At 58.4% G+C, this 54,818-nt stretch carries 57 protein-coding genes and 2 pseudogenes (1 of these 59 running past the window's edge); 28 read left to right on the top strand and 31 right to left on the bottom strand.

All coding sequences use genetic code 11. From position 1 onward, the window contains the following. The 8 genes from L4G42_RS18095 to L4G42_RS18060 all read right to left on the bottom strand — a co-directional run. Positions 1–399, bottom strand: the 5' end (the start) of a protein-coding gene (locus L4G42_RS18095) for a nucleoside hydrolase (RefSeq protein WP_237250847.1). It extends 630 nt beyond the left edge of the window; the window shows 399 of its 1,029 coding nt (coding positions 1–399); it begins with the start codon at positions 397–399; its stop codon lies beyond the left edge, outside the window. A gap of 42 nt (positions 400–441) precedes the next feature. Next, entirely contained in the window at positions 442–846 is a 405-nt protein-coding gene (rbsD, locus tag L4G42_RS18090; protein WP_108120153.1) for a D-ribose pyranase, read from the bottom strand. Further along, positions 843–1,787: a ribokinase gene (rbsK, locus tag L4G42_RS18085; RefSeq protein WP_237250846.1), complete on the bottom strand. Its 945-nt coding sequence runs from the start codon at positions 1,785–1,787 to the stop codon at positions 843–845. The genes rbsD and rbsK overlap by 4 nt, the downstream gene beginning before the upstream one ends. Before the next feature lie 60 nt (positions 1,788–1,847). Beyond that, the gene (locus tag L4G42_RS18080) at positions 1,848–2,870 is read right to left on the bottom strand and encodes a LacI family DNA-binding transcriptional regulator (RefSeq protein WP_237250845.1); all 1,023 of its coding nucleotides are present in this window, start codon (positions 2,868–2,870) and stop codon (positions 1,848–1,850) included. Position 2,871: 1 nt separating this feature from the next. Beyond that, positions 2,872–3,867 carry an ABC transporter permease gene (locus L4G42_RS18075; RefSeq protein ID WP_419789382.1) on the bottom strand — a complete coding sequence of 332 codons (996 nt, stop codon included), beginning with the start codon at positions 3,865–3,867 and terminating at the stop codon, positions 2,872–2,874. Then, the gene (locus L4G42_RS18070) at positions 3,867–5,417 is read right to left on the bottom strand and encodes a sugar ABC transporter ATP-binding protein (protein ID WP_237250844.1); all 1,551 of its coding nucleotides are present in this window, start codon (positions 5,415–5,417) and stop codon (positions 3,867–3,869) included. The genes L4G42_RS18075 and L4G42_RS18070 overlap by 1 nt, the downstream gene beginning before the upstream one ends. Positions 5,418–5,510: 93 nt before the next feature. After that, positions 5,511–6,467 carry a sugar ABC transporter substrate-binding protein gene (locus tag L4G42_RS18065; protein WP_237250843.1) on the bottom strand — a complete coding sequence of 319 codons (957 nt, stop codon included), beginning with the start codon at positions 6,465–6,467 and terminating at the stop codon, positions 5,511–5,513. A gap of 265 nt (positions 6,468–6,732) precedes the next feature. Next, positions 6,733–6,996, bottom strand: coding sequence for a DUF1652 domain-containing protein (locus tag L4G42_RS18060; RefSeq protein ID WP_237250842.1), 264 nt, complete (start codon positions 6,994–6,996; stop codon positions 6,733–6,735). Between the two features lie 372 nt (positions 6,997–7,368). Here L4G42_RS18060 and L4G42_RS18055 point away from each other — a divergent pair, with 372 nt between their 5' ends. Then, positions 7,369–8,040, top strand: coding sequence for a lipopolysaccharide kinase InaA family protein (locus tag L4G42_RS18055; RefSeq protein WP_237250841.1), 672 nt, complete (start codon positions 7,369–7,371; stop codon positions 8,038–8,040). 67 nt (positions 8,041–8,107) lie between these two features. On the opposite strand, the gene L4G42_RS18050 is transcribed toward L4G42_RS18055, so the two are convergent. Both L4G42_RS18050 and L4G42_RS18045 read right to left on the bottom strand, forming a co-directional pair. Beyond that, complete coding sequence (locus L4G42_RS18050) at positions 8,108–10,726, bottom strand: PAS domain-containing protein (protein WP_237259463.1); 2,619 nt, start codon at positions 10,724–10,726, stop codon at positions 8,108–8,110. Positions 10,727–10,865: 139 nt separating this feature from the next. Continuing rightward, positions 10,866–11,090 (bottom strand): YgdI/YgdR family lipoprotein, encoded by a 225-nt coding sequence (locus L4G42_RS18045; protein WP_237250839.1) that lies wholly within the window; start codon positions 11,088–11,090, stop codon positions 10,866–10,868. A 268-nt stretch (positions 11,091–11,358) separates the two neighbouring features. Here L4G42_RS18045 and L4G42_RS18040 point away from each other — a divergent pair, with 268 nt between their 5' ends. After that, positions 11,359–11,559, top strand: a complete 201-nt coding sequence (locus tag L4G42_RS18040) for a DUF1654 domain-containing protein (protein ID WP_074887522.1) — start codon at positions 11,359–11,361, stop codon at positions 11,557–11,559. Positions 11,560–11,603: 44 nt separating this feature from the next. Further along, positions 11,604–12,680 (top strand): endonuclease/exonuclease/phosphatase family protein, encoded by a 1,077-nt coding sequence (locus L4G42_RS18035; RefSeq protein WP_237250837.1) that lies wholly within the window; start codon positions 11,604–11,606, stop codon positions 12,678–12,680. A 92-nt stretch (positions 12,681–12,772) separates the two neighbouring features. On the opposite strand, the gene L4G42_RS18030 is transcribed toward L4G42_RS18035, so the two are convergent. Next, the gene (locus L4G42_RS18030; protein WP_237250836.1) at positions 12,773–13,102 is read right to left on the bottom strand and encodes a hypothetical protein; all 330 of its coding nucleotides are present in this window, start codon (positions 13,100–13,102) and stop codon (positions 12,773–12,775) included. 479 nt (positions 13,103–13,581) lie between these two features. Between L4G42_RS18030 and L4G42_RS18025 the strand changes: the two genes are divergently transcribed. Together L4G42_RS18025 and L4G42_RS18020 are read left to right on the top strand one after the other, a co-directional pair. After that, the gene (locus L4G42_RS18025) at positions 13,582–13,806 is read left to right on the top strand and encodes a DUF6555 family protein (RefSeq protein ID WP_237250835.1); all 225 of its coding nucleotides are present in this window, start codon (positions 13,582–13,584) and stop codon (positions 13,804–13,806) included. Positions 13,807–13,889: 83 nt separating this feature from the next. Continuing rightward, positions 13,890–14,159, top strand: a complete 270-nt coding sequence (locus tag L4G42_RS18020) for a hypothetical protein (protein ID WP_237250834.1) — start codon at positions 13,890–13,892, stop codon at positions 14,157–14,159. 226 nt (positions 14,160–14,385) lie between these two features. Here the strand turns inward: L4G42_RS18020 and map are convergent, their stop codons facing one another. From map to L4G42_RS17995, 5 genes are all read right to left on the bottom strand, one after another. Next, positions 14,386–15,171 (bottom strand): type I methionyl aminopeptidase, encoded by a 786-nt coding sequence (gene map / locus L4G42_RS18015; protein WP_237250833.1) that lies wholly within the window; start codon positions 15,169–15,171, stop codon positions 14,386–14,388. After that, the gene (locus tag L4G42_RS18010) at positions 15,168–15,422 is read right to left on the bottom strand and encodes a ParD-like family protein (RefSeq protein ID WP_108120136.1); all 255 of its coding nucleotides are present in this window, start codon (positions 15,420–15,422) and stop codon (positions 15,168–15,170) included. Before L4G42_RS18010 ends, map begins: the two co-directional genes overlap by 4 nt. Positions 15,423–15,493: 71 nt before the next feature. Next, positions 15,494–15,844: a helix-turn-helix domain-containing protein gene (locus L4G42_RS18005; RefSeq protein WP_122538217.1), complete on the bottom strand. Its 351-nt coding sequence runs from the start codon at positions 15,842–15,844 to the stop codon at positions 15,494–15,496. Between the two features lie 388 nt (positions 15,845–16,232). Then, a complete protein-coding gene (locus L4G42_RS18000) occupies positions 16,233–16,481 on the bottom strand; it encodes a hypothetical protein (RefSeq protein ID WP_237250832.1) in 249 nt (82 codons plus the stop codon). Positions 16,482–16,643: 162 nt separating this feature from the next. Continuing rightward, positions 16,644–17,675, bottom strand: coding sequence for an Ldh family oxidoreductase (locus L4G42_RS17995; protein ID WP_237250831.1), 1,032 nt, complete (start codon positions 17,673–17,675; stop codon positions 16,644–16,646). Positions 17,676–17,844: 169 nt separating this feature from the next. On the opposite strand from L4G42_RS17995, the gene L4G42_RS17990 reads away from it, so the two are divergent. Continuing rightward, positions 17,845–19,083 carry an NAD(P)/FAD-dependent oxidoreductase gene (locus L4G42_RS17990; RefSeq protein ID WP_237251033.1) on the top strand — a complete coding sequence of 413 codons (1,239 nt, stop codon included), beginning with the start codon at positions 17,845–17,847 and terminating at the stop codon, positions 19,081–19,083. 164 nt (positions 19,084–19,247) lie between these two features. On the opposite strand, the gene L4G42_RS17985 is transcribed toward L4G42_RS17990, so the two are convergent. The 3 genes from L4G42_RS17985 to L4G42_RS17975 all read right to left on the bottom strand — a co-directional run bounded on the left by L4G42_RS17985 (position 19,248) and on the right by L4G42_RS17975 (position 20,442). Continuing rightward, positions 19,248–19,679, bottom strand: coding sequence for a GNAT family N-acetyltransferase (locus L4G42_RS17985; RefSeq protein ID WP_237250830.1), 432 nt, complete (start codon positions 19,677–19,679; stop codon positions 19,248–19,250). Positions 19,680–19,836: 157 nt separating this feature from the next. Further along, complete coding sequence (locus L4G42_RS17980; protein ID WP_237250829.1) at positions 19,837–20,103, bottom strand: PepSY domain-containing protein; 267 nt, start codon at positions 20,101–20,103, stop codon at positions 19,837–19,839. 150 nt (positions 20,104–20,253) lie between these two features. Continuing rightward, positions 20,254–20,442, bottom strand: a complete 189-nt coding sequence (locus L4G42_RS17975; RefSeq protein WP_122538211.1) for a hypothetical protein — start codon at positions 20,440–20,442, stop codon at positions 20,254–20,256. Between the two features lie 263 nt (positions 20,443–20,705). On the opposite strand from L4G42_RS17975, the gene L4G42_RS17970 reads away from it, so the two are divergent. Continuing rightward, on the top strand, positions 20,706–22,538 hold the full coding sequence (locus tag L4G42_RS17970) for a monovalent cation:proton antiporter-2 (CPA2) family protein (protein ID WP_237250828.1): 1,833 nt from the start codon (positions 20,706–20,708) through the stop codon (positions 22,536–22,538). Between the two features lie 73 nt (positions 22,539–22,611). On the opposite strand, the gene L4G42_RS17965 is transcribed toward L4G42_RS17970, so the two are convergent. Both L4G42_RS17965 and moaB read right to left on the bottom strand, forming a co-directional pair. Continuing rightward, positions 22,612–23,826 carry a molybdopterin molybdotransferase MoeA gene (locus L4G42_RS17965; protein WP_237250827.1) on the bottom strand — a complete coding sequence of 405 codons (1,215 nt, stop codon included), beginning with the start codon at positions 23,824–23,826 and terminating at the stop codon, positions 22,612–22,614. 6 nt (positions 23,827–23,832) lie between these two features. After that, on the bottom strand, positions 23,833–24,372 hold the full coding sequence (gene moaB, locus L4G42_RS17960) for a molybdenum cofactor biosynthesis protein B (RefSeq protein WP_065991499.1): 540 nt from the start codon (positions 24,370–24,372) through the stop codon (positions 23,833–23,835). A 78-nt stretch (positions 24,373–24,450) separates the two neighbouring features. Between moaB and mobA the strand changes: the two genes are divergently transcribed. Both mobA and L4G42_RS17950 read left to right on the top strand, forming a co-directional pair. Further along, entirely contained in the window at positions 24,451–25,044 is a 594-nt protein-coding gene (gene mobA / locus L4G42_RS17955; RefSeq protein WP_237259465.1) for a molybdenum cofactor guanylyltransferase MobA, read from the top strand. Between the two features lie 84 nt (positions 25,045–25,128). Continuing rightward, on the top strand, positions 25,129–25,353 hold the full coding sequence (locus L4G42_RS17950; protein WP_074887297.1) for a YgdI/YgdR family lipoprotein: 225 nt from the start codon (positions 25,129–25,131) through the stop codon (positions 25,351–25,353). A 114-nt stretch (positions 25,354–25,467) separates the two neighbouring features. Here L4G42_RS17950 and L4G42_RS17945 read toward each other — a convergent pair whose 3' ends face one another. Continuing rightward, positions 25,468–26,358, bottom strand: a complete 891-nt coding sequence (locus L4G42_RS17945; protein WP_237250825.1) for an RluA family pseudouridine synthase — start codon at positions 26,356–26,358, stop codon at positions 25,468–25,470. Between the two features lie 422 nt (positions 26,359–26,780). Between L4G42_RS17945 and L4G42_RS17940 the strand changes: the two genes are divergently transcribed. Then, a complete protein-coding gene (locus L4G42_RS17940; protein ID WP_237250824.1) occupies positions 26,781–27,047 on the top strand; it encodes a hypothetical protein in 267 nt (88 codons plus the stop codon). Between the two features lie 53 nt (positions 27,048–27,100). Here the strand turns inward: L4G42_RS17940 and L4G42_RS17935 are convergent, their stop codons facing one another. Continuing rightward, a complete protein-coding gene (locus L4G42_RS17935; RefSeq protein ID WP_237250823.1) occupies positions 27,101–27,340 on the bottom strand; it encodes a glutaredoxin family protein in 240 nt (79 codons plus the stop codon). 261 nt (positions 27,341–27,601) lie between these two features. Here L4G42_RS17935 and L4G42_RS17930 point away from each other — a divergent pair, with 261 nt between their 5' ends. The 8 genes and pseudogenes from L4G42_RS17930 to L4G42_RS17895 all read left to right on the top strand — a co-directional run. Continuing rightward, the gene (locus L4G42_RS17930; protein WP_065991492.1) at positions 27,602–27,916 is read left to right on the top strand and encodes an ElaB/YgaM/YqjD family protein; all 315 of its coding nucleotides are present in this window, start codon (positions 27,602–27,604) and stop codon (positions 27,914–27,916) included. Between the two features lie 5 nt (positions 27,917–27,921). Continuing rightward, positions 27,922–28,308, top strand: a complete 387-nt coding sequence (locus L4G42_RS17925) for a phage holin family protein (protein ID WP_122624202.1) — start codon at positions 27,922–27,924, stop codon at positions 28,306–28,308. Further along, positions 28,305–28,646 (top strand): hypothetical protein, encoded by a 342-nt coding sequence (locus L4G42_RS17920; RefSeq protein WP_065991490.1) that lies wholly within the window; start codon positions 28,305–28,307, stop codon positions 28,644–28,646. The genes L4G42_RS17925 and L4G42_RS17920 overlap by 4 nt, the downstream gene beginning before the upstream one ends. A gap of 158 nt (positions 28,647–28,804) precedes the next feature. Then, positions 28,805–29,968, top strand: a complete 1,164-nt coding sequence (locus L4G42_RS17915; RefSeq protein WP_237250822.1) for an EAL domain-containing protein — start codon at positions 28,805–28,807, stop codon at positions 29,966–29,968. A 95-nt stretch (positions 29,969–30,063) separates the two neighbouring features. Next, positions 30,064–31,395 (top strand): deoxyguanosinetriphosphate triphosphohydrolase, encoded by a 1,332-nt coding sequence (locus L4G42_RS17910; RefSeq protein ID WP_237259466.1) that lies wholly within the window; start codon positions 30,064–30,066, stop codon positions 31,393–31,395. A gap of 297 nt (positions 31,396–31,692) precedes the next feature. Then, on the top strand, positions 31,693–32,082 hold the full coding sequence (locus tag L4G42_RS17905; protein ID WP_237250820.1) for a response regulator: 390 nt from the start codon (positions 31,693–31,695) through the stop codon (positions 32,080–32,082). Positions 32,083–32,444: 362 nt separating this feature from the next. Then, a complete protein-coding gene (locus L4G42_RS17900; protein WP_065991486.1) occupies positions 32,445–33,071 on the top strand; it encodes a response regulator transcription factor in 627 nt (208 codons plus the stop codon). Between the two features lie 47 nt (positions 33,072–33,118). Continuing rightward, positions 33,119–35,287, top strand: a pseudogene (locus tag L4G42_RS17895) (transporter substrate-binding domain-containing protein); the annotation flags it as partial. A 34-nt stretch (positions 35,288–35,321) separates the two neighbouring features. On the opposite strand, the gene L4G42_RS17890 reads toward L4G42_RS17895, so the two are convergent. Beyond that, positions 35,322–36,110 (bottom strand): hypothetical protein, encoded by a 789-nt coding sequence (locus L4G42_RS17890; protein ID WP_048729851.1) that lies wholly within the window; start codon positions 36,108–36,110, stop codon positions 35,322–35,324. A gap of 393 nt (positions 36,111–36,503) precedes the next feature. On the opposite strand from L4G42_RS17890, the gene L4G42_RS17885 reads away from it, so the two are divergent. Then, positions 36,504–38,222 carry a replication endonuclease gene (locus tag L4G42_RS17885; protein WP_237260988.1) on the top strand — a complete coding sequence of 573 codons (1,719 nt, stop codon included), beginning with the start codon at positions 36,504–36,506 and terminating at the stop codon, positions 38,220–38,222. Positions 38,223–38,258: 36 nt separating this feature from the next. Here L4G42_RS17885 and L4G42_RS17880 read toward each other — a convergent pair whose 3' ends face one another. The 3 genes from L4G42_RS17880 to L4G42_RS17870 form a co-directional block, all read right to left on the bottom strand. Next, positions 38,259–39,794, bottom strand: a complete 1,536-nt coding sequence (locus tag L4G42_RS17880; RefSeq protein WP_048729848.1) for a relaxase/mobilization nuclease domain-containing protein — start codon at positions 39,792–39,794, stop codon at positions 38,259–38,261. Beyond that, entirely contained in the window at positions 39,794–40,534 is a 741-nt protein-coding gene (locus L4G42_RS17875; RefSeq protein ID WP_048729847.1) for a hypothetical protein, read from the bottom strand. Before L4G42_RS17875 ends, L4G42_RS17880 begins: the two co-directional genes overlap by 1 nt. A gap of 261 nt (positions 40,535–40,795) precedes the next feature. After that, positions 40,796–42,391: a recombinase family protein gene (locus tag L4G42_RS17870; protein ID WP_048730156.1), complete on the bottom strand. Its 1,596-nt coding sequence runs from the start codon at positions 42,389–42,391 to the stop codon at positions 40,796–40,798. Between the two features lie 47 nt (positions 42,392–42,438). Here L4G42_RS17870 and L4G42_RS17865 point away from each other — a divergent pair. Further along, a pseudogene (locus tag L4G42_RS17865) lies at positions 42,439–43,935 on the top strand (ATP-binding protein); the annotation flags it as partial. Beyond that, positions 43,932–44,399, top strand: coding sequence for a GNAT family N-acetyltransferase (locus tag L4G42_RS17860; protein WP_237250819.1), 468 nt, complete (start codon positions 43,932–43,934; stop codon positions 44,397–44,399). The pseudogene L4G42_RS17865 and the gene L4G42_RS17860, both read left to right, overlap by 4 nt. Positions 44,400–44,420: 21 nt before the next feature. Here L4G42_RS17860 and L4G42_RS17855 read toward each other — a convergent pair whose 3' ends face one another. Next, positions 44,421–45,362 carry a LysR family transcriptional regulator gene (locus L4G42_RS17855; RefSeq protein ID WP_237251031.1) on the bottom strand — a complete coding sequence of 314 codons (942 nt, stop codon included), beginning with the start codon at positions 45,360–45,362 and terminating at the stop codon, positions 44,421–44,423. Positions 45,363–45,468: 106 nt separating this feature from the next. On the opposite strand from L4G42_RS17855, the gene L4G42_RS17850 reads away from it, so the two are divergent. After that, complete coding sequence (locus L4G42_RS17850; protein ID WP_237250818.1) at positions 45,469–46,653, top strand: MFS transporter; 1,185 nt, start codon at positions 45,469–45,471, stop codon at positions 46,651–46,653. Positions 46,654–46,800: 147 nt separating this feature from the next. On the opposite strand, the gene L4G42_RS17845 is transcribed toward L4G42_RS17850, so the two are convergent. After that, complete coding sequence (locus tag L4G42_RS17845; protein WP_237250817.1) at positions 46,801–47,214, bottom strand: winged helix-turn-helix transcriptional regulator; 414 nt, start codon at positions 47,212–47,214, stop codon at positions 46,801–46,803. 83 nt (positions 47,215–47,297) lie between these two features. Between L4G42_RS17845 and L4G42_RS17840 the strand changes: the two genes are divergently transcribed. The 5 genes from L4G42_RS17840 (at position 47,298) to L4G42_RS17820 (ending at position 51,053) form a co-directional block, all read left to right on the top strand. Continuing rightward, entirely contained in the window at positions 47,298–48,155 is an 858-nt protein-coding gene (locus L4G42_RS17840; protein WP_237251030.1) for an SDR family oxidoreductase, read from the top strand. Between the two features lie 126 nt (positions 48,156–48,281). Then, positions 48,282–48,590 carry an RcnB family protein gene (locus L4G42_RS17835; protein ID WP_237250816.1) on the top strand — a complete coding sequence of 103 codons (309 nt, stop codon included), beginning with the start codon at positions 48,282–48,284 and terminating at the stop codon, positions 48,588–48,590. Positions 48,591–48,672: 82 nt separating this feature from the next. After that, complete coding sequence (locus L4G42_RS17830; RefSeq protein WP_237250815.1) at positions 48,673–48,993, top strand: RcnB family protein; 321 nt, start codon at positions 48,673–48,675, stop codon at positions 48,991–48,993. 168 nt (positions 48,994–49,161) lie between these two features. Then, positions 49,162–50,091 carry an AEC family transporter gene (locus L4G42_RS17825; RefSeq protein WP_237250814.1) on the top strand — a complete coding sequence of 310 codons (930 nt, stop codon included), beginning with the start codon at positions 49,162–49,164 and terminating at the stop codon, positions 50,089–50,091. 35 nt (positions 50,092–50,126) lie between these two features. Beyond that, positions 50,127–51,053 (top strand): LysR family transcriptional regulator, encoded by a 927-nt coding sequence (locus L4G42_RS17820; protein WP_237250813.1) that lies wholly within the window; start codon positions 50,127–50,129, stop codon positions 51,051–51,053. Positions 51,054–51,176: 123 nt separating this feature from the next. On the opposite strand, the gene L4G42_RS17815 is transcribed toward L4G42_RS17820, so the two are convergent. Together L4G42_RS17815 and L4G42_RS17810 are read right to left on the bottom strand one after the other, a co-directional pair. Then, positions 51,177–52,421, bottom strand: coding sequence for a serine hydrolase domain-containing protein (locus L4G42_RS17815; RefSeq protein ID WP_237259471.1), 1,245 nt, complete (start codon positions 52,419–52,421; stop codon positions 51,177–51,179). A gap of 258 nt (positions 52,422–52,679) precedes the next feature. Next, complete coding sequence (locus tag L4G42_RS17810; RefSeq protein ID WP_237251029.1) at positions 52,680–53,699, bottom strand: branched-chain amino acid aminotransferase; 1,020 nt, start codon at positions 53,697–53,699, stop codon at positions 52,680–52,682. A 280-nt stretch (positions 53,700–53,979) separates the two neighbouring features. Between L4G42_RS17810 and L4G42_RS17805 the strand changes: the two genes are divergently transcribed. Beyond that, positions 53,980–54,804, top strand: a complete 825-nt coding sequence (locus L4G42_RS17805; protein ID WP_237250811.1) for an HDOD domain-containing protein — start codon at positions 53,980–53,982, stop codon at positions 54,802–54,804. The last annotated feature ends 14 nt before the right edge of the window (positions 54,805–54,818 follow it).

Here is a 54,818-nt window from a genome sequence, read left to right as displayed (position 1 = left end):
ATTGCCTTCAGCCAACGGCTTCTTCGGCTCGTGCACTTCTACGCCTGGCAGGCCTTCCTTCCCGTGGATGTTCTCGGCGTAGATCGGCGTGCGCACCAGCGGCCGGCCAGCACCGGCGTAAACCGGCACCTCTTCGCGACCGGCCCATTCCCGTGCCAGCCGGGCATTGCGCGAGGTCTTGTCGATACGCACATTACCGGCCACGGTGGTGATCGCCAGAACGTTAAGTTCTTGCGGCGACGCCAGCGCCAAAAGCAACGCGACAACGTCGTCGGCGCCCGGGTCGGTGTCGATGATCACGTCGCGCTTCTCGGCGGCATGCACCGACGTGGCAGATAAAATGGCCAACAGCGCGGCACTCCTGATCAGTCCGGAGAAAAATTGACGATGGGTCTTCATGGGAACTCCTTGTTCCTGGATGTTGAATCTGAAAGATGGGCGTTAAAAAACCACACCCGCCACCAACGCGATGTTGGTGTACGGCTGGCATTCGCCGGTTCGGATGATAGCCCGAGCGCCACGGCTGAGGTGTTTCAGCGCGTCGTGACTCACCAGACGCTGCTCGCCCAGCCCGCCCGAGGCATGCAAGGCCGTGACCGCAGCCAGGGCTGGCGGCTGTTTCGACAGCATCTCTTCGGCGAGGACATGACTCTCGACCTGCATTTCAGTCAGCACCACATTCAGCACGCTGAGGAAATCGGGCACCCCGTGGGTCAGCGCCAGATCGATCAGTTCGACGCCGGCCGGCACGGGCATGCCCGCATCGACGATCATCAGGATGTCGCCGTGGCCGAGAGACGCGATGGCGCGGGACAAGGCGATGTTGAGCAAGGGTGTTTTTTTCATGATTGATGCCCGTGTGCGGCGGAATGAGCAGCAGAGGCCTGAACCTCGGCAAACGTAGGAATGGAAGGCTGCGCGCCGGAACGGGTCACGGACAGCGCCGCGGCGACCTGACCGAAGCGAATGGCGTCGGATTCGGATTTGCCGTCGGCCAGCGCCGCCGCGAAGCCGCCGACGAAGGTATCGCCCGCCGCCGTGGTGTCAACGGGCTGGACCTTGGGCGCCGGGAAGTGCTCGGAGCGCGACGGGCTGGCGAACAAGGCGCCCTGCTCGCCCAGCGTCACAATCACTTTGCTGACGCCGGCGGCAAGCAATGCCGAGGCGGCGGCGTCTGCACTGGCGGTGCTGTCTACCGGCAGACCGGTCAGTGCGGTTGCCTCGCTTTCGTTAGGGATCAGGTAATCGATCCAGGCGAACCATTCGGCAGGCAGCGGGCCACTGGCCGGCGCCGGGTTGAGGATCACGGTCTTGCCCAGTTCGTGGCCGCGCTTGAGGACATGGCCGACGGTGTCCAGTGGCACTTCGAGCTGGCAGATGATGACGTCTGCCTGGGACAGCAAAGCGTCGAAGCCTTCCACCACGGACGCAGTGACGTGGCCGTTGCCGCCGGCCACGATGACGATGGCGTTCTGGCTGCTGTCATCGACGATGATCAGCGCGACGCCGGTGGACTCGCCGCTGATGCGGGTCACTGCCTGACAATCGATGCCTTCGGCAAGCAGCGCGGCGCGAAGTTGTTCGCCATAGGCGTCATCGCCCACACAGCCGATCATGGCGACACTGGCGCCCAGTCGTGCCGCCGCCACGGCCTGATTGGCGCCCTTGCCGCCCGGCACGGTGACGAACGACTGCCCCGCCAGGGTTTCTCCGGCACGCGGCAAACGCGGCGCGCGCGTCACCAGGTCCATGTTCAGGCTGCCCACTATCACTACTTTTGCTTGCATGACGTCTACTCTTCAGAACACTTTTCAGAACACTGTTTTAGACCGGGCAAAGCGCCCGGTTCAACGAAGCTGGGTGAAAGCCTGGGGTGGAGGCGCGGTGGATTCGCGCAGCACGATGCTCGGCGCAACGATCAGGTGTTCGACAGGGGTTTCGCCCCGCGCCGAGATCCGTCGCAACAGCACTTCGGCAGCGCGCTCGCCCAGTTGCAGAATGGATTGGCCGACGGTGGTGAGGGCCGGGTAGACGTATTGGCTCATCTGGATGTCGTCGAAGCCGATGACCGACAAGTCCGCCGGGACCCGCACGTTACGCTCGGCAGCAGCGCGCAACACGCCGATGCCGACCATGTCGTTGGCCGCAAAAATCGCCGTGGGCGGATCCCGCTCCAGCAGTTTCACCGTAGCGAGATAGCCACTGGGGCCGGTGAAATCGCTCTCCACCACCCAGCTTTCCGGCACGTCGACCGAGGCTTCCTGCATGGCCCGGTGATACCCCGCCAGACGCATTTTCGCCACGCTGGTCTGCGCCGGGCCGCAAATACAGGCGATGTGCCGGTGGCCGAGGGACAGCAGATGCGACGTCGCCAGATACGCGCCCAGCTCATGGTCGATGCGCACCAGATCAGCCGTTACGCCGTCCAGGTCGCGGTCGACGATGACCATCGGCGTGCGGACCGCGGACAAACCCTCGACAAGGCTGTCACCGCCGCCCACCGACGAAACGATCAGGCCATCGACGCGTTTTTCCAGGAGCACGCGCAGGTAGCTGCGCTGCTTGTCGGGGTTGTCATCGGAATTGCAGAGGATCACGCAGAAGCCGTTACGCTCGCAGTAATCCTCGATGCCCCGGGCCAGTTCGGCGAAGTACGGGTTGATGCCGTTGGGAATCAACAGGCCGATGGTCGCCGTGGCCTTGGCCTTGAGCGACCGCGCAACGGCGCTGGGCACGTAGTCCAGCTGGACGATGGCGGCCTCGACCTTCTTGCGCACTTGTTCGCTGACCGGTCGGGTGCGGTTAAGGACATGAGACACCGTGGTGTAGGAAATCCCGGCAATCGCCGCTACATCCTTGATGGTTGCCATGTCAGCCGCGCCGCCGCGCGCGATTGCTGCGGTAGGTATCGAGGACCACCGCGACAACAATCACGGCGCCGGTGATGATGCGTTTGGTCGGCTCGGTTGCGCCGATCTGCGCCAGCCCTGCAGCCAGCACCGAAATGATCAGCACGCCGAAGAAGGTGCTGATCACCGAACCCCGCCCACCCATCAGACTGGTGCCACCGATGACCACCGCCGCGATCACTTGCAGTTCAAGGCCCGAGCCGGCGTTAGGGTCAGCGGCTTCCAGGCGTGAAATCTGGAACAGCGCGGCAACGCCCGCCAGCAGGCCCATCAGCGAGAACACCAGGATCTTGTACGGCTTGGGATTGATGCCCGCCAGACGCACGGCTTCCTCGTTGGTGCCGATGCCGATCAGGTAGCGCCCGAACACGGTACGCGTCAGCACGGCCTGGGCCGCGAAGATGACGATCAGCGCGATGACGAACGACGGTGAAATGCCAAAGGCGAAGGGATTGGACAGCCACGCGAACGAGTCACCGATGTACGCGGTGCGCGAGTTGGTCAGCTGATACGCCACGCCCCGCGCCATTTCCAGCACGCCGAGGGATACGATGAACGAGGGAATGCGCCATGCCACGGTGATCGAGCCGGTCAGCGTGCCGGCCGCTGTAGCGCAGGCGATGCCCAGCAACGCCGACGGAAATACGCCCCAGCCCCAGCCGAGCATGGCGACACTGACCGCCGACGCAGCCAGCGCCAGCACCGAACCCACCGACAGGTCGATGCCGCCGATGATCAGGATGAACGTCATGCCGACCGCCAGCACCATCAGGTCAGGGATCTGGTTGGCCAGGGTGCTGAAGGTTTCGTACGACAGGAAATGATCGCTGAGCAGCGAGAACAACACGATCATCGCCAGCAATGCGCCTGCCAGCCCAAGATAAGTGCCCAGGCCGAAGTAGTTGCCGCTGCGTTTGCCCGGAGACGGCAACGCGGCAGGAGTAGTAGAAGTTTTCATCAGTCGATCCTGGGCGCGGCTTCAGACAGCAGCGCGTCACGTTTTTGATAGCCCGCGAAGGCAGCAGCAAGCAGTTCGTCCTGGGTCCAGGTGTCGCGCTCGAAGGTGTCGATCAGGCGCCCGGCAGACAGCACGCCGATGCGGTCGCAGATCAGCATCAGCTCGCGCAGATCACTGGACACCACCACCAGCGCCCTGCCCTGACGGGTCAGTTCACCCAGCAGCGCATAGATGTCGAACTTGGCGCCGACGTCGATGCCGCGCGTGGGCTCGTCGAACAACATCACCTGGCAATCGCGCTCCAGCCAGCGGCCGATCACCACCTTCTGCTGATTGCCGCCCGACAGTTCCGACACCAGTTGCGTGGGGCTGGAACTGCGAATGCGCATGGCGCCCACCTGGCGTTGAGCCAGAGCGATCTCCGAATTGCCGTTGACCACGCCGGCACTGGAAATGGCTTCCATGTTACCCAGCGCGATGTTGGCGCTGATCGATTGCGAAAGCAGCAGGCCCTCGCCTTTGCGGTCTTCGGTGATCAAGGCAATGCCATGACCCACGGCGTCCACTGGCGATTTGATCTGCACGCTGCGCAGCGGGCTGCCCACTTCGATGCTGCCGCTGTCGGCCACGTCCGCGCCGTAAATCAGTCGCAGCAACTCGGTACGCCCGGCGCCGATCAGCCCGGAGATCCCGAAGATTTCGCCGGCCCGGACATCAAAGGAAACGTCGCGGACCTTGTCGGCGCGATTTAAACCTTTGACCGACAGTGCCACTGCTCCGATCTTGCGCTCGCCCAGATCGATCTTCTCGCCCAGTTCGCGGCCAACCATCAACGTGACCAGCTGCTCGCTGTTGTAGTTGGCCATGAAGTCGACGCAGACCAGCTTGCCGTCACGCAGCACAGCGATGCGCTGGGCTACGCGGGCCAGTTCTTCCAGGCGGTGGGAGATATAAATGATGGAAACGCCACGTTCCTGCAGGCGAGTGATCTGCTCGAAGAGCATTTCAACCTCGCGCGCCGTCAGCATCGCCGTCGGCTCGTCGAGGATCAGCACGTGGCAGTCGCCGATCAGGTTGCGCGCGATTTCGACCATCTGCTGATGGCCGATGCCCAGTTCGCTGACCAGCGTGTCGGGGTCGATGGCCTCGAGGCCGACCTGGGCCATGGCCTTGATCGCATCTTCGCGCAGCTTGCGGCGATTGATGAAACCGGCGCGGCTGGGCAGATTATCGAGAAACAGGTTTTCCGCGACCGACAGCGTCGGCAGCAGATTGAGTTCTTGCATGACCATGCGCACACCGAGCTTTTCGGCCTGGGTGCGACTGGCAGGCTGGTAGGGTTGCCCCTGAAATTGCATCTGGCCGGTGGTCGGTGTGACCAGGCCGCCGATGATTTTCGACAGCGTGCTTTTGCCAGCGCCGTTTTCGCCCGTCAAGGCCAGCACTTCCCCGCGCATCAGCGTCAGGTCGATGTCACCGAGTACGGGTTGGGCGTAGGTTTTGCCAATACCACTGACAGATAGAACAGCGGCCTGAGCAGACGCTGACATAACGATCTCCACGCACCTGCCCTCACGGGCAGGCGGTACATATTTTGGAAACTGCTGAGGTGGACAGTGCCGATTGAAACCCGGACGGGCTTATTAAGGCTTGGTCACCAGCTCGACCGGGGTTTCGATCACGCCGTTGGTGATCTCGAGCTTCTCGCCCTTGACCATTTTCAGTGCGGTGTCGATACCGAACACAGCCTGACGCGCCGCGAACTGGTCAGCGGTGGCCAGAATACGGCCGTCTTTCAGCATCGGCTTGATGGCGTTGATGTTGTCGTAGCCGACAACCTGAACCTTGCCCGCCTTGCCTGCCGCACGAACTGCCGAGACAGCGCCCAGGGCCATGCTGTCGTTACCGGCCAGCAGCGCTTTCAGGTTCGGGTATTCGTTGAGCATGGCGGACGCGACCGCGTTGCCCTTGTCGATTTCCCAGTTACCTGACTGCGTGGAAACGATCTTCATCTGCGCACCGTCCATCGCGTCCTTGAAACCAGCGGTGCGTTGCTGCGCGTTGGTGGTGGTCGGCACGCCTTCGATGATGCCGACTTCATCACCTGCAGTCAGCTGCTTGGCCAGGTAGTCGCCCACCAGCTTGGCGCCCTTGCGGTTGTTCGGGCCTACGAAAGGCACTTCCATGCCCTTGCTTTTCAGCACGTCGGCGTCGAGCTGGTTGTCGATGTTGACGACCTTGATGCCCGCATCCATGGCCTTTTTCAGGACCGACGCCAAGGCCTTGGAGTCGGCCGGGGCGATGACCAGCGCGTCGACTTTCTTGACGATCATCTGATTGACGATGTCGATCTGCGCGGCCGTGTCGGACTCGTTCTTGATGCCGTTGGAGATCAGGTCAAAGTCAGCGGAATGCTCTTTTTGATAGACCTTGGCGCCGTCTTCCATGGTCAGGAAGAATTCGTTCGCCAGGGATTTCATCACCAGCGCGACGGTCGGCTTTTTCGCGTCGTCGGCAAAGGCGGATGAGAGAGGCAGGGTTGCAGCGGAAGCGGTAAGCATGGCAACAGCAAGAAGGCGTACAGCGAATGGCAGCTTCATGGAATCACTCCGACATTATGATTGTTGTTATCGGCAGCGTTTACGCGTCAGGGGCAGGATCGACGAAATCGCAAACGTTTGCGTGAACGAAACTATGGGAATCGTTTGAGCTTTTGTCAACTCTGCAAAGCAAGGAAAAAAGAAGACGGGCCGGGTGTCGCCCTGCTCCTCCGATCGCCGTTGCAGCACTGATGGCCTGCACCCTGAATCGGAGGATAGAAAGGAAAGGTCAATCGTGCCGCTTGTTATGCACGTTACTGATGAGTTAGGCACGCTCCTGATGGGCGGTCGCGCGGCGGCCGGCAGCGTGCAGCTTCAAATCGTCTTTTAACCTGGCGATCAGGTTGGCAATGGCACGGCTGGAATTGAGCGAACTGACCGGAATGCCCCCAGCAAGTAAATCCGCGTGGCCCCTTTCGCGATCGAATATCTGCACCATCATCTGATCTTTGGCATCGATGGTGCATTTGCACTTGGCGGGCAGGAAACCTGATTCGACGATATGGCAGAGTTCAAGGGGAGAGATCATGGCAAATTTCCTTATTTAGTTATGCACGGTGGATGTCGCACGGCGACAGCAATTCCGCGAGTTTTACATGAATGGGACGAACGGACATGACGCAGCTCAAGGGAGACGCGTCCCAGGGGTCATTCGATAAGATGGCGTTGCGACACTGCGCACACCTGCGCTGCACTTACGGCCTGCTGGATGGCATAAATGGCATGGGTTTGACGGGTTCATGAACGCCACAAGCCAGTAAGCTGGGCGCCTCGAAAATGGCCATTCGCCAATATCCTAGAGCGGCAGTGAACTAATCACGCCCGCGACGGCCAGAGGGGCTCGCACTGCAACATGGCAGTCGCTGCACACGCAAGATTTCTACAGTATTTGGAGCGCATGATGGGTCGGGCAAACAATGAGTTTGAGTTCTGGTGGGGCACTTCGGGGCCTTGGGTCGAGCCGCCAAATGTACGCCGCAACGGCACCAGCGGTGTGCAGCGTGTGGTGCACGATGGCAAGACGCTCTACGTCAAGCGCCAGACCGGCCACCTGTTTCGCAGCTTCCGCTACCCCACTGGCCGCCCGACTGCACTGCGTGAGGGCATCGCGCTGACAAAACTCGAGGAACTGGGTGTTAACGCGCCACGACCTGTTTTTTTCGGCGCACGTAAGGTCGCCGGTGTGTGGCAAGGCGTTCTGGTCACCAAGGATCTGGGCGGTTTCATCGACCTCGACTCATGGTATGCCCAGGGCGGCGCCAGCACCTTGAGCGTCGAGCAACATCAGCGACTCTTCAAGCGTCTGGCCGAGACACTGGCGAAGATGCACCTGGGCAAGTGGCAGCACGGCTGCATGCGCTCCAAACACATCTTCATCAAGGCGACGGTCACCGACACGCGGTTTGATTTCGAGCTGGCGCTGCTGGATCTGGAAAAATCCCATGGCCGGATCACCACCATGGGCGCCGCGCGTCACGACATTCCTCAGCTCAGAAGACACTCATTCTGGGACGAGGCCCAGTGGCAGTACTTCCTCTCGTGCTACGAGCAGGCAATCGGCCGAGCCGTTTAGGCGAGGCTGGCAAGCGAGGCTGCGGCCCTTCAGCCGATGCAGCATTTGGCGTGAAGGGCTCAACCCATCAAGAGGCGTGACCGGCCTGCTCGCTGATCAATGGCGACACTTTCTGATCGTTGATGACCTGCGCCACTTTCGACGCAATGTCGGCGCGGCTGAAGGGCTTGGCCAGCACCTCGAAACCGGCAATCTGCGTCGACGATTCGCGGGTGTACCCCGTGACGACCAGCACCGGCAGCGCTGGCAGGATTTCGCGCAAACTCAGGGCGAGCTGCGTGCCGCTTTTTTCTGCCATCAGCTGATCGGTGATAAGAACGTCCGGCCGCAACCCGGCGCTGACCATGTGCTCGGCAGCGGAAGGCGACGCCGCTTCGGTCACCCGATAGCCCAGGTCACGCAGTTGCAGCGCAACGGTGTAGCGGACCAGCTCCTCGTCATCTACCACCAGCACGTGAAAAGGGTGGTCCGCGTCGGGCCCTGAGTCGCCCTCGCCTTCTGCCGGTTTGAGCACATCGGCGCTGGAGACCGGCAGCCAGATGTCGACGCGCGTGCCGAGGCCCGACGTCGACTGAACATCAAAACCACCGCCGGATTGCAAGGCCAGCCCCTGCACCATCGACAACCCGAGCCCGGTGCCCTTGCCGACGCCTTTGGTTGAGTAAAAAGGTTCTACGCAACGTCCCAGCACCTCTTCGCTCATGCCGCTGCCGTTATCCGACACCGTCAGCCTGACGTAGCGACCCGGCGCGGGCGCTGGACCCAGCCCCGGACTGTCGGCAACCAGCTCCGGGCAGGCGCTGATTTTCAAGTAACCGCGTTCGGCGATCGCGTCTCGGGCATTGACCGCGAGATTGAGCACACCCAGTTCAAGCTGATGGGGATCGATGTATATGTTTGGCAGATCTGCCGGAATCTCGACAATCACTTCGATGGTCGGGCCCAGCGAGCGCTGGATAAGGTCACGCATGTCGTTGACCAGACTGTCCAGCGCCACGACCTGAGGCTTGAGCGTCTGCCTGCGGGCAAAGGTCAGCAGACGACCTACCAGAATTCGCGCGCGATCCGCCGCTTGCAGCGCGGCGTCGATAAGCCGATGGGAGCGATCATTGCTGACCGGCTGGCGCCGCAGCAATTCCAGCGACGTCATGATCGGCGTCAGGAGGTTATTGAAGTCATGGGCGATGCCGCCGCCCAGCTGGCCGACCATCTCGATCTTGCGCGACTCGTGCAGCTGCGAAATGGCCGCCTCGCGCTCGGCCACCATGGTGGCGACGCGCTGTTCGAGGCTTTCGTTGAGTTCGATCAACTGATGTTCAGCGCCGACCCGCGCGGAGATGTCCACGCAGACAAACAGCAGACCGCTCACCTGCTGCTGCGCATCGAGCAGTGGCGTGACGTGGGTCTGCACCCAGACGACCGAGCCGTTTGCGCGCACGTGGTGCTGAGTCAGTTCGAAGGGGGCCTCGGCGGTCAGGAAGTTCTCGTAAAACATTGGCTGCGCATTGACTGCTACCTCGTTCTGCAATTCGAGGATCGAGCGTCCGGCAATTGCCTGACGCCGCAGCCCCATGATGTCGCAGTAGCGATCATTGACCTGCTGAAACACGCCTCGATGATCACACAGCGCAATCCCGGCGCCTGCCTGTTCGAACATCCCGGCCAGTTGCGCGGAACTGGCGTGCAGCGCCGATTCCGCCCGCGTGTGGTTGATCCATTGCCAGCCCAGCTTGGCCGTTTCTTCGATGACATGGATGTCATGGGGGCTACAGACCCGCTGCCCTTCGAACTCAACGGTAAACACGCCGGCCAATGTGTCATGGCGCATCAACGGGACATGCACGGCCAGACTCACTGTGTCGGCTGGCTGGAGTGCAACGGTGCGCGGGTCAGCGAGAACAGAATCGGCCTTTGCCGACGCTTGCACGGTGGCGCCCTGGCGCAACGCCGAACAGGTGTCATCGCTGACGGAGATCAGCCCTGACCGGGCCGCGACGTCACCCTCACGGTATTCACGGCGAATGATGAAATCGCCCGTTTCCTCGTCAGCTTCCGCGAGATGAACGCGGGCGGCGCCCAGCTCGCGACCGATACGCCGGATGACGTCCGCTTCGATCTGTTCGGGGTCGCGAATGGAGGGGAAGGCCTGGCCCAGCTCAAGCAGCAGCGCCTGACGACGCTCGTAATGCACGCGCTCGGTGGTTTCAGTGACAACGCAGAGCACGCCGCCGACGGCCCCGTCTTTCTGGTGCACCGCAGAATAGGAGACGTCAAAGTAGACGGTTTCGCCGTAGCCGTGCCGCTCGATATAAAAGGCACGGTCCCTGGCAGCAAACGTTTGCCCGGTTTCCCGAACGCCGCGCAGCAGTGGCTCAAGGTCGTCCCACAGTTCGCGCCAGTTTTCGATCGCGGGCCGACCGAGAGCGCGCGGATGTTTCTCGCCGATGCTCGGCGCATAGGCGTCGTTGTAGAGCGCCACAAATTCGGGCCCCCAGAAGAGCACGATCTGCGCCTGCACGGGGAGAATCGTGCCCATCAGGGCTTTAAGACCGTCCGGCCAGTCGGAGGGCGCGCCGAGGGGCGAGCCGTCCACCAATGGGGACTGAAGCAGATCACCGACCGCACCGCCGTTGGCAAGGAAACGCAGGGGTGCTGCGCTGAACCCGGTGTTGGGTGGGGTATCCATAATTAGGGCCTGACAGGAAATATCGTGAGCGGATAGCCTCGTTTAGAGCGACGGTAATGCGAAGACGTTCCACTCAGATCGGGACGAGTTTGCAATACAGACGAGCCCGGAGACCACCTCAGCCGGGCCCCGCCCTGGCTCAATCTTCTTCTTTAACAGTAGCTACCTCGTCGGCGCGCACGCGGATGGTTTTGCCGGAGATGTCTTCGAACTCATAAAAGCCGTCTTTGCTCTTGGTCTTCGGCGCATCCTTGGTCACGTACTGCGTACCGTTTTGCAGGGTGACCACGGTCGACGTGGAGCAGCCCGCCAATGCTGCACAGCAGGCGAGTGCGACCGGCATCAGTAATGATTGAATCTTCATAAAGCCTCCTGGTGGGTAGGGCTCAAGCTTCGTGGGCTCAAGCGCTGAATAGTCATCTAGCAGATCAGATCAGCGTGATCGACTTTGGTTCGCAAGCCGAACAATCAGCCGAAAAATCAGCGACTTGGATCAAAGGAGGTTTTTGTCCGATCCACTGTTGCGAAACGTCTGACACTCAAATACTGTATGCGCATACAGCGAACAGGAGGATCACTTCGTGTCTGACATCAACGCATCAACCGACGCATCGCCAGGGCACTACGAGCGCATGGCCGTGCGGGTGCAGAAAATCATCAACTCGCAGAGTGCGCAGAAAGCCCGCGCGGCGCTGATTTTCCGGCTTGCGGACGAACTCGAGGACGACTGGAAACAGTTGCTGGAAGAGATCGACGAGAACGACAACGTGACCCTGGCCTGGCGAGACGACGGCGGTGTGCAGATTTTCTGGACCGTGCCCAAGGAAGATTGACCTGCAACCCGAACCCACCTAGATGAACTACCCAGTTGGATAACATGCTCAGATTTTGTGTCGCTCTGCTTTTGGCTTTTACGTTCCTGCAAACCGCTTCGGCTGACGTCAACATTGGCACCTGGAACCTGGAGCACCTGAGCGTGCGCCCGAACAAGGACTTTCAGGGCATCGCCAAGGTCGCCCAAAAGGTCGACTTTCTCGCGGTTCAGGAGTTGATGAGCGACGACGCGCTGGAGGCGCTGGCCAAGGAGCTGACCCGGCAGACTGGCAAGCACTGGAGTTCGATGGCATCCCATGCCGTGGGGCGCTCTTCCTACAAGGAAATGTACGGGTTCGTCTGGCGGGATGATGCCGTTGCCTATGAAGACGGCGCCGTGAGCTATCTGGACCGCAGCGACACCTTCGAGCGTGAGCCCTACTCCGCAAAGTTCCGTTCGCTAAAGGACGGAAAGACTTTTGTCGTCGCCACCGTGCATATCCTGTACGGCAAAAACCAGGCGGACCGCGCTTCGGAAATCGTCGCGCTTTCCAATTACTGGACCTGGCTGCAGGAAACCTACCCCGGCAACAATCAGATCATGTTGATGGGCGACTTCAACACCCCGCCCAACTCGCCCGCGTGGGGCAAGCTCGACACCAGCGCCAGGCCGCTGGTACTTGACGGCGCCAGCACGCTGTCGACCAAGGACGGCAAATTCGCCAACCTCTACGACAACATCTTCATCAGCAAGCAGTCGGCGATCCGGGTGAACAAGGTCGAGGTGTTCGATTACCCGAAATTCCTCGGCCTGACCCACGCCAAGGGCCGTGACAGCGTGTCCGACCACGCACCGATTTTCCTCAGCGCCAATCTGAGCGGAGGCAACGGCGCGGCCAGCGCGTCTGCTGTAACGGCCCAAGCCCGGCCCGCTGCGAGTAATCCGATGAAGCCCGCTGCGAGTGCCGGCGGCAGCCCGGCTAACCTGACGCTGGCGATTCGCGGCAACAAGAAGACCATGGTGTACCACCGCCCGGACTGCCCTTCGTACAACGCAATCGCCGAGAAAAACCGGGTTGAGTTCAACAGCCCGGCGGCGGCCGAAGCGCAGCACTATCACTTGGCCGGCAACTGCCATTGATCGGCAGCGGCGCTTGGCAATTCATTATTTCAGTCGCCTGCCACACCGTTGCAGACGCACCGTGGCTGTTTAAAGCCGAATGACCGCCCGAATCATTTACGCGCCAGATCGTGCTGGATGCATCCCTCATAGTAGGTCTGGTTCACAGCCGCGGGTTTCAGCTTCGAAGGGCTTTTGTAGGTCTGCTCCGTGATGCCCAGCGCCATCTTGCTCATCCACGGTTTGGCGAACTTACGGCTCTGCAGTTTTTTGCGCGCGCTGTAGAGGGTGGTGCCAGAGAGCTTGCTCTGCTGCGCCGCGCCCGCAATACCCGCGCCCCATTTGCAGACCTGCAGCTCGTTCTTGCTGAGGTCCTTGGCGTGCGCGGTCACGGACACCGCTGCCAGAAAAGCCGCCACTACGACCAAGCCCACACTGCGCATACACATCCATCCCGGAATCAATTGATAAAAAAGGATTTTTTCAGAAAAAGCAGCCGACGCGGGCGATCAATTTGCCTTTTCCGCACAAAACATTTCCCACACCTCCAGCGGTCACCTTCGCGGGTTGGTTTGATCCGCAGCGCCCCCCTCGAAAACGCCATGTTCATCCATTCAACGCGTCTGGATATAAGGCGAATATCCATATCGATATGGCACATGGCCGCCCATCGGCCAGCGATTTTAAAAGCTCATGAAGGTGTGCAATTCTGCGTCGGTCGGTCGCTTCGCAACCCGATCACGGACGGCGCGCCTGAGGTGGAGATGCATTACTAGCCGAGGCCCATGGAGAGTTGATCAGCCTGTATCGATCTCGAAATGAAGTGACAGCAACGCCGATGCAGTCGAGGCGCACGCTGGCAGGTACATGAAGGAAGCCCTCATTCACCCGGCGTCACCGCACGCCCCTACAGGCCAAAACAATGAATGACTATAAGGATTTTGAAATTCATTACCGGTTTCAAGGTGAGCCGCGGCACTTCAACCATCAGGGCTACCATCTATGCGAAAGTGACGCGCTGCATTTTGCGACCTTGCACGCAGGGGTGGGCGCAGTCGAGGGCCACATTTGCGCGGGTCCGGTGAAACTGGCGCTGCTTTACGCCGAAGGCCTGGGCGTCACGCAGGTGCAATGGAAACGCACCTGATTGAGGAAAACTGCAAACAATCCCTGATTCACGTGGTCGGAATTTACAAGCAGCGCTCATCACACCAGCAACGCGAGGTAAACATGACCATCGACAACGCATTGAAACAGGAAGTCCTGACCCGATTGCTGCATGCCCACCCGACAGGCCTGGGCAAAGAAGTTCTGGACAACTACAGAGGGGAGAACGCAGTCGCCGACACCCTTGAGCATTTGCAAACAGCCGGGTTGATCCATGACGGTTGCGTCCACCACCCCAGTGACGGCGGCCGGTCCTTGAAGTACCCCATCAAACTCAGCTCTTCCGGGGTCGTGGCTGCCAAGCAGCTGGAAGCTGAGCCGTCGAAACATTAGATTTTACGCAGGCAACAAAAAACCGGCCAAGGCCGGTTTTTTTGTGATCGATAAAGTGGTGTTCTCCCCTGGTGCTACCTGCGCTGATCATCCTGAGCCTGTCAAGAGGCAGCACCACAGGGGAACGAGAAGAAGCCTACAAGCCAAGCCTCATTTTCGTCACGCCCGCTATTGTGACTTCATGCGTCCAGACCCTCTTGCCCAGCCTCTTGCTCAACACCTGTGTTCAGACCGCCGGGTAGTCGCCCGTGCCGTCCGGCCACGGGGTCAGCAGCTCGAAGCCGGTCTCAGTCACCGCCACCATGTGTTCCCACTGCGCTGACAATGACTGGTCGCGGGTAAGCACAGTCCATCCATCGTCCAGCACGTAGGTGCCCGGTTTGCCGGCGTTGATCATCGGCTCGATGGTGAAAACCATGCCGGTCTTGAGTTTCAGCCCCTTGCCTGCCGCGCCGTAATGCAGCACCTGAGGTTCTTCGTGGTATTTGCGACCGATGCCATGCCCACAGTATTCGCGCACCACGCTGAAGCCTTCGCGGTAGGCCACGCTCTGGATGGCATTGCCGATGTCGCCCAGCGTCGCACCGGGTCTCACTGCGTGTATCCCGGCCAGCGTGGCCTCGTACGTGGTTTCGACCAGACGGCGGGCGAGCGGGCTGACCGCCCCGACGTAGTACATACGGCTGGTATCGCCGTACCAGCCATCCTTGATGACCGCGACGTCGATGTTGACGATGTCGCCGTCTTTGAGCACGTCATCCGCTGATGGGATGCCGTGGCAGACGACCGTGTTGGGCGAGATACAGGTGGTCTTGGTGAACCCGTGGTAGCCGACATTGGCAGGGATCACTTTCAGCTCGTTGACGATGTAAGCGTTGCAGATGTCATCCAGCGCTTCGGTGCTGATGCCCGGCTTGACATGCTCCACGATCATCGCCAACACATCCGCGGCCAGACGCCCCGCCACACGCAGCCCGACCAGATCGGCCTCGGTCTTGAGACTGATGCTCATTGGGACACCGCCCTGGCCGGGGCCAGATCCGGTACAAGATCGCAGGGCTGAAGGCTCAACACGGCGCCGCCGGACGTTTCAGCGCGGATCAGCAGCTGGCAGATCTCGCTGTAATTCAGACCGGGGTGCAGCTCGGCGAGCATGCCCACCCGCATCCAGTGCTCGGCCTGTGCATTGATCGAGCGACTCAAGGCCGCGCTGGCGCAACGAATGTTGGCGTGCATCTGTTCGGAAATTTTTACCAGTCCCATACCGACCTCTCGAAGAATATACGGAGCATATACGTTCCGTATATTTTCTAGCAACCGGCTCCGTACTTTCTTTACGCAGAACGCGACTGGGAAAACTCGGTCGCGCACTCGGAAAGTGATGTAGCCAACTGCGAAATCGCTTCGCGGTCGTCTTCGCTGAGCGCCCGGTAATGAGTAATGACCGCCCGCTCCGCCTCGTTCAGTGTGTCGGTGGCGATCGGCGTGCGCTCACCGGACAGCACGTACATGACGTCAATGCCCTTTTTGCCGAGTGCCGCCAGGTAATCAGAACGCGGGATGCGTTCACCGCTCTCGTATTTGCCTTGAGCGTTGGCCTCTACGCCACCGATAGAACCGAAGTCCTGTTGCGACAGCCCGAGCCGTTTGCGTTCTTCTTTCAGACGTGAGCCGAGATCTTTCATAAACGAGGGTCCTGAAGTTGACTATGTTCAAAGAGCAAGACCCCATTGGTCCGAGGGAGTTGCGCCCTTGGGCTCATTTGGTCAATCTTCCGAATTGACGGCTCAGGAATCCCGTTCGTAGCCGATAGGTTCTGATGTACCGCTATTCTTTTTGAATGGCAGCCCGATTTCTGTAGTTCGGAGAACCAGACAATGATTTCTTTCTTACTGGGTTGGTTGGCGCTATCGGCCGTGGGCACATTGGTTGCGCTGGCGATGATTCGCACCGGTAAAATGCGCCAGCCTGACGCATATGACACGGTGACCGGTCAAACGCCCGTCCCGGTCCTGGTGCGATTCAAGCCCTGAATCTGTCCCGGCTGTCTTGCTGGGAGCACGCCCTCCGACATCACTCCCCCGCAAGCTGACCCTGCTCAGCCGAGTAGCCGCTTGCGCTGCCCGTGGCATAGCCCGCTGCATAACCAGCGCTGGATGGCACAAACGCCAGGTCGGCCTGACTGGCGCTGAACTGGCGAAGTCCCGATGCCAGGGCAAGAAAATCCTCACGTTGCATCTCGTTGCCCCACACGCTGCTGAACGACGATTCGTTTTTCTGCGCAGCGAATTCCTGACGGGTGTTGGCTTGATTGGTTTGCATGGCCGCTCTCTTCTTCTCGATACTGTTTAAACATACAGTATTTTCAACGCCCCTCGAGCGCAAGTCCTGTCGCGACGAATGGTCATGCGAATAAGCGCCGGTATCGTGGTCGTCCACACCCGTTTTCTTGCCGTCACATAGGCTGAATCCGAAGCCAGACGCTTAAACCCGGGCCAGCGCCTCCAGCCGATCAAGATCATCTGCCGACAGCGCGATCCCTTGCTTCAACGATCGCTCACGCTGACGATAGCGGCGATCACCCGGCATGCGCTGCTGGCCGACGCCGTGCATCTGCCGGACCAGTTCTTCGCTGCGTTCGGCAAATGCCTGACCGCTGCCCTTGTCCGGTTCGATAACGATGATCACCTGACCGGTCCAGGGGGTTTGCGCGCCGGGAGACTTCGACATGTCGAACTCGAAGGAGAAGTTGCCGCCGGTGAGCGCGGCGGACAGCAGCTCCACCATCATCGACAGCGCCGATCCCTTGTAACCGCCGAATGGCAGCAACGCACCGCCGTCGAGGATGGCTTTCGGGTCTTCGGTCGGCTTGCCATTGCGGTCGACGCCCATCCCGGGCGGGAGCATGCGCCCCTCTCTGGCGGCAATCTGCACGTCGCCGTGGGCGATGGCGCTGGTGGCCATATCGAAAACGATGGGCTGACCGTCGGCGCGTGGCGCGGCGAACGCGATGGGGTTAGTGCCGAACAGGGGTTTTTGCGCATCGTGGGGCACGACGCAGGTCATGCTGTTGACCACGCTCAACGCCACCAACCCTTCCTGGGCGAACGGCTCGACGTCCGGCCACAGCGCGGCGAAGTGATGGGAGTTGCGGATGGCCAGAATGGCGATCCCGGCGCTCCGTGCTTTCTCCATGACAAGGGCCTTGGCTGCCTGCATTGCGGGCTGGGCAAAACCGCCCATGGCATCGACGCGCACAAACGCTGCGCCGACGTCCTCGACCTTCGGTTCGGCCTGGCCGTCGACCCAACCCGCTGCCAGCGACGACAGGTAACCCTTGATGCGGAAGATGCCGTGGCTATGGGACCCGTCGCGCTCGGCGGCCGCGCAGTTGGCGGCCAGCACCCGCGCCACCTCGGGTGAGGTGCCGTGGCGCACGAAGATCTGCCGCAGCAGCTCCGTCAGATCGGCAAAGGAAATCGTCCGGGTGGTCTGGCTGTCGTGCGTTGAAGGCATCTGAAGCTCCGTTGTGATTATTGGACGTGGAAGCGGAACAGAAAAGGCGGGCGTCTGGAGGCGCTCGTTCTGAAGAGTAATGCGCAGCAACAAGCGGGTAAACTGCGAGCCTTGGGCAATGGCCGCCCTGCCCTCACCGAACAAGGATCGCTCGATGGATTCTCTAACCATTGATTGCCAAACCGTCGTCCTCGGCGCCGGTATCGTCGGCGTCTGTTCTGCGCTGCACCTGCAAGCGGCAGGCCAGCGCGTGGTCTTGCTGGACCGCGATGAACCAGGCGCTGGCACCAGCCACGGCAATGCCGGTTTGATCGAGCGCTCCAGCATCGTGCCGTACGCCTTTCCGCGTGAATGGTCGCGACTGGCGCGTTATGCGCTGAACCGGCAATCCTCCCTGCGTTTCAGCCCGGCCTGGCTGCCGAAGATCGCGCCCTGGCTGTTTCAGTACTGGCAGAACTCCTCGCCCGTCAATCTGGCCAGCGCGAGCCGCGCACTGCTGCCGCTGATCGAACGCTGTGTCAGCGAGCATGACCTGCTCGCCGACGCGTCAGGCATGACCTCGCTGATCCGCGCCAGGGGCTGGATCGAGTTCTATCGCGACAGGAAGGAGTTTGACCTGGCGGTGGTGGACGCCCGCACTTATGACCGTCACGGACTGCGCTATGAGGTGCTTGAGGCAAGCCAGTTGCGCGAGCGCGAACCTCATCTGCGTGGCGCGCTGGGCGCCATTCACTGGCTCGACCCGAAAAGCGTGACCGATCCCGGTGCATTGGTCCGCGGTTATGCCGCGCTGTTCGTCAAGCGCGGCGGCGTGTTGCTCAAGGGTGACGCGGCCAGTCTTCATCAGCTCAACGACGGCTGGCACGTGGAAACCCGCGAGGGAGTTGTGCAGGCGCAAAACGCGGTGGTGGCGTTGGGGCCGCAATCGGCGGAGGTGACCGCCCGCTTCGGGTACCGCATCCCACTAGGGATCAAGCGCGGCTATCACATGCATTACGCGGCAAAACCGGATGAGCCGTTGCAGCACTCGATCATCGACGCCCAGGCGGGGTATGTACTGGCGCCCATGGCCCGCGGGATTCGCCTGACCACCGGCGTCGAGTTCGCCGCACCAGACGCGCCCATCAACGAGATCCAGCTGCGCCGCTGCGAAGCCATCGCCCGAACGCTCTATCCCTTGGGCGAGCGGCTGGACGCTGAGCCCTGGCTGGGTCGCCGGCCCTGTTTGCCGGACATGCGCCCGGTCATTGGGCCGGCGGCTTCACACAAAGGGCTGTGGTTCAATTTTGGGCACGCCCACCATGGCCTGACGCTCGGCCCGGTGACCGGCCGGCTGCTGGCTGAAATGATGACCGGCGCCGCGCCGTTTACCGATCCCGGGCCTTACAGCCCGAGTCGGTTCAGGTAAGCCCCGCCGTTGCCCACGATACGCAGCCCGGTGTAGGAGCGCGCTTGCCCGCGAAAGCGTTTTGTCAGACGCAGCCTTGGCAACTGACCCGGCGCGTTCGCGGGCAAGCGCGCTCCTACAGGATGTGCGTCCCACCCACTTCAGTGCGCCATTGAAACCTTCGACTACTCCGCTGTCAGGCGCTTCTGGAAGAACAGCCGCTGGTGCCCGGGCGGATAGTCATCCAGTTGACCAAACTGCTCATACCCATGCTTGCGATAGAACTCGGGCGCCTGGAAATCAAAGGTGTCGAGCCACACGCCGACGCAGCCCCGTTCGCGGGCGAGGTCCTCGGCCATCTCCATCAACTGGCTGCCCATGCGCTGACCCCGGGCCTGTTCAGGCACGACGAGCAGTTCGATGAATAGCCAGCTGTAGAGGATTCGGCCATGCAGGCCGCCGAGAACGACATCGGTCTGCTCGTCACGGACAAACAGCGCAAATTTTTCTGACTTGCCATCGCCGGCCATGGCTGCGTTGTACGCCCTCAGCGGCTCGAGGATCTGCAGCCGTTCTTCTTCGGAGGGGTTGGATTTGAATTCGATCCGGACACTCATGCGTCGCTTCCTGCTGACGGAAATGGGGAGCGCAAGGTTGTCGGATATACGGGCGGGAGTAAAGCTGCGAGGGGTTAAAGCAACGGAGTAGCGAGGGGTTAGTGAAAATGGAAGTGGAAGCCCGGGGGCTTCCACACACGCTCAAGCGCAGGGTCGATCAGTCTTTCTGATCGCGCAGGACGTTGCCAGAGGTGCCGTCGATGCGGAATTCGTAAGTCAGGCTGTCAGCTTTGCGGCCTTCGCCTTCCCAGTAGCCGTTGTCGTCGGCTTCGATCTTGTAGACTTCGGTGTAACCCGCCGACTTGGCTTTTTCGATCGCTTTTTCGATGGTGATCCAGCCAGCGCCCGGTTTGTCCGCCAGGGCGAACTGTGCGGTGGTCAGGGCAGCGGTGGCGAGAACGGCAGCGGTAAGTTTCTTGATCATGATTGAACTCCATTTCCCTGTACGGGCTTTTTGAATGCGATTTTTTGGAGTTCGTGACCGGAAAAATAGTTCATCCGGGGTTTTGTAACCGCTTGATGCTGCCGAATGAATGCCACCGCTGACAACGGCTGAATGCTGCGCTGACGCGGATCAGCGCTTGACCTTGCGGCGCAGCACGCCGTTGAGCACCACCACGACCACGGCGACAAAGATCGCGATGTACTGAAAGGTCTTTTCGCTGAGCACGCCGGTGGTCTGCAGATGGGAAAGGCCAAGCATGATCGCCAGAACGCTCAAGGCGATGATGATCGAGTAAATCAGACGCTGTTTGTTGGTCATTGCGGGATTCCTGAAAACCGGTCGAGATGTGAGGCGCAGTACAAATGTGCGGACATGTTACCTGCTCACGTCGATGCTGACACGCCAGCGCCTGCGTCGGGGCTGCGTCAGGGCTGCGACGAAGCGTCTCGGCCGCTGATGCCCGCCACTTTCACGTGGTTTAATACGCGCACTTTTCAGTCGCTTAAGCGTTTCAGGGCGGTGGGACGGGTCTGCATCCAAGCCAGAATTCTTCCTCGCCCTCTTTTAACAAGGAGTTCCCAATGCCCCATGAAGGCAGCCTGTTGCAGGCCGCAGTCGTGTTCCTGCTCGCCGCCGTTCTCACGGTTCCTCTGGCAAAACGCCTGCAACTGGGCGCCGTGATTGGCTACCTGATCGCGGGTGTGATCATCGGACCGTCTTGCCTCGGCCTGATCGGCGACCCGCAAAGCGTCGCGCACATTTCCGAGCTGGGCGTGGTGCTGCTGTTGTTCATCATTGGCCTGGAGCTATCGCCCCGACGCCTCTGGACCATGCGCAAATCGGTGTTCGGTGTCGGCCTGGCGCAGGTGCTGTTCACGGGGGTGGCCATTGGCGCGGTCGCGTTGCTGGGCTTCAATCAGCCGCTAAACAGCGCCGTGGTGCTCGGCCTGGGGCTGGCGCTATCGTCGACCGCGTTTGGCTTGCAAAGCCTGGCCGAACGCAAGGAGCTCAATGCGCCCCACGGTCGACTGGCCTTTGCCATTCTGCTGTTTCAAGACATCGCGGCCATTCCGCTGATCGCGCTGGTGCCGATGCTGGCGGGCGGTTCACACGATGCCAGTTCCGGCGACTCCCTGCGCCACGGCCTGCAAGTGCTCGGCGGTATCGCCATTGTCGTGGTTGGCGGTCGTTACCTGTTGCGGCCGGTGTTCCGCATTGTCGCCAAAACCAAACTGCAGGAAGTGTCCACCGCGACCGCCTTGCTGGTGGTAATCGGCACGGCGTGGCTGATGGATCTGGTGGGCGTGTCCATGGCGCTGGGGGCGTTTCTTGCCGGCCTGCTGCTGGCGGACTCTGAATACCGTCATGAGCTGGAAGCCCAGATCGAGCCGTTCAAAGGCCTGCTGCTGGGGCTGTTCTTCATCAGTGTCGGCATGGGCGCCAACATTGGCCTGCTGATCAACTCGCCGCTCACGGTAATGGGCCTGACGCTGCTGCTGATCGGCTTGAAATTGCCGTTGCTGTTCCTCGTCGGCCGTCTGGCAGGCGGGCTGGGCAAGCAAAGCGCGCTGCGCCTCGGACTGGTCCTGGCGGCAGGCGGTGAATTCGCGTTCGTGGTGTTCAAGATCGGCCGCGATCAGGGCCTGTTCGACGCCACGCTGTACGACACCCTGGTACTGACGATCACCCTGTCGATGGCGCTGACGCCGCTGTTGCTGCTGGTGATGTCGCGCTGGCTGAAACCCAAACCGGTGGTCAAGGAAGTACCGGCCGAGTACAAGGCAATCGAATCCGACAACCCGCGTGTGGTGATCGCCGGCATGGGCCGGATGGGGCAGATCGTCGCGCGTATCCTGCGCGCCCAGAACATCCCGTTCATTGCGCTGGACACGTCGGTGGAAACCATCGAGTTCACCCGCAGCTTCGGTAATGTACCGGTATTCTACGGTGACCCCCTGCGGCCGGAAATCCTGCGCGCGGCGAAGGTGGATCAGGCCGAATATTTCGTCATCGCCACGGATGACCCGGACACCAACATCAAGACCGCCGAGCTGGTGCGCAGGCTGTACCCGCACATGAAGATCATCGCCCGAGCCCGTAACCGCCAGCACGTTCACCGCTTGCTGGATCTGGACGCCGAAGCAGTGCGGGAAACTTTCTATTCAAGCCTGGAAATGACCCGCCGCACGCTGATCGGGCTGGGCCTGAGTGAAGCCCAGGCCCATGCACGCATCGAGCGCTTCAAGCGTCATGACGAACAAGTGCTGAATCGCCAGCACTTGATCTACGACGACGCCGCAAAGGTGATGCAAAGCGCGCTGGAAGCCCGGACCGAACTGTCCGAGCTGTTCGAATCCGACCGGATGGACGAAGAAGCGAGCGACGCGAGGCCTGCAGTGAAGGCCAGAAAATAGAGGTGAATCGGTAAGATCGCGGGCTATTGTAGGAGCGCCACCCCGGTCACTCCTACAAGGAACCCATTCATCTTCAGCCCATGACTTCGCTCAGCGGAATGAAGTTGAGCAGGTCGCCCTCCGCCACCGTTGTGCCTTCGATGATTTCGATCAGTCCGTCGGCCCAGGCGGCGCTGCGCAGCACACCTGAACTCTGGTTGCGGTAGGCAACCAGCCGGCCCTGCTCAAGGCGTCCGCGCAGGTACTCGCGCCTGTTGCCCGGTTTGGTCCAGACGAATGCAGCAGGCACCTGAAACTGCAGCGGCTTGACGGCCTGCACGCCCAGGCGTCTGAGCAGATAAGGTCTGGCAAGCAACGCGAAGGTCACCAGCGTCGAGGCCGGATTGCCCGGAAGGCCGATCACCGGCACGCCACGGAAATGGCCGAAGGTCAGCGGCTTGCCGGGTTTGATCGCCAGTTTCCACAGGGCGATCTCGCCTTCTTCACGCAGCGCGTGACCAAGAAAATCTGCTTCGCCGACGGATACGCCGCCCGTGGAGAGGATCAGGTCGACGTCGTTCAGGCCGCCCAGCGCCGCGCGGGTTTTCTCGAGGTTGTCGGGAAGGATGCCCGCATCGACCACTTCACAGCCCAGCCGCGTCAGCCAGCTGCACAGCAACACGCGATTGCTGTTGTAGATCTGCCCCGGCCCCAGCGGCTGCCCCGGCTCGATCAACTCATCGCCCGTGGACAGCACAGCGACCCGGGCGCGGCGCATGACCTGCACGTGGCCGAAACCCATGCTCGCGGCCAGGCCCAGTTCAATTGGATTCATGACCGTGCCGGCATCCAGCACCTTGTCCCCGACCGTGGTCTCCTGCCCCTTCGGGCGAATGTTCTGACCGGCGCTCAACGGTTCGAGAAAGCGCACTGTCGCGTCGGCCTGGACTTCGGCGTTCTCCTGCATCTCGACGCAGTCAGCCCCTTCAGGGACCGGAGCCCCGGTGAAGATCCGCGCGCAGGTCCCGGGTTGCAGTGGCTCGGGCGCGTGCCCGGCGAAGATCCGCTGGCTCACCGGCAACGGCTCGCCGGTCCAGTCCGCCACGCGCATCGCGTAACCGTCCATGGCGCTGTTGGGCCACGGCGGCAAATCCAGCGTCGAGACCAGATCGTCAGCCAGCACGCGCCCCTGGGCATCGGCCAGCGCCACGGTTTCACGCTCGGTGATCGGCGCGGCGGCAGCGAGGTCCATCAATCGCTGCATAGCCTCTTCGACCGGCATCAGGCGACTCATTTCAGGTGCGCTCATGGAGGCTCACCCGCGAGTCGCGCAGGGTTCGGCCTTCTTGAGGTGCGGCACGAAATTGCAGGGGCGGAAGCTGTTGTTCAACTGGTCGGCGAGAATGCCGTCCCAGCCGGTGCGCACGGCGTTGGTCGAGCCCGGCAGGCAGCACACCAGCGTGCCGTTGGCCAGACCGGCAAGGGCGCGGGACTGAATGGTCGAGGTGCCGATGTCGGGCAGGGATATCTGGCGGAACAGTTCGCCAAAACCGTCCACCTGTTTGTCCAGCAGGCAGGCCACGGCTTCCGGGGTGCTGTCGCGGCCGGTAAAACCGGTGCCGCCGGTGATCAGCACGACTTGCACTTCATCATCGGCGATCCAGGTCGCCACCTGGGCGCGGATCTTGTACAGGTCATCCTTGAGCAGCACGCGCTCGATCAGGCCATGACCGGCCGTGGTCAGGCGGTCGACGAACATCTGGCCGGAGGTGTCGGTTTCAAACGTACGGGTGTCACTGACCGTCAGAACAGCGATGTTCAGGGGTACGAAAGGCGAGTCTGCCTTGGCTTTCATGGCGAGGTCCGGTTGTAGAGGAAACAGGGCGGTGTTATATCACAGCACCTTTTTTTTGCCGCGCCAACCGAGCTGATCATGACCCCTTCCGAAGCCCTCCCGCCCTGCTCCATCCTGCTGCTCGCCGGCGGCCAGGGTCGGCGCATGGGCGGGCGTGACAAAGGCCTGATCGCCTGGCGCGACAAGCCTTTTATCAAACACTTGCATGGGCTGGTGCGCCCGCTCACGGATGATTTGATCGTTTCGTGCAACCGCAACCGCGAGGAGTACGCGCGCTACGCCGACCGGTTGGTCGAGGATGAGCAGCAAGATTTCCCCGGCCCCTACGCGGGTATTCGCGCAGGCCTTGCCGTGGCGAAACATGACTATCTGCTGGTCATCCCCTGTGACATGCCGCTGCTGGATCGCGCGCTTCTTGATGGCCTGCGCCAGACCGCTGCTGCGAATGCCGGCGTGCCGGTCATGGTCCGTCAGGGCGAGCAGTGGGAGCCGCTTCTATGCTGCATTCCCACCCACCACGCGACTGTGTTCGAGCAGCATTGGCAGCAGGGTCAGCGCAGCCCGCGCCGGACCCTGGCAGAATTGCGCGCCGTCGCGTTGCAGTGCGAGTCCGACGACCCGCGTCTGGCCAACCTCAACACGCCGGATCTATTGACCGAAATCAAGCCCTGAGCGCAGCGGGCAGGTTTCATGGAACTTTGCCGTTACACTCTGCGTCAGAGACATCACTAAACAAAATACCCCGGAGACACAGCAATGAAACAACGGACTCTTCCTGCCGCCTTCCTGCTTGCACTGAGCCTCGCCTCTCTGGCCGGTTGCTCTTCGCCAACGGTGATCACGCTGAACGACGGCCGTGAAATCCAGGCAACCGACGAGCCGAAGTACGACGAAGAGTCGGGCTTCTATGAGTTCAAACAGCTGGACGGTAAAGAAACCCGCATCAACAAAGATCAGGTTCGTACCGTTAAAGAACTGTGATGCCGGCTTGATCGCGAGGGTTTGAAAAGACCGCCGCCGAAAGCAAAAAGACCCGCCAATCGAGCGGGTCTTTTTTTGTCTGGAATAACCGGGTCGCACCGGGCCACACCCGCGTTACCAATCCAGTGTGATCCGGCTTTCGAACACCCGCTCCTGGCCCGTAACCGGATCAATGAAACGCAATCCCTGGGCGAGCAATTTGAGCGGGTGGGCGTAGTCGTCCACGGTATCCTTGAGCACCTCAGGGTAGAACGGATCATTGCAGATGCCGGCGCCCAGGGCGGCCATGTGCACGCGCAGTTGATGTTTTTTGCCGGTCACCGGATACAGCGCGTACCGCCAGAGCCCGCCGTTTCGTTCGCTGACTTCAACGCGAGTTTCGGTGTTGCTTGGCCCCTCGCCCTCCTGCATGCGAAAGAACGGTTCGCCATCGACCAGGCGGCTTTTGTGGACGCGCGGAAACGCCATGTCCGGCAGCGCAGGCGCAATCGCTTCATAGCGCTTTTCAATCTGCCGGGTTGGAAACAGCGCCTGATACGCCGAACGCGTCTGCCTGCTGGCCGAGAACAGCACCAGCCCCGCCGTGTGCCGGTCAATGCGATGCAAAGGCACCAGGTCGGGATTGTCGAGGGTACGGATCAGACGCCGCAGCAGGGTCTGCTCGACGTACTCGCCCGCCGGGGTGACGGGCAGAAAATGCGGCTTGTCGGCGACCACCAAATGCTCGTCGGCATACAGGATCGACTCCTGCACCGGAATCGGCGTCTCGTTGGGCACTTCGCGAAAGTAATGGATACGCAGGCCTTCGCGGTACGCAAGGTCTACTGCGATCGGCTGTCCGTCAGCGTCGAGCACCTTGCCCCGCGCGATCCGGTCCAGCCACTGCTCGCGGCTGATGGCACTGAAGCGCTCGCACAGGCACTCAAGCACCGTCAGCCAGGGTCCGGGCGGCAGATACAACGTGCTGGCTTGACGGTGGGCGGCGGTAAACACAGGTGCGGACATAAACGGCTCAGGCTGAAAATGACGATGGCGACAGGGCGGGCATTATCAACGCCGGCGAATCTTTACGCGACAGGGTAAATCTCGGATTCGCCGGAAGGCTCTATCCCGCGCGCCACAGCGGCGCGCGACGTTATGTCGCACGGAAAACCGGCGCCAGTTGTCTGACAGCGACAGGACAGCGCTGGATGCGCAAAATTATTTGTCCTAAAATGTTTCGAAATCGGCACGCAGGCGCGAATCCGAGCGGACACGAACACCCCCGTGACTGAAATCGAAAACGCCTGCCAGACCTGAAACTCATAAAAAGAAAGCCCGTCATCGACGGGCTTTTTTCGTTTTCAGCGTTTGTATTGCGCGTTGAGCGCCACTGCACGACTTGCTGCCGCCACAGATTTCTTTTCGCAACTTTTGAGGTTACGCCCATGCTGGTTCAATTCTTCCAATGGATCAAACGTCTCTCCACCGGTACTTCATCGCAGAACGATGAAAACTACTCGCAGTCCTTTTCCAACGAAGACCAAGACGTGGGTCGCTGGACATTCATGTCGGTGTTCATCGTGCTCACCCTCAGCCTGTACGTCGTCGCCGGCCTCGGCTACTACGCTAAAGTTCACGTCTGGGACGGCATGACCGACGAGCAGAAAGCCGCCGTCGCTCAAGCCATGGTGGTCGACACGCAATATCTCTGACGCGCAATCTCTGAAGCCAACGCTGACGCGCGCTTATGCCCTGATTGTGCCCGTCAGTCGCTCAGAAACAGCACGACCTGATCGGTGTCGAACGGCCAGTCCAGTTCGGCACCGGTGTCTGCCCGCCTCAGCACGGGAATCCTCAGGCTATAGGTTTCGTAATGCGCCTCGCTCTCGGCGATGTCGACCAGCTCCACCATCAAGCCGTGCTCCACCAGCGGCATCAGTTCGGCTTCGGCCACCTCGCACAAATGACACCCCAACGTTCCGAACAGCTGACATTCCGGTGGCATGGCTAGGCCCCTCTGTGGCTGCGATTCCAAGGGTTAGATCGGCAAGTCTAGAACTGGCCGCCCATACCGTCGAGCTTGCGCATGCTTCCTGGCCTCCCTCCTGTCGCCCACCCACACTGGAGCGCGACGCTCGGCGGGCGCACCGGAACGGCGCAGAAACCGCTTCACGCGAAACGGCAACCCTGTTCACGCGATTGGAATGAACCTTCAGGAATGCGCCATACTCGAAACCCCATATCGTCATCCCCTAAGGAGAAAACCATGGCTCGACCTACAGCAGAAAAAGCCCAGGACATATTGATGTCTGACTTCCAGACGCTGGTTGCCGATACGGAAAAACTGCTGGCGCACACGGCCTCCCTGGCCGGTGAACAGGCTGACGAACTGCGTGAGCAGATTCGCGAAAGCCTGCTCCGTGCACGTGAAACCCTCAAACTGACCGAAGAAACCCTGCGCGCACGCGGCAAGGAAGCGGTCATCGTCACTGAGGATTATGTTCAGAACAATCCATGGCAATCGGTAGGCATCGCAGCTGGCGTCGGCTTCCTGCTGGGCCTGCTGGCCACCCGGCGCTAACGGCCATGACGCAGCCGACAGGTCCAACCGGGACCGATCAATCCTCTTCGCCACGGCGGCTGGGTGCGGCTTTTCTGGGGCTGTTGCACACCCATGTCGAACTGTTCGGCATCGAGCTTCAGGAACAGAAAGCCCGTACGGTCAGGCTGTTGCTGTTCGCAGGCCTGGCGCTGGTTTTCGCGTTGCTGCTGCTCATCGGCCTGTCCGCGCTGCTGCTGATTCTCGTCTGGGACAGTTATCGCCTCTACGGGATCATAGGCCTGTGCGGGTTATACACCCTGGCGGCATTGTTCTGCGCCATGCGGCTGAAGGCGGCTGTGTTCGATGAGTCTTCACCCTTCCATTCGACCCTGGAAGAACTGGCCAACGACCGCGAGCGACTGATGCCATGAGCGCACCCCAATTGCCCCAGACCCATAACCGTCGCGAGTTGCGCAAGGCGCTGATCCGCCTGCGCATGGAGATGCACCGTCAAGAGATCCGTCAGGAATCCTCGCGACTGATGCATCCCCTGCAACGCATGCGCGGCATGGCCTCCGACCTCCCCGGCTCCCTCGGCATCAAGCATGGGCCGCTGTGGGGTGTCGGTGCCGTCACCCTGCTGGGGTTTCTCACCGGCAAGGGCACGCGCAGCAAAAAAACCGGCAGCGTTACCCGTCTGATCAAGTTCAGCGCAACCGTTTTGCCGTTGATCAAAATGGCCCTGCAGAACTCGTCCCGCCGTCGCTAAACGCCTTCTGGCTGCATTCTTGCTAGCTGCATCCTGCCAATAGCCCTCACCTTGCCCGATAGCCTTATCGGGTGAGGTGAGGGTGTTTGTCCGACGACAATCTGAAAAACCCAAGCATACCAACCGTCACCCCTACCAATCGCCACTAAGGAGGCCATGTGTTCGATGGGCAACCGCTCGCCTGTTTCCAGCCGTTCATCGACACCGCGACCGGGCGCATCGCCGGCATAGAAGCCCTGGGCCGTCTGCGCCAGGCAGACGGCAGCCTGCAGTCAGTCGGCCCGCTATTTACCGATCCACGCCGCCCCGCGGTGCAATTGCGTCGGCTGGACCGTCAGGTTCGCGACAATGCCCTGAGCCGCTTTCACGGGGCGCCAAGTGACTGGTTCCTCAGCCTGAACATCTCCCCGCGCTGGATCAGTCGCCTACGCGCCGACGAATCGCCGCCGAGCCTCAAGCAGCTGCAGTCCTACGGCATTCCCGCAGAACGGATCGTCTTTGAGATCACGGAATTGAGCGGCGATGGCCAGCGCCTGAACGAGGTGGTGGCTCGCTACCGCGATGCCGGCGCGCGCATCGCCATCGATGATTTCGGCGCGGGCTATTCGCAGCTGGACCGGGTACTGGCATTGCAGCCCGACATCCTCAAGCTCGACATGCGGCTGTTTCAGGCCGCAGCGCGGGGCGGCCCGAGCAGCGATGTGGTCAAGGCCCTCGCACAGATGGCGGAGAAAACCGGCTGCTGGATCATCGCCGAAGGGGTCGAGACCGAAGCAGAGCTGGACTTCGCCCTCGAATGCGGCTCGCGCTACGTCCAGGGCTATCTGTTCGCCCCGGCGCAGCTGGATTTCTTCGAGGCCGATGCGTTTGTCGACCGCTTCGCGGCCCTGCGTGATCGTTACGTGATGAAGAAGGTCGGTGAGCGTGAACAGCTGATGAGCCTGCGCAAGCAGCTCACGCAATTGATGTCCCGGCTGCAGCGCTGGGCCGAGGGCAATGCACCACTGAGTGATTTGCCCCAGGTCACGGAATTCCCGTGGTTGCTGCGCTTTTATCAGTGCGACCGCCACGGCACGCAGCTCACGCCCAATCTGGAATGGCGCAACGGTGCGTGGACCGCAGACGCCCGGTATCTGGGCCATAACTGGTCTTGGCGGCCCTATTTCTACCACCTGCTCGCCGAGGGCTGGCACGAGCGGCGCCTGACGCTTTCGAGCACCTACCGCGACGCCACCAGCAATCAGTATTGCCTGACGGCCGGGCAGTTCTTCGACAACGGCGAGCGGCTGTTGCTGATCGATGTCGACGCGGCCGGGTTTTGATGATGCTTGCTGGTATCGTTTCATCGATCTTGTGCTTGCAGCGTGCGGGGTGAACCGGGAAGCTAGCGCGGTAATCACCCGACGGAGTACCGGCCTTGGATTGGCAAACCCTGCTCACCCGCGAGCGCCTTGGCAAGACCCTGCACAGCCCTGAGGAATTGGGGCGCAGTCCGTTCCACAAGGATCACGACCGGATCATTTTCTCCGGCGCCTTTCGCCGTCTCGGCCGCAAAACCCAGGTTCACCCGGTCACCAGCAACGACCACATCCATACGCGCCTGACCCATTCGCTGGAGGTCAGCTGCGTCGGCCGCTCGCTGGGGATGCGCGTCGGCGAAACCCTGCGCAGTGCCCTGCCCGACTGGTGTGACCCCAGTGATCTGGGCATGGTCGTGCAATCGGCCTGCCTGGCCCACGACATCGGCAATCCACCCTTCGGCCACTCCGGCGAAGACGCCATCCGCAACTGGTTCAAACAGGCCGCAGGCCGCGGCTGGCTGGACGCGATGAGCGAGGTTGAACGCAACGACTTCCTCAATTTCGAAGGCAACGCCCAGGGGTTCCGCGTCCTCACCCAACTGGAATACCACCAGTTCGAGGGCGGCACGCGGCTGACCTACGCCACCCTCGGCACCTACCTGAAATACCCGTGGACGGCGCGTCACGCCGACTCCCTGGGCTACAAGAAACACAAGTTCGGTTGCTACCAGAGCGAGCTGCCGATCCTGGAGCAGATCGCCGGCAAACTCGGCCTGCCGCAGATCGAGGACCAACGCTGGGCCCGGCATCCGCTGGTGTACCTGATGGAGGCGGCCGACGACATCTGCTACGCGCTGATCGATCTCGAAGACGGTCTTGAAATGGAGTTGCTCACCTACGACGAGGTCGAGTCGCTGCTGCTGGGTCTGGTGGGCGATGATCTGCCGGAAACGTACCGCCAGTTGGGCCCCAATGACTCGCGGCGTCGCAAGCTGGCGATTCTGCGCGGCAAGGCCATCGAGCACCTGACCAACGCCGCGGCCCGCGCTTTCGTCGAACAGCAGGACGCGCTGCTGGCCGGCACGCTGCAGGGCGATCTGGTCGAACACATGCACGGGCCAGCCAAACGCTGCGTGCTCAATGCCAAGGACATGGCGCGCAAGAAGATCTTCCAGGACAAGCGCAAGACGCTGCACGAAATCGGCGCCTATACCACGCTGGAGATCCTGCTGAATGCCTTCTGCGGCGCGGCGCTGGAACAGTTCGGCGGGCATGAGCCATCGTTCAAGAGCCGGCGCATTCTCGATCTGCTGGGCAATAACGCGCCCGACCCAAGCTGGCCGCTGCACACGTCCTTCCTCAGGGTCATCGATTTCATCGCCGGCATGACCGACAGCTACGCCAGCGAAATGGCCCGTGAAATGACCGGTCACTCCAGCCCTGTCTAGCGGCGCCTTTTAGCAGTCGCGCCTTTTCGAGAACGCTCGCGAAAGCCCGAATACGAGCCTGTATTCGGGCTTTTCTCATTGGGGCTTCAGGAAATCCAACAGCAACTTCGGACATTTCCTACGCAACCGTCGGAATGCCCTTATCGCTGGTCGTACATCCCTGCCGAATAATCCGCGCCATTCCGAGCCTTGGGACAACCCGACCCATTACCTCCCGAAGACACCGTCCACCTGCGAGCGCGCCGCCGGCCCGCCATCACGCGGTCGCGCTCACTCCCCCTACGTCTGGAACCGCCGATGTTCACTAAAGATTTCCGAATCCTGCTGGTTGAGGATCATCCGTTTCAGTTGATCGCCTTGCAGATACTGCTGAACAACCATGGTCTGTACCGCGTCACGCCGGCGCTCAATGCCAGCGAAGCACTCGGCGCCATGGAGCGCAGCGCCGAGCCCTATGACCTCCTGCTCTGCGACCAGCGTCTGCCGGGCATGTGCGGCCTGGAGCTGATACGGACGGCGAACCAGCGCGGGTTGATCCAGCGCGCCGTGCTGCTCAGCGGCCTCGACGCGGATCCGCTGGCGAGCCTTGAGTCCGAAGCCAGGGCGATGGGCCTGCCACTGCTGGGGTGCCTGAGCAAACCGCTCAACACCCTGGAGCTGATCAGCCTGCTGTCCACGCCCGCGTAATGTTCGCCTGCAGCCCGGTCCTTTTCGGGTATCTGCCAGCACCGATGCAGGCCGCTGCGGAGTGCGCATTTCCACGTGCCGTTGATATCGGGCAAGCGACGTTTTTAAACATGCAGGGACAGTTTCGCGAATGTGCGGGGTTATTCCGATTGGCAATAAACACGCATTTTTAAATGCATTTAATCAACGGTAAATACTGATACGTATTAAACATTCATGACCGCCGAGTGCATCCATGTACGCACATACGCTTATTTCTGTAGGAACATTCCTATATAGCGCTTCGGGCATGATCTCTTTATGTGCGCCTTGAACATCTGGGATAAGGTGCGCGCTTTCTTGCCACCCGTTATGGATTGATCATGAACTCTATTTTTATTATCGACGACCACCCGGTCATACGAATGGCCATACGTATGCTTCTGGAAAACGAGAATTACGAGGTGGTCGGAGAGACCGACAACGGCGTCGACGCCATGCAGATGGTCCGTGAATGCATGCCCGACCTGATCATCCTCGACATCAGCATCCCCAAGCTGGACGGGCTCGAAGTCCTCGCCCGCTTCAACGCCATGAACCTGCCCTCGAAGATTCTCGTTCTGACCGCTCAGGCGCCGAGCCTGTTCGCCATCCGATGCATGCAGTCGGGCGCCTCGGGTTATGTGTGCAAGCAGGAAGACCTCAGCGAACTTGTCAGCTCGGTCAAAGCGGTATTATCCGGCTACAATTACTTTCCCAGTCAGGCCCTTGCCGCGTCGATCAAAAAAGAGGGTGACCCCAACGAGCTTGAGCGCTTCAAACTCGTCAATGACCGTGAACTGATGGTGTTGCAACTGTTTGCCCAAGGGCGGACAAACAAGGAAATCGCCAAAGGCATGTTTCTCAGCAACAAAACGGTCAGCACTTACAAAACCCGGTTGATGCAAAAACTCAAGGCCAAGACTCTGGTAGAACTTATCGAGATGGCAAAACGCAATTCGCTAGTGTGAGAGACAGGATGCCAAAGGCGTTAAAGGACTATTGGATAGCAGCCGTGATGGTCTGCCTTGGCTTCGATACCCAGGCAGATCCCCTGGCGCCGGAACGCTACACGCTGCTGAGCCGCTCCAACCCTGCGCACATGGACGTGACGCTGGACCGCGCCCAGTGGCAATGGGTGCGCAACAAGCGCGAGCTGGTGGTCGGCACCTCCGCGCCGGACTATCCGCCCTTCGACATGACCCTGACCGGGCACGACTACGAAGGCTTTACCGCTGATTACGTGGGCATTCTCGGACGCGTGCTCGACCTGCCGGTCAGGGTGCTGCGATTCGCCAGCCGCGACGAGGCGGTTCAGGCGCTGAGCGAGGGCGAAATCGATTTGCTGGGCAGCGCCAATGGCTACGAGGCGGCGTCGCGCGGGATCATGCTGTCAACGCCCTACGCCGTTGACCAGCCCGTCCTGGTGACCCGCGCCGGAGAGGCCCGGCCCTTGAACGGCGACCTCAACGGTTTGCGCCTGAGCATGGTTTATCACTACCTGCCGCCCGACGAAATCGCCGCGCTTTATCCCAAGGCGCGGCTGCAGACCTTCCCCTCCTTCCAGAGCGCGATCAATGCCGTGGCCTTCAATCAGGCCGACGTGTTTCTGGGCGACACGATTTCCACCCACTACGTGATCAACAAGGGCTATCTGAACAACGTGCAGATGGCCAATTTCGGCAAGCACGAGGCGAACGGTTTCAGCTTCGCCGTGCAGGCGTCCAACCCGGTGCTGCTGGACATCGTCAATCGGGTGCTCAACGGCATTCCGGTGGAAGAGCGCGTCGCCATTTCCAAACGCTGGGGCGCCGGCAGCGACCTGATGCTCACCGACCAGAAGCTGCAGCTCAATCAACGAGAAGAACGCTGGATCGCACAGCATCCGACCGTTCGCGTGGTGTTCAACGAGGCCTATGCGCCGCTGACGTTCTTTGATGCGGCCGGCAATTTCAGCGGCGTCACCGCCGACTTGCTCGAACTCATCCGCCTGCGCACCGGGCTCACCTTCAAGGTCACCCATGCCGCCAGCATGAACGACATGACCAACCAGCTGAGCCAGGGTCAGGCCGACCTGATCGGCGCGATGATCCCCAGCGAAGAGCGCCAGAACCGCTTCAATTTCAGCCGTCCCTACCTGGACAACGTGTTCGTGCTGGTCACGCGCAAGGAAACCTCGGCCCCCTCCAATCTCGATCAACTGGACGGCAAGCGGGTGGCGCTGACCCTCAGCAGCCCGATCCTGCCCTTCCTGCACGACCAGCACCCGGGCATTTATCCGGTGGAGGTCGACAACCCGGCGCAAGCCCTGGACATGCTCGCCCACGGCCGCGTGGAGGGCGCCATCACTTCGCTGTTCAGCGCCAGTTATTTCCTGTCCTCACGGGCGTTGAACGACACGTTGCAGATGCGTGTAACGGTGGGGCAGGAACCGGCGCGCATTGCCATGGCCACGTCACGCAATGCGACCGAGCTGACCTCGATTCTCGACAAGGCGCTGTCGAGCATCGCCCCGGAAGACCTGGCCGCCATCAACAATCGCTGGCGCACCTATACACCGCCGGGCAGCGGCGCGTGGCACGACTATGAGCTGTTGATCTATCAGATCATCGGCGGCGCGAGTCTGTTGCTGCTGGGTTCACTGGCGTGGAATGCCTGGATGCGCCGGCAGATCAAACAGCGCGAACGCGCCGAGCGTGCGCTCAACGATCAGTTCGAATTCATGAGCGCGCTGGTCAACGGCACGCCTCATCCCATCTATGTCCGCGACCGCGACGGCCTGTTGAAAATGTGCAACGAAAGCTACCTCGCCGCCTTTGCCGAGCGGCGCGAGGACGTGATCGGCAAAAGTATTCTGGACGGCATTTTAAGCAATACCGAGGAGGCTCTGGGTTACGTCGAGGATTACAAGCGCGTCATGGCCGACAACGAGCCGCTGATTCTCGATCGCTCGCTGCACATCGGCGGCCGCGAGCTGACGATCTACCACTGGATCCTTCCGTTCCGCGACTCCCTCGGCAAAGTGCAGGGCATCATCGGCGGCTGGATCGACATCAGCGAACGGCGGCAATTGATCGAGCAACTGCAGACGGCCAAGGACCTGGCGGACGATGCCAACCGCGCGAAAAGCACCTTCCTGGCAACCATGAGCCACGAGATCCGCACGCCCATGAATGCAATCACTGGCGGATTTTGTAGAAACTCCGTTTAGTCAGCGTTCTTCATTTCAAGCAGTTATTTCTGACCCGCGTGTACATCTCTGCAAACCCATCGAGTCTGAAATTGACAGTGCGGACAGTAGTTAAAGTGTTAATTCGCAGAATACCTTCTCTACCCTGTAATAGGTCTTGGACTAGGGCATCTGGTGGGGTAGAAAAAAGAGCGGAGTAAGTCGCCATTTGCGCTGTTACGTCATATGTTGGTTTTCTGTCGACATAGATACGATAAGAGACAGTACTACCCGGTGCGGCGATAGTATCTGATTGTGTTACGGTCAGGAAAACCTTTCCTTTGGAGCAGATTGCTCCAAGACCATCACGTCGAGATTCCCCATGTACTACGAGACCGTCAAGCCGAGTATTTTCGACCGTAGAGGTATAGCTATAATTTTCCTCAAAAAGTTTTTTGCCATAGCCATGTTGCTGTTTTCCGAAAACCCCTGATTTAACCTTATTTTCGTCAACAGACTTTTGAACAGGGTCACCAATATTGTCAACCAACCCTAGGTCGCTCAAACTGTATGGCTTATCAAATAATACCTGTTTAGTATCATTCATGACTTTTACCATCAGTAAACCCTGCGGGCTTCTGAAAGTTTGTACGATGGTAACGTTTTGCCCGTCAGTCAAGGAATCACGAATCCCCATATACGTCTGGTCTTTTGTAACCAAGTAACTTTTATTGAGATAGTCAGCGTCGGCTGCATATTTACTACTTACTGACTGATTAGTTTGACAGCCCGCGAGTGTAAAACCCATCAATGCAAGGTACAAAAAACTTTGCTTATACATCCTTGTTTACTCCAAAATGATTTTTTATTACAAAGCATTATGCCATATTCGATTTTCGTTGACTAGGCGGGCAATTTGCATTAGATACAAGCACGCATAATTTCAACTTACTCGAACGCGCTTCACTTCTTGACATGTGCTTATCGCATCGCAGTGTATAGCCGAGCGAGCCGAGCCGACAGGCAATGCATTTTTGCTTTTGCTTTTGCTCTTCTTGGATAATTCTAAAATAACTGTCGCAACCTTTAATTCCGTGGCTTCCAACATAACCCACTTCTATTAAATGCTCATAAGTCTATGTCTACAAAGTTGCAGGCAATAAAAAAGAGCCTTTCGGCTCTTGTGTTGGGTTTTGATTTGTTATACTGAAGTTACCAAGCAAAAATATAAGAAATGAAAACAACCCATACGTCTATTGTATCACACAAAAATAAAAGTCAAGCATTAACTCAACAAAACATCGCAGAAGTAAAAGCCAATGCCGAATTGTTTCAAAATCCGCATATCAATGCTTCGGAACTAGTCGCAAAACTAAAAGTAGTCATATCTCAACTCAACCCGCTTACAAGAACCTTCGAATTTTCGAGCGATTATCGTGTTGAGTCTTCATTGCCCTTCGTAAGCGATGAAGAAGCCGAGGATTTAGGGTTTATCAAAATAATAAAACTTCCTACACCTAAATTCAATGTTCTACGAGCCAATAAGAAACAAGAGTTTTCATATCAAGAGAAAATAGAAAATTACGCAACGGATGCACTGGCATTAGCCAAAACAATAAATAGGCTGTTTGATTACCTCCGTGCCGATGAATATTTAAAGCAGTTAATTCTGGTCGCAAGCGCTGACCTAAAATCTAAGAGCGAACTGAATAGCATTGAAATATATAAAAATGTAAGGTTTTCTGATTTGCGCTGTTCCGGTACTGTGTTTGATAAGTTGTATGAGTTTTTTGTGGACGATGAAGGTATCCGCTACGCAAGCGATAGAAGCATTTATGGCAAAGAAAATGAGGGTAAAGACAAATGCACTTTTAGAAGGCTTGCGAAAATTGTCAAAGCCGTCGCAAGAAAACAACGAGAAATGCACTTACTAAAAAATCGTAAAATTGGGTGGAATGATGAAGCATATTGTAGCAACGAACTTTTAGGGTATCAGAGAGAAAAAGACATTGAGCAGCAAGAATTTATTGATAATACTGAAATCGTTTATACTGACGATAAAGGAAAAGAACAGAAAATCCCGCTCTCAAAATTTGCCTTAACTGATGAGCGCAAAGCGTCCGAAATTTATATGAAAGTTAAAGACTTGGAGAAAGTCGCAGAGAGTAAGGGATACATCGCTTTATTTACTACTTTTACGTGTCCGGCTGAATTTCATTCAAATCCTAAAAGTGGTCGGAACTGTTGGGACGGTTCAACGCCAAGGGAAGCGTCTGATTGGCTTTCTACAAGGCTTGTGGCGTTGAACAAGGATAGAGAAAGACACGAGATAGAAACGCTTGGGATGTGGTGCAAGGAAGCTCACAAAGACCAATGCGTTCATATGCACTCGATGTTTTTTGTACGCCCGGACCAAGCCGCTGAGTTAATCGCTCTTATCCATAAACACTATTCGCATAGTGAGAATGCTGTGCGGATAGTTTTCATATCAGATGAAGAGGCAAAGAAATCGGTCAAGAAAGGCGCAAGTCCTGCCACTTATATTACGAAGTATGTCATTAAAAGCCTTCGTGAAAAATCCGATGAGTCGATGAAGAACAAAGCCGTTGCTCGTCTGTGGGGTTATAGAATGTATGGTTTTTTTGGGAAGACACAAACTATCCTATGGCGTGCATTTGATAGGTTTTTCGATAAAGAGCCAAGCGAACTAATGATAACATTCACGAACATAGTATTTGTACAACTTGCGAAATTCAGACAAGACGGGAAATTTTGGGCATTCTGTGAATATGCGAATGAATTTATTCAGACCGTGATTATTGAACACGATGAAATGTCTTGGAGCGGGTTTGAATTTATTCGCAAGGTCAAGTGGGGTTACAGAGTGAAAGGAACTGACGATTGTCTCCAAACAAAATTCGAATGTAGTTTGAGAACAAATTTTGGGCAATAAAAAAAGCCTTAACGGCTCTTATATTGTTACATCAAATCAGGGTTTGTAACTTAATGGAATGAAATTTGGCAATTCGACAGATTTGCCTTTCTGTTTATGACCCAACTTTGCAAGTGCGTGGTCTATGTCTGCTTCGGCGAATAATTGTTCTGCTTTCGTTTTGGGTTGATTAGTAGTTGGAGCGGGTATTGTTTTTTTGTTTTTCATTTTGCTATCCTCGTTATTTTCAGTTTGGTTAGTGTTTTGTGGTAATTCAGTTGTGAGCGACTTCGATGGTTGCGTTTCTGTCTTTGATATTGTATCAAATTGAAGCCCCTTTAATTTCAATGCTTCAAGATGAAATTCAAGAAGTTTAACCTTTGTTTTTGGGTATTTTTCTTGATTGGTTTTGACTCGTTCGAAAAGCGCAGTTAAATCAGATTTAGTAGGTTCATAGTTGGATACCTCTAAACCCATCATTGCGGATACCAGCCACGTTTTGCGTTTAAAATCTTCCGAGCCGGTAAGGTAAAATGGCCCTTTAATACCTTGTGCGATCAAAGCCTGCATTCCTGCTTTTATGCTAATTTCATTAGGGTTCGTGAAAGAAACGCTGTTGGCGTTAACCGTAAAACCGGTTTTGTATTTCTCATCTTTGCTTGTGTAATTTACGCCATCAGAGGTCTTAAATTTCGTATAAAGGCTTTCACGGCGGTTTGGTTTTGGGTCCGGTTCTGGGTCCGTACCTGGACTTGAAGAAATTTCGGCAAATTCATCTGGTGGCAATGGAGACTCAAAGCGCAAGATTAACTGGCTAATTCCATTTTCATCGACTTTATATTTTTCTATCAATTTGCTCATTTGAAAACCAATGGAGCTTGGCTTAATAGATGTTGAACCTTTGGTGATGTAATAGCCTGACAGCCTTGTAGGGTCGGTTTTGCTCTTGTTGGCACGGATAGTAAAACCTTCTTCAATCATCGCCACAAACAACGCCTGTGGCGTCTTGGCATCGGAAAGAATGCCTTTCAACTCGTTCTTATACTTTTTCTCATCAGACTCTTGGCCCGTACGATTTTCGTACTGTTTAGAAGCGTAGTTGAGTCTTGTCGGGTTTGGGTCGTTCCTGCTTTCCGAGATTTGCTCATTTTTGAGTGAATGCTTTTTTTCGAGTTTTTGAGCAAGCGTCTCTAAGGCACGATAATTGTCTTTCTTAAAAAACGCCTTGTTGTCAAAATCTCTATTCTCCATCACTAAATGAAGGTGTGGATTATTAGTGTCTCGATGGACGGCGAGCAAGAAATTGCGATTATCACCGAAATGACGTTTTACCAACTCATTGCCAATTAGTAATAGTTTCTCGTCTGTAATCACGTCATGGCTTTCCTCGAAAGATACGATGTAATGCATTTCATTGCTTTTCTGCTTTGCAGTTAAACGGCTATTAAAATCCAATTCGATTGCTTTGGCTGACTCATTGAGGTTGGCGGTATCAACTGAAATATTACCGCTAATCTGGCTGGCTTTCTTCAAAACATAATTAGCAAGGTTTCGAGTGTTGGGTTTAATTCTTGGGACTTCTTTGATAAACATTATTTAGCCCCGTCAATAAACGCAAGAAGGTCATTACTCCCGCTTATAAGTTTTTTATGAAAAGCCCCGTAGTTGTGAACGAAATCAGTAAGTGTTCTGATAGTGCTTTCGTCCTGCTTTTTATCTAAAACGTACTTATTTGCGAGAACTCCCACATCACGCAACTTATTGTTGTCAGCGAATTCAATTGAGGAATTAATGAACTCCTTCTCATAAACCGTAAATGCGTCGAAGAATTCGAAAAGCAGTTTAACCAAATCTTGATTTGCAAATCTGTCTTGGTACTCTTTGTGCTCATTTTCAGTGAGGCTAATTGTATACTGCTTTTTTCTCGGTGAATGACTATCCTCAAAAAGAGGAAGGTTTATCAATGACTCAAAATCTGGTTTTGTAGCTGTATTAATTTCAAGCGTTTTGAAACGTAGGCGACTGACGTCAAGTTTCATTTTGAGCAAAGTTCGGAGAGCGATAGTAATATTTTTGTTTGTTTCAGGCACCGCACTTTTGATTTGAGACAAATTAGTGTAGAGATTTGCAAGGGTTTGATTGTACTTCCCGAACTCAATGGAGTGACAGTTTTTTGCTATTATGACAAAACTACGGTTATGGAAAAGGTGTTGCTTAAATGCGTCCGATAGCGAAAACTTCGATACAGAAATTTCATTATATTCTCTTCGAAGTTGTTCAATTTGTTCGGCGTTGATTTCCGTAAGGCGGGTACTTGCTTTGAATTGGCTCATAGGTTTTTATATGGTTATGAGCATATCGTAGCATTTATTTTTTAGATTGTTGCCTTAACGCTTTGCTATTAGATACGACCCTTGTGGGAGTATTTTGCCACCCGTAATGAACGATAGAGAATGAGTGGGGCAAGCATAAACAACCAAACGACGATAGTCGTGATGGTTTTTTATTCTGCTTGCTTCTTTAAATCAAGTTACCAGTTTTTAAACTAGAAGCACGTTACAGAGACGTGATTTTTAATCACGCCTTTGTTACTGCTAGATGTGCAATCCTCGCCGCGCAAAGTAACCATCTGGTGTAACTTCAATCGTATCTATATGCTTGTCGTCGTGATAAATATCAAGGGAGAAAAATTTCTTTTTTACAGGAGTGATAACGATTTTTATCTTCTGCGAGTGAAGAAAGTTATTTATTCTTATGCGACCTTTTTCCGTTATCAAAAGCCTGTAAACCTCCATTACGTTTACGTCTGATTTTGTTGCGAGGTGCATTGAACTAATTTTAAGGTTTAGTTTGTGTTCGTCTGTTTTGAGGTTGTCTAGCTCTTGACTCACTTCATCAATTCTATTCGTAATATATTTTTGCGCACTGTCAGAAGACTTTTCAAGTATCGAAAAGTTATTTGCCAATGCTTTTTCTTTTATGATTATCTGCCCGGCAATTTCTTGATGTTCTTTTTCAAGTGCTTTTATGTCTTCATTTTTTACAATGATTTTGTGAAACGGAATTAGCGATTGATATGCAAGGAATATTTCTTCTATGCGTGCATATCTGTGCCTGATACCTTTCCCCGGCATTGCATATTTGCACTGCCCGACAGTCGATGCATGGCAAACTAAATCGACATAGTAATTTTTCTGGGCATGGTAGCGAAAAGTTGAGCCGCACTTGCAAAATACCAAACCGCGCAAAATATTTTTAAACTCTTCGGCTTTTCTTCCAGCCAGTTTCGGGTCTTGTCTTTCTTTTAGCTTTTCGCTAATCCTGTGAAATTCTGACTCACTGATTACAGATGGATAATAGTTCTTTATTTCCTTATTAACGATGGTTCTATTTCCATTCTCATCGTTTTTCATCGCAAGGAACGAACCATAAATAGCATGTTTGTGTAACACTTTTCCGACAGTGCTATCAGTATATTTTTTCGGGTGATCTTCTTTGTTCAATTCTTTTGAAATAGACTGAAACCCCATCTCAAAGCAAAGCTCTGTCATTCTTTTAACTGCTTTTGCGTGTTCATTTAAAACGAACTTACCATCAGTAAACGAAATCCAAAAAGGACACCGCTTTGTAATAATTCCGCCGTTTTCACCCTTGGTGAGATTTCGGGCTTTTGCATCTGATATTCGCTCACTCTTTGATTTGCTTTCATCATTTGCACGTTCAAGGATGTTTTGAATGAGACTAATATCAACACTACTATCTTTTTTTCGTTTTGAGTAAAGCCGGTTATCGAAAAGTGTGTAAATTGAACAGTCCGATTGAATAATTGAGATGATTAACTCTAATGCATCATATCCGCCCATCCTGCTAATTCGGTCGAATGACTCGACCAATAGGAGAGCGTTTGGAAGAATTTCTTTTGACTTGATACGTTCAACGAATTTCGCTAATTGACCGCTCTTTAAGTTCTTGCCCTTGAAGGCTGAAACTCCTAGGTCTTCATAGCGTTCGACCTGTCTTGCTAGGGGGTATTGCTCAAAAAAACGGTTGAGCTGTTCAAGCTGTCGAACCTCGCCAAAGCCAAGGCTTTGCGCTTTCGATGAGAAACGTATGTAACTGTATACGTTGATGGTTTCGCCGTTCTGAAACACGTCAGCGAACGCCCTGGGCAGTGTATTTTTGACTGACATAATGCTCTGAACCCCTTGTAGACTGTGCATTCTAGCATTTTATACAAAAGCCTCCTATCATTGCGGTGATCGGCATGCTCGAGCTGGCCCTGAAGCGCGCCGACCACGGTCATCTGGACCGTCCGGCGATAGAAGTGGCCTACAGCTCGGCGAAGGATTTGCTGGAGCTGATCGGCGATATTCTCGACATCGCCCGCATCGAGTCAGGTCGTCTCAGCCTGAGCCCCGAGCGCGCCAATCTGCGCCAACTGGTCGAATCCGTGGTGCGGGTGTTCGACGGCCTGGCCCGGCAAAAAAGCCTCACGCTGGCCCTGGACCTGGACGCACGGACCAACACGGATGTGTTGATCGACCCGCTGCGCTTCAAGCAGATCCTCTCCAATCTCATCAGCAACGCCATCAAATTCACCGAACTGGGTCAGGTCAAGATCAGCCTGCAGACCGAAGCCGGACGCAACCCGCAGCAAATGCGCGTGCAAGTGGTGATTCATGACAGCGGCATCGGGATCACCGAGCAGGACCAGCAGCGGCTGTTTGCGCCCTTCGCTCAGGTCGATCAATCAGGACAACTGGCGCGCACCGGCGCAGGGCTGGGCCTGGTGATCTGTCGCAGCCTGTGCGAAATGATGGGCGGCAACCTGACCTTGAGCAGCCGTCCCGGGGATGGCACGCGAATCGAAATGACCTTCGAGTTCACCACCCTTGAACCGCTGGACGCGAAAAGCATCGCCCGTGAAGCGGCTCCCCACGCCTCAGCCCAGCTGCACATCCTGATCGTCGACGATCACCCGGCGAACCGTCTGCTGCTGTTCGAGCAGCTGTGCTTTCTGGGGCATCGCTGCGACATGGCGGTACAGGGCGCCGAAGCCCTGGAGCGCTGGCGTGGGGAGCGTTTCGATCTGGTGATCGCCGATTGCAACATGCCGGTCATGAACGGCTACGACCTGGCCCGGGCCATCCGCCAGTTGGAGCACAGCGAGGCACGTCCGCGCTGCACCGTGCTGGGCTACACCGCCAATGCGCAGCCGGAGGAAAAGCAACGCTGCCGTGATGCCGGCATGGATGACTGCCTGTTCAAGCCCATCAGCCTGACCGCGCTGAACGACCGCTTGAGCAAGGTCATGCCGCTGCGCCCTTCGTCTGCGCCGGGCACGCTGCCCGCCGTGCCCGTTCAGCCGCCGCAGGCTGTGTTCGACCCGCACACCATTGAAGCGCTGACCGGTGGCAGGGCCGACATGAATGAGCGGCTGCTCGATCAACTCATCGCCAGCATTCGTCAGGACCGCGCCGAGCTGAACGCGACCACGTTCCCGGAGCAGCTGAAAGACATCGGCCACAAGGTGCGTGGCGCCGCGAACATCATCGCGGCGACAGCCGTCATCGAAGGCTGCGAAGCGCTGGAATCTGCCTGCGAGGCCGAAGCGCCGGAGGCCATCATCGGCGAGCGGCAGTCAGCACTCGATGTGGCGATGGGAGCGCTGGAGCAGGCGTTGGTGGCTTATCGCGGGAAAACGCCTGCGTCACAGAAAGGGCGGCTGGCATGAACCTGATGACCATGAGCGCTGCCGACTATCAGGCGTTTGCTGAACGTTCTGTCGCCGGGTATGCCCGGGATATTGCCCGCACCTACGGAGTGCCTGACGCGCTGGCCTTCATCAGCGCGAGCGCCGACTTCAATGAACTGTTGGAGGACGGTCTGGACACCGAGGGGCATTACTTCTATCGCTTGTGCATCGGCGATGATGTTGAGGTGGGCAGCCTATGGATAGGGATTGTGGAGAACCCGCCGTCGCCTACCAGACTGTTTGTCTACGACCTGGAGATTCATCCGGCCTTCAGACGCCAGGGCCTGGGCAGGCAAGCACTGAGCGCTGTCGAAGCGTGGGCCATCGAGCGCGGCATTCGGCGTCTGGAGCTGAACGTATTTGCTGACAACCATGCGGCGCGGACGCTGTACGAAACGTCGGGGATGGCCGCCTGTGAAATGACCATGGGCAAGAATTTATAGCCCGCCGAGGTGTGCCCCCGATCAGGCCGGCCCGGTAGCAGAATCAACGCTGCCGTACGGCGCCAGATGTTCGCTCAGGTATTTCAGCAGAATGCTCACCTTCGGCAGCGCCTCTCGGGTTTTCAGCCAGACCAGATTCATCGGCAGTCCATCGGTCGCAAGCTCCGGCAGCACTTCAACCAGCCGGCCCTCGTTGAGGTGGGTTTGCACCAGCCAGGTCGGCAACTGGGCGATGCCATGCCCGGCCAGCGTGGCCGATACTTCGCCCTCCCCGTCGCCGACGGCAATGCGCGGATGAATGACCCGCCGCTCCTGATCCCCCGGCACGCGCCCGCGGAAATACCAGGGCCCGACCTGCCCGTCGGACTGGCCGTAGGCAATGCAATGATGATGTTCAAGATCGGCGTCCGTCTCGGGCTGACCGTGCTCGGCGATGTAGCTCGGCGCGGCACAGAACACCAGTCGCTGAGCGCCGATGAAACGATGCCCCAGCCCCGCCGCCCAGGCATCGCGCCCGCCGATTCTGACCACAATATCGATGCCTTCATGCACCGGATCGATGAACCGGTCGGAGAACGAAATGTGCGGCTGCAGCAGCGGGTATTCCCTGACGAAATTGAGAATCAGCGGCAACACATGGAGGCGCCCGTAAGAGGCAGGCAAATCAATCCGCACCCGGCCATGGGGCTCATGCCGCTCGGACGCGAGGGCCAGTTCGGCCTCTTCAAGGTCAGCCAGCACGCCGCTGCAAGTGGCGTAGAACTTCACGCCAGCTTCGGTGAGGGACACGCGGCGCGTAGTGCGGTTGAACAGGCGCTGGCCCAATCGCTGCTCCAGGCGTGCGATGCTTTTACTGACCGCCGACGCTGTCAGGTTCAGCTTCAGTGCCGCATTGGCGAAGCTGCCGAAATCGGCCACTGCCACAAAGACGTCAATGCCCTTGAGACGCTCGGATGAGAACACAGCGATTACCATTGCTGAACTGAGTTCGCGATAGTAAGTCATTTATGTCGCGGATGAGAACGCAGATCTCCAATAGGCTATGGCAACGTCTCTTGGAGCTTCTTCTATGCACCCTTCACACTCCGCAACGGCATCCGCGCCGGATGCCACGTCTCGATCAGGGGTACAGATCCTGATCATGGCGATCGCTGCATTCATCATCGTCACCACTGAATTTCTGATCGTCGGGCTGCTTCCGGCCATGGCCAAGGACCTGGGTGTATCGATCGCCGTGGCTGGCCAGGTGGTGACGCTGTTTGCATTCACTGTGATGCTGTTCGGGCCGTTCCTCACGGCAAAACTCGCCGGCGTCGAGCGCAAAAAGCTGTTCACCATCATCCTGCTGGTGTTTGCCGCCTCCAACGTCCTCGCTGCGCTGTCCACCAACATCTGGGTCATGGCCCTCGCGCGCTTCATTCCGGCGCTGGGCCTGCCCGTGTTCTGGGGCACCGCCAGCGAAACCGCCGGGCAACTGGCAGCGCCCGGCAAATCGGGTCAGGCCGTGTCGCGGGTTTACCTGGGCATTTCCGCCGCCCTGGTGTTCGGCGTGCCGCTGGGCACCGTCGCCGCCGATACCCTGGGCTGGCGCGGCAGCTTCTGGGTACTCGCCGTCATCTCGCTGATCATCGCCATCCTGATGCAACTGTGCATGCCGACCTTGCCCTCCTCGCCTGCCAAGCACGGCGAGAAGCAGACCGACATTCTGAAACAGCCGCGCTTCCTCGCCCACGTGTTGCTGTCGGTGCTCGCGTTCACTGCGATGTTCACGGCTTACACCTACCTGGCCGATATCCTCCAGACCCTGGCCGGCGTTCCGACCAATCAAGTCGGCTGGTGGCTGATGGGCTTCGGCGCGGTCGGCATGATCGGCAACCAATGGGGCGGAAAATTGGTCGATCGCAGCCCGCTGGGTGCGATGGTGTTGTTCCTGGTGATTCTGAGTATCGGCATGGCCGCCGCCATTCCATTGGCCACCGACCACCTCTGGCTGATCGCCGCGCTGGTGCTGTGGGGCGTTGCGTACACCGCACTGTTCCCGGTGTGCCAGGTGCGTGTGATGCAGGCCGGTGCCAAGGCTCAGGCGTTGGCGGCGACCCTGAATATCTCGGCGGCTAACGCCGGCATTGGCTTGGGTGCGATTTTTGGCGGGTTGGGTATTGGCCACTTCGGACTTGGGTCGCTGGGGTGGATCGCGACCGGGATCGCCGCCCTGGCAATTGTGGTTGCGCTGTTGATGATGCGTAAGCGTTGAGGGGTTGGTCTGTCTGTAGATCGACTGCTCTTTGACGTGTCTGGCGGTGGGGCGATGATTGGCTGCTGCCTTGCCAGACAGCGCGCGCCCATTCGGGATGCCGCTTTTTGAGCGCGGCATCCCGGATCTGCAAATGAGAAGAACCGGTCACCCCAGTGCCGACGCTTTCCCTTCCCTTGCCGCCAGAATGCGCGGCAGGTTTTCCTCGATCCAGGACGTCAACACGTCCATCTGCAACGCGACCTCCTCGCCCATCGCCGTCAGACGGTATTCGACGTGGGGCGGCACCACCGGCAGCGCCTTGCGGTCGACGAACCCATCCTGTTCCAGGCTTTGCAGCGTCTGCGAAAGCATTTTTTCGCTGACACCGCCGATCTTGCGCCGCAGCTCGCTGAACCGGTGCATGCCGTCCAGCAACACCACCAGCACCAGTACGCCCCAGCGGCTGCACACATGATTGAGGATTTCCCGCGACGGGCAATCCCGGGCCAGCACCTCACCGGTACGAATTCGCTCCAGTAAAGAAACACTGCCTGCAGAGGCAGAAGTCATATCGTTCATAACACTTACCTTTTCGTACGTACTTACGAAAGGTTAGCACGATGACTATGCTGATCGCTCAATCACCTTATTCGGGAATCATCATGATCGTCATCACCGGTGCATCAGGCCAGCTTGGCCGCCTCGTCATCGCTCAATTGCTGGAAACCGTGCCTGCCTCGCAAATCGTTGCGGCCGCCCGTGATCCGGAAAAAGTGGCTGACCTCGCCGCCAATGGCGTGCAGGTCCGCCAGGCCGATTATTCTCAGCCTGCCACGCTGGACCGGGCCTTCGAGGGTGCCGAGAAAGTCCTGCTGATTTCTTCCAGTGAAGTGGGCCAGCGGGTCGCTCAGCACAGCGCAGTGATCGACGCCGCCAAACGCGCCGGGGTCAAATTGCTGGGCTACACCAGTGTGCTCCACGCCGACACCTCGGCGCTGGGCCTGGCGGAGGAACACAAGCAGACCGAAGCGGCACTGGCGCAATCAGGCGTTCCGGCGGTGGTGCTGCGCAACGGCTGGTACCACGAAAACTACACGGCCGGCGTGGCCCACGCGTTGGCGAACGGCGCGCATTACGGCAGCGCAGGTGAAGGCCGGATCAGCTCTGCCGCGCGGGCGGACTATGCAGCGGCGGCGGCCGTTGTGCTGACGTCGACTGAGGATCAGGCGGGCAAGGTGTACGAACTGGCCGGCGACGAGTCTTACACGCTGAAGGAGTTCGCCGCTCAAATCGCGCAGCAATCCGGCAAGCCTGTCGTGTACACCGATCTTCCCCAGGCCGATTACAAGGGTGCGCTGCTGCAGGCAGGACTCCCGGAGTTTGTGGCCGAATTGCTCGCCAACTCCGATGCCGCTGCGGCCAAAGGTGCGCTTTTTGATGACAGTCGCCAGTTGAGCCGCCTCATTGGCCGGCCGACCGCGCCGCTTGCTGCAAGCATCGCTCAAGCGCTGCGCACATAATCCCCCGCCGCCGCGCCGTACCCGAAGCGGCACGCGGGCGGCGCGCCAGCACGGGCACTGAATGATTTGCGCCTCACACGGTCGGAACTAATGACAGCGCACGACGCGCTGGCCAAGGAGTTTCGAATGAACAGCAAATCGCTCATTGCCTGTCTGGCGATTCTGGGTAGCGTTTCCGTTGCGAGTTTTACGGTGCAGGCCGCCAACGCAACGGAGCCGACCATTCAACCTTCCAGAGACAACATGCGGGAGCTCGAAGTCGGCAGCCGTTCGCCGCAGGAATTTCAGCGTCCAGACGCCGCGCTCAAGGACTGGAAAGCCAAAGGCCTGGAAGAGCCGGCCAAGATGAGTCAGTGGGTGCGCATCAACGACAAATACGTCGAAGTGCAGACCACCAACGGCCAGATCACCAAGATTGTCCCGATCGAAAAATAAACCGGGACACTGACCCAGCGCGTCGGGTTCATGGGGCGCGCGCCAGGTGAAAAAACCTATACGAACGACCAAAGGAATTCCCATGAACATAATAAAACTGATGGCCTGCGCAGCCGTGGTCACTTGTCTGGGCGGGGCCAGCCTCGCAGCGATGGCGCAAACCCCTGCAACCAAAAGCGTGCAGGCGGAACACACCAATGAGCAGTACAAGGTCGGCGACACCACCCATGACCTGTACAAGGACGAACGCGTCGGCGTCAAGGACTGGCAGGGCAAGGGCCTAACCGCGCCCAAGGAAGGCACGCAATGGGTGCTGATCAGCGATAAATATGCGCTGATCAACATGGAAGACGGCAAGGTCCTCGACATCGCGCCGGGCAATCTCAAACCGCTGAAAAAGTAATTGCCGATGTACCGTCCACCGTGCCCGATACCCGTCGGGCACCGCTTTACCATCCCACTCGTCCAAACGCCCTTCCCCTCCGGTTACCGCTGACAAGAAAGGTTGCACCCTAACGAATGCGCCCTCTACTCTGCGGCTCTCGTTTGTTGCGCCATAGGCCCGGGTTCGATGTCTTCCGTCTTGAATGTCTTGCTGCCGATCTTCGCGCTCATCCTGGTGGGCTACCTCTGTCGCCGCACTAACCGCCTCGGGCCGACCGCCGCTTCTGAAATCAACCGAATGGTGGTCTGGCTGTGCTTGCCGGCGCTGCTGTTCACCGCCACTGCCCACGCCACCTGGGCGCAGATCTGGCACCCGGGTTTCGTGCTGACCTTCACCCTGTCGACCCTGGCGATGTTCGTCATGACCTTGCTGCTGCGGCGCCGAAGAGCCGGGCATTTCGCCGATGCCAGCATCGATGCCCTCAGCGCTTCCTACGCCAACACCGGCTATATCGGCATTCCACTGTGCGTCATGGTGCTGGGGCAGGAAGGCCTGGAACCGGCGCTCATCGCGTCGTTGCTGGTGGTCTGCGTGGTGTTCGGCATCGCCCTGGTGTGCATCGAAATCGGGCTGCAAAGCGAGGCCCGGGTGCACCGCATCGTCCTCAAAGTAGTGCTGGCGCTGGCGAAAAACCCGCTGGTGGTGTCGCCGATCCTCGGCGCCTGCTGGGCATCGACCGGCGCGGCATTGCCAGGCGCGCTGGACAAATTCCTCAGCCTGCTGGGTGCAGCGACGACGCCCTGTGCGCTGATTTCCCTGGGCCTGTTTCTCGCCCAGAAACAGCAAGGCCCGCGTGAGGGCACGACGCTGCTGGTGCTGATCAAACTGATTGCCCACCCGCTGCTGACCTGGTTTCTGGCGTTTCGCGTGTTCCACCTGCCGCCGCTGTGGGCCAACTCTGCCCTGCTGTTGAGCGCCCTGCCCACCGGCACCGGGCCGTTCATGCTGGCCGAGTATTACAAGCGCGAGGCGTCGGTGGTGTCGAGCACGATTCTGATCTCCACGCTCGGTTCGCTGGTGACGCTGTCGCTGTGCATTTATTACATCAACGGTTGACGGGCTGGCGTCGGGCATAAGGTGGGTGCGTCGAAATGAACAAGCTGGATTTGCTGAAAACTTTCGTCAGGGTCGCGGAGCTGTCGAGCTTCACCCACGCCGGCGACGCACTGGGCCTGCCGCGCTCGACGGTCTCGGAGCATGTACGCAGCCTCGAAGGGCTGCTTGGCGCACGACTGCTGTTGCGCACCACGCGCAAGGTGCAAGTAACGCCCGACGGCCAGGCGCTGTATGAACGCAGCAAGGACCTGCTCAGTCAGATGGACGAGATTGAAGGCCTGTTCCGGCAGGACAGCTCGGCGCTGAGCGGGCGTCTGCGGGTGGACATGCCGACCGCCATCGCACGGCGGCTGGTGATGCCACGGCTGAGTGAATTCCTTGAGCGGCATCCGCTGATCGAGCTTGAAATCAGCAGCACGGACCGGCGCGTCGATCTGGTCCGCGAGGGCTTTGACTGCGTGCTGCGCATCGGCGCACTGCCCGACACACCACTGATCGCGCGCAATGTCGGCCTGTTTCGGATGATGAACTGCGTGAGCCAGGGGTACGCCGACCGCTTCGGCATTCCGCGGGATCTGGAAGCGCTGCAGCAGCATCGACTCATTAACTACGCACCGGCCTTTGGCGCTGTCGATGCGCTGTTCGAGTACTGCCGGGAGGGCAAGGACTTCCACGTATCGATGCCCTGCAGTGTCACGGTGAACAACATTGAAGCCTATGAGGCGGCGTGTGTCGGCGGGCTGGGGATCATCCAGATTCCGCGCCTGGCCGACGCTTACCAGCAGCAACGCGGCGCCTTGATCGAAATCCTCCCGGAGTACCGGCCAACGGCGATGCCGGTGTCACTGCTCTACGCCCATCGCCGGCACCTGCCCCAGCGATGCCGGGTGTTCATGGATTGGCTAGAGCAGCTATTGGGGGAATACGGGGTGAAGTCGAAGGCCTTGCGGGGGCGGCTTTAGCAGGCTGGTAGGACCGGCTTTAGCCGGGAAGGCGTCAGATGCCATGCCGCAAAATCTAAGGTTTGCAAACCGGCCTCTTCCCGGCTGAAGCCGGTCCTACAAAAAACCCCGCCGTCATCCTGATCACCTCAACGCCGCGACCACCGCATCGAAGAAGGCCATCGGGTCGATGGGCTCTTTGTCCACCGGCTTGGGCTGCGCGCCGAAGGTGACGATGACCACGTTGTTGGCCGGGTTGACGTAAATATTCTGACCCTGGATGCCGACCGCCGAATAGGCGCCATCCTTCACCGAAGGCGTGGTCCAGGCCGTCCACCACATATAGCCGTAGTCGAGGCTTTTGCCGCCCTTGAGCGTGGTCGGCAGCGTGGCTTCCCTGACCCAGCCGTCGGGGAGAATCGAGGTACCGTTGATCTTGCCGTCGTTCAGGAAGAACAGCCCGAAGCGCCCGTAATCCCGCAGCGTTGCGCTGATCCCGCTGCCACCGATCTCCACGCCATCAGGCGAGTCCAGCCACCAGGTGGCGTCGCTTTCCATGCCGAACGGCTGCCAGATCTTTTTCGACAGGTACTCGGCCAGTGGCATCTTCACCGCGCCCCGCACAATCTCGCCGAGGACCTGGGTTTCACCGGTGCTGTAATTGTTCACCGTGCCGGGTTCGGCTGCGCTTGGCAGGCTCGCCATCAGCGCCATGGCCGAATGGGGCTGCTGGGAAATCTGCGCCTTGAGCAACGCCCGCCGGTCAGAGGCCGGATCGGTGTAGGTCTCGTTCCACTTGACCCCCGACGACATCATCAGCACGTTGCGCACAGTCACCCCTTCATAGGCGCTGCCTTTGAGGGCCGGCACGTACTCCACCACCTGGGCGTCGAGGCCCTTGATCAAGCCATCCTTGATCGCCGCCGCAGTCAGCGTCGAGGTGATGGATTTGGCCATCGACATCGACATCCATCGGGTCTTCTCGGTGTTGCCGCGCTGATAGGTCTCGAAGACAATCTTGCCGTCCTTGATCACCAGCATCGCGGTAATGCTGTCCAGCGCCACAAAGTCGTACAGGTCGTACTTTTTGCCCTCGACGGTGAAGCGCACGTTGGGCAGTTGCCGATCCGACTTCGGCAACGCATAGGGGTGGTCGCCGGCCTTGATGGTGTGGGTGGGAAACAGCCGGCCGATATTGCGATAGGTGCTGACCGCCAGGTCCGGGAGCATGGCGCCGTCGTAGATCTGTTCGACCGTGCCGATGGGTTCCTGGGCGTGGGGGTAGTCGTCTGCCCCTGCACTGGAAACCAGCGTGGCGGCGAGCAGGCCGAGGGACAGGGTCAGCGACCGATTGAAAGCGGCGGGACGGGAAAAGACGGGGGAGTGCATGACGTATCCTTTTTTATCGTCGTGGATGGACGTTGGGCGCTTTCCGGCCGGCCTTTTGGCTAAATCGCCGGCTAAAGCCGGTCCCACTGAAAGAACGCGCCCGCTTGAACCATAGCCCACTCACCGGTATTGCACCGGGGGGATCGGTTCAGCCGCTGCATACTCTGACGTCTGCGATGACGTACCTGACCGAATCGCAGACGAAAAAAAACCACCGCACGAAGGCGGTGGTTTTTCACACGTGCAGGACGCGTCGGATCAGACTTTGACGATCCAGCCCGCCGGGCCTTCGATGTCGCCAGACTGAATGCCGGTCAGCTCTTTGTACAAGCGCTGGGTCACGGGACCCACGTCGGTTTCGCTGTGGAACACGTGCAGTTTGTCGTTGTAGCTGATGCCGCCGATCGGGGTGATCACCGCAGCGGTGCCGCACGCGCCGGCTTCCTTGAACAGGTCGAGCTTGTCGATGAACACTTCGCCTTCGGTGACCTTCAGACCCAGACGGCTCTGCGCCAGTTCGAGCAACGACAGGCGAGTAATGCCTGGCAGCACGGACGGCGATTTCGGCGTGATGAACTCGTCGTCGTGGGTGATCCCGAAGAAGTTGGCCGAGCCGACTTCTTCGATCTTGGTGTGGGTCAACGGATCGAGGTAGATGGCGTCGGCGAAGTTGGCTTTCTTGGCCTCGCTGCCCGGCATCATGCTCGCGGCATAGTTACCGCCGACTTTCGCAGCGCCGGTGCCTTGTGGCGCGGCGCGGTCGTAGCTGGAAATGACAAAGTTATGCGGTTTCATGCCGCCCTTGAAGTAAGGGCCAACCGGGATGCAGAACACCGAGAAGATGAACTCGGGCGCAGCGCGTACGCCGATGTTGTCGCCGACGCCGATCACGAACGGGCGCAGATACAGCGCGCCGCCGGTGCCGTATGGCGGGATGAAACGCTCGTTGGCGCGAACCACTTGCTTGCACGCTTCGATGAACTGCTCGGTCGGCACGTGGGGCATCAGCAGGCGGCTGCAACTGCGCTGCATGCGCGCGGCATTCTGGTCGGGGCGGAACAGGTTGATCGAGCCGTCTTTGGCGCGATAGGCCTTGAGGCCTTCGAAGCATTGCTGACCGTAATGCAGCGCGGTCGAACCTTCGCTGATGTGCAGCACGTTGTCTTCGGTCAGGGTGCCTTGGTCCCACTCGCCATCGCGCCAGTGAGCCAGGTAGCGTTTGTCGGTCTTGATGTAGTCGAAGCCGAGTTTGTCCCAGTTAATGCTTTCGTTACCCATGACACCCTCTATGTCCAGGCCAGCGCGGCCGGGAGTTTCCGGCGTCTGGCGTTTCATCGATAAGGCCCGGAGCAGGACGCGACCCGTTCCGGTGTGTCGCCATATTACTGATTTTTCTCCCCGCAAACTGCCTCGACGGCAGATGAGCTGAAAAAGATCCGCTGTGGCCCGACTCAAGCGCCGAGGTTTGTGCCGTCTGTAGCAAAAGCACTATTGGACGTGTGCAGATTCGCCAATGTTGCCTATGGTGTGTAAATCGTCTGAGACAGGAGCAGCACCCATGGGTATCGATCAGTTATTCGCCGATTTGAGCAGTCTTCCCAGCATTCCCAAGGTGGCGCAGGACCTGATCAAACAGTTCGACAGCCCGTCGTCGGACTTGGGCAGCATTGCCGGCAACATCGAAAAGGACCCGGTGATCGCGGCGAAAATTCTGCGGCTGGCCAACTCCGCGCGCTTTCGCGGGGCGCGGGAGTCGTCGAGTATTGAGGACGCGGCCATGCGTCTGGGCTTCAACACCTTGCGCACACTGGTGCTGGCGTCGGCGGTGACCGGCGCGTTCAAGGCTGGGCCGAGTTTTGATCTGAAGGGCTTCTGGCTGAAGAGTTTTCAAGTGGCCGGGATCTGCCGCTTGCTGGCGAAACAGTCCGGTGCTGATGCGGAAATCGCCTTCACCTGCGGGGTCATGCACGACATCGGCGAATTGCTGATCCAGACCGGCGCGCCAGCCGTTGCCGAGCGCATCAACAGCGTGACCAAGACCGGCACGACCGGGCGCGCAGCGATCGAAACGTTGCAATTGGGCTTTGGTTACCCGGAAGTCGGCGCGGAACTGGCCCGACGCTGGGGATTGCCCGAGGTCATCCAGAACGCCATCGCCTATCAGGCGCGGCCCATGCAGGCGCCGGGGGACGCGACCCAGCCCCGCATCGTTGCCCAGGCATTGACGATTTCAGCCGCACTGGAAAATCACGGCGGCGCCACCGCGCAGGCCAGGCAGGAAGTCGACGGGCCGTTGCTGGAGGGGGTTGATCTGGAGGCCGTGTTCACCGCGCTGCCCAAGGTGCTGGAGGATGACAAGGCGTTTGCGGAGTTGTTGAGTTAGGGAATGCAGTCGTG

The sequence above is a fragment of the Pseudomonas petrae genome, assembly GCF_021728295.1.
Taxonomy (GTDB): Bacteria; Pseudomonadota; Gammaproteobacteria; order Pseudomonadales; family Pseudomonadaceae; genus Aquipseudomonas; species Aquipseudomonas petrae.
The sequence above is the reverse complement of the archived record's forward strand: the minus strand, read 5'-3'. Positions and strand labels throughout refer to the sequence as shown.

What these genes read in the sequence shown, in the direction of transcription:
- L4G42_RS17805 (WP_237250811.1), top strand. Translation starts at nt 53,980, where the DNA reads ATGGGTATCGATCAGTTATTCGCCGATTTGAGCAGTCTTCCCAGCATT.
- L4G42_RS17815 (WP_237259471.1), bottom strand. Translation starts at nt 52,421, where the DNA reads ATGCACTCCCCCGTCTTTTCCCGTCCCGCCGCTTTCAATCGGTCGCTG.
- L4G42_RS18030 (WP_237250836.1), bottom strand. Translation starts at nt 13,102, where the DNA reads ATGCGCAGTGTGGGCTTGGTCGTAGTGGCGGCTTTTCTGGCAGCGGTG.
- L4G42_RS17935 (WP_237250823.1), bottom strand. Translation starts at nt 27,340, where the DNA reads ATGCCACCGGAATGTCAGCTGTTCGGAACGTTGGGGTGTCATTTGTGC.
- L4G42_RS18055 (WP_237250841.1), top strand. Translation starts at nt 7,369, where the DNA reads ATGGGTCGGGCAAACAATGAGTTTGAGTTCTGGTGGGGCACTTCGGGG.
- L4G42_RS17995 (WP_237250831.1), bottom strand. Translation starts at nt 17,675, where the DNA reads ATGCCTTCAACGCACGACAGCCAGACCACCCGGACGATTTCCTTTGCC.
- L4G42_RS17940 (WP_237250824.1), top strand. Translation starts at nt 26,781, where the DNA reads ATGCTGGTTCAATTCTTCCAATGGATCAAACGTCTCTCCACCGGTACT.
- L4G42_RS17845 (WP_237250817.1), bottom strand. Translation starts at nt 47,214, where the DNA reads ATGAACGATATGACTTCTGCCTCTGCAGGCAGTGTTTCTTTACTGGAG.
- moaB (WP_065991499.1), bottom strand. Translation starts at nt 24,372, where the DNA reads ATGAAAGCCAAGGCAGACTCGCCTTTCGTACCCCTGAACATCGCTGTT.
- L4G42_RS17905 (WP_237250820.1), top strand. Translation starts at nt 31,693, where the DNA reads ATGTTCACTAAAGATTTCCGAATCCTGCTGGTTGAGGATCATCCGTTT.
- L4G42_RS18010 (WP_108120136.1), bottom strand. Translation starts at nt 15,422, where the DNA reads ATGGGACTGGTAAAAATTTCCGAACAGATGCACGCCAACATTCGTTGC.
- rbsK (WP_237250846.1), bottom strand. Translation starts at nt 1,787, where the DNA reads ATGCAAGCAAAAGTAGTGATAGTGGGCAGCCTGAACATGGACCTGGTG.
- L4G42_RS18005 (WP_122538217.1), bottom strand. Translation starts at nt 15,844, where the DNA reads ATGAAAGATCTCGGCTCACGTCTGAAAGAAGAACGCAAACGGCTCGGG.
- map (WP_237250833.1), bottom strand. Translation starts at nt 15,171, where the DNA reads ATGAGCATCAGTCTCAAGACCGAGGCCGATCTGGTCGGGCTGCGTGTG.
- L4G42_RS17850 (WP_237250818.1), top strand. Translation starts at nt 45,469, where the DNA reads ATGCACCCTTCACACTCCGCAACGGCATCCGCGCCGGATGCCACGTCT.
- L4G42_RS17980 (WP_237250829.1), bottom strand. Translation starts at nt 20,103, where the DNA reads ATGATCAAGAAACTTACCGCTGCCGTTCTCGCCACCGCTGCCCTGACC.
- L4G42_RS17900 (WP_065991486.1), top strand. Translation starts at nt 32,445, where the DNA reads ATGAACTCTATTTTTATTATCGACGACCACCCGGTCATACGAATGGCC.
- L4G42_RS18070 (WP_237250844.1), bottom strand. Translation starts at nt 5,417, where the DNA reads ATGTCAGCGTCTGCTCAGGCCGCTGTTCTATCTGTCAGTGGTATTGGC.
- L4G42_RS18025 (WP_237250835.1), top strand. Translation starts at nt 13,582, where the DNA reads ATGAATGACTATAAGGATTTTGAAATTCATTACCGGTTTCAAGGTGAG.
- L4G42_RS17985 (WP_237250830.1), bottom strand. Translation starts at nt 19,679, where the DNA reads ATGAGTGTCCGGATCGAATTCAAATCCAACCCCTCCGAAGAAGAACGG.
- L4G42_RS17890 (WP_048729851.1), bottom strand. Translation starts at nt 36,110, where the DNA reads ATGTATAAGCAAAGTTTTTTGTACCTTGCATTGATGGGTTTTACACTC.
- L4G42_RS17925 (WP_122624202.1), top strand. Translation starts at nt 27,922, where the DNA reads ATGACGCAGCCGACAGGTCCAACCGGGACCGATCAATCCTCTTCGCCA.
- L4G42_RS17875 (WP_048729847.1), bottom strand. Translation starts at nt 40,534, where the DNA reads ATGAGCCAATTCAAAGCAAGTACCCGCCTTACGGAAATCAACGCCGAA.
- L4G42_RS17970 (WP_237250828.1), top strand. Translation starts at nt 20,706, where the DNA reads ATGCCCCATGAAGGCAGCCTGTTGCAGGCCGCAGTCGTGTTCCTGCTC.
- L4G42_RS17930 (WP_065991492.1), top strand. Translation starts at nt 27,602, where the DNA reads ATGGCTCGACCTACAGCAGAAAAAGCCCAGGACATATTGATGTCTGAC.
- L4G42_RS17950 (WP_074887297.1), top strand. Translation starts at nt 25,129, where the DNA reads ATGAAACAACGGACTCTTCCTGCCGCCTTCCTGCTTGCACTGAGCCTC.
- L4G42_RS17860 (WP_237250819.1), top strand. Translation starts at nt 43,932, where the DNA reads ATGAACCTGATGACCATGAGCGCTGCCGACTATCAGGCGTTTGCTGAA.
- L4G42_RS18060 (WP_237250842.1), bottom strand. Translation starts at nt 6,996, where the DNA reads ATGATCTCTCCCCTTGAACTCTGCCATATCGTCGAATCAGGTTTCCTG.
- L4G42_RS18075 (WP_419789382.1), bottom strand. Translation starts at nt 3,867, where the DNA reads ATGAAAACTTCTACTACTCCTGCCGCGTTGCCGTCTCCGGGCAAACGC.
- L4G42_RS18080 (WP_237250845.1), bottom strand. Translation starts at nt 2,870, where the DNA reads ATGGCAACCATCAAGGATGTAGCGGCGATTGCCGGGATTTCCTACACC.
- L4G42_RS18065 (WP_237250843.1), bottom strand. Translation starts at nt 6,467, where the DNA reads ATGAAGCTGCCATTCGCTGTACGCCTTCTTGCTGTTGCCATGCTTACC.
- L4G42_RS17870 (WP_048730156.1), bottom strand. Translation starts at nt 42,391, where the DNA reads ATGTCAGTCAAAAATACACTGCCCAGGGCGTTCGCTGACGTGTTTCAG.
- L4G42_RS18000 (WP_237250832.1), bottom strand. Translation starts at nt 16,481, where the DNA reads ATGCAAACCAATCAAGCCAACACCCGTCAGGAATTCGCTGCGCAGAAA.
- L4G42_RS17830 (WP_237250815.1), top strand. Translation starts at nt 48,673, where the DNA reads ATGAACATAATAAAACTGATGGCCTGCGCAGCCGTGGTCACTTGTCTG.
- L4G42_RS18020 (WP_237250834.1), top strand. Translation starts at nt 13,890, where the DNA reads ATGACCATCGACAACGCATTGAAACAGGAAGTCCTGACCCGATTGCTG.
- rbsD (WP_108120153.1), bottom strand. Translation starts at nt 846, where the DNA reads ATGAAAAAAACACCCTTGCTCAACATCGCCTTGTCCCGCGCCATCGCG.
- L4G42_RS18040 (WP_074887522.1), top strand. Translation starts at nt 11,359, where the DNA reads ATGGCCGTGCGGGTGCAGAAAATCATCAACTCGCAGAGTGCGCAGAAA.
- mobA (WP_237259465.1), top strand. Translation starts at nt 24,451, where the DNA reads ATGACCCCTTCCGAAGCCCTCCCGCCCTGCTCCATCCTGCTGCTCGCC.
- L4G42_RS18035 (WP_237250837.1), top strand. Translation starts at nt 11,604, where the DNA reads ATGCTCAGATTTTGTGTCGCTCTGCTTTTGGCTTTTACGTTCCTGCAA.
- L4G42_RS17885 (WP_237260988.1), top strand. Translation starts at nt 36,504, where the DNA reads ATGAAAACAACCCATACGTCTATTGTATCACACAAAAATAAAAGTCAA.
- L4G42_RS17820 (WP_237250813.1), top strand. Translation starts at nt 50,127, where the DNA reads ATGAACAAGCTGGATTTGCTGAAAACTTTCGTCAGGGTCGCGGAGCTG.
- L4G42_RS17880 (WP_048729848.1), bottom strand. Translation starts at nt 39,794, where the DNA reads ATGTTTATCAAAGAAGTCCCAAGAATTAAACCCAACACTCGAAACCTT.
- L4G42_RS17825 (WP_237250814.1), top strand. Translation starts at nt 49,162, where the DNA reads ATGTCTTCCGTCTTGAATGTCTTGCTGCCGATCTTCGCGCTCATCCTG.
- L4G42_RS17965 (WP_237250827.1), bottom strand. Translation starts at nt 23,826, where the DNA reads ATGAGCGCACCTGAAATGAGTCGCCTGATGCCGGTCGAAGAGGCTATG.
- L4G42_RS18045 (WP_237250839.1), bottom strand. Translation starts at nt 11,090, where the DNA reads ATGAAGATTCAATCATTACTGATGCCGGTCGCACTCGCCTGCTGTGCA.
- L4G42_RS17840 (WP_237251030.1), top strand. Translation starts at nt 47,298, where the DNA reads ATGATCGTCATCACCGGTGCATCAGGCCAGCTTGGCCGCCTCGTCATC.
- L4G42_RS17835 (WP_237250816.1), top strand. Translation starts at nt 48,282, where the DNA reads ATGAACAGCAAATCGCTCATTGCCTGTCTGGCGATTCTGGGTAGCGTT.
- L4G42_RS18050 (WP_237259463.1), bottom strand. Translation starts at nt 10,726, where the DNA reads ATGGATACCCCACCCAACACCGGGTTCAGCGCAGCACCCCTGCGTTTC.
- L4G42_RS17810 (WP_237251029.1), bottom strand. Translation starts at nt 53,699, where the DNA reads ATGGGTAACGAAAGCATTAACTGGGACAAACTCGGCTTCGACTACATC.
- L4G42_RS17945 (WP_237250825.1), bottom strand. Translation starts at nt 26,358, where the DNA reads ATGTCCGCACCTGTGTTTACCGCCGCCCACCGTCAAGCCAGCACGTTG.
- L4G42_RS17920 (WP_065991490.1), top strand. Translation starts at nt 28,305, where the DNA reads ATGAGCGCACCCCAATTGCCCCAGACCCATAACCGTCGCGAGTTGCGC.
- L4G42_RS17975 (WP_122538211.1), bottom strand. Translation starts at nt 20,442, where the DNA reads ATGACCAACAAACAGCGTCTGATTTACTCGATCATCATCGCCTTGAGC.